This window comes from Butyrivibrio proteoclasticus P6B7 (assembly GCF_000622085.1).
Classification (GTDB): Bacteria; Bacillota; Clostridia; order Lachnospirales; family Lachnospiraceae; genus Butyrivibrio; species Butyrivibrio proteoclasticus_A.
Genome location: NZ_JHWL01000031.1, coordinates 1 through 54,950, shown reverse-complemented (window position 1 = coordinate 54,950; position 54,950 = coordinate 1). Strand labels below are relative to the sequence as shown.

The 54,950-nt window shown below is 39.5% G+C and carries 51 protein-coding genes; 43 read left to right on the top strand and 8 right to left on the bottom strand.

Annotated elements, in window-relative coordinates; genetic code table 11:
• From T541_RS0114525 to T541_RS0114495, 7 genes are all read left to right on the top strand, one after another.
• A partial coding sequence (locus T541_RS0114525; RefSeq protein WP_026653387.1) for a BspA family leucine-rich repeat surface protein occupies positions 1-3,085 on the top strand: 3,085 nt, incomplete at its 5' end.
• A complete protein-coding gene (locus tag T541_RS20845) occupies positions 3,085-3,921 on the top strand; it encodes a class B sortase (RefSeq protein ID WP_051538278.1) in 837 nt (278 codons plus the stop codon). The genes T541_RS0114525 and T541_RS20845, both read left to right, overlap by 1 nt.
• A 52-nt stretch (positions 3,922-3,973) precedes the next feature.
• On the top strand, positions 3,974-6,271 hold the full coding sequence (locus tag T541_RS0114515; RefSeq protein ID WP_026653386.1) for an ATPase, T2SS/T4P/T4SS family: 2,298 nt from the start codon (positions 3,974-3,976) through the stop codon (positions 6,269-6,271).
• 476 nt (positions 6,272-6,747) lie between these two features.
• Positions 6,748-8,124, top strand: coding sequence for a collagen-like protein (locus tag T541_RS21685; RefSeq protein WP_034467376.1), 1,377 nt, complete (start codon positions 6,748-6,750; stop codon positions 8,122-8,124).
• 11 nt (positions 8,125-8,135) lie between these two features.
• A complete protein-coding gene (locus tag T541_RS0114505) occupies positions 8,136-8,537 on the top strand; it encodes a hypothetical protein (RefSeq protein WP_026653385.1) in 402 nt (133 codons plus the stop codon).
• Between the two features lie 20 nt (positions 8,538-8,557).
• Complete coding sequence (locus T541_RS0114500) at positions 8,558-9,631, top strand: hypothetical protein (RefSeq protein WP_026653384.1); 1,074 nt, start codon at positions 8,558-8,560, stop codon at positions 9,629-9,631.
• A gap of 68 nt (positions 9,632-9,699) precedes the next feature.
• Positions 9,700-10,122: a hypothetical protein gene (locus T541_RS0114495; RefSeq protein WP_026653383.1), complete on the top strand. Its 423-nt coding sequence runs from the start codon at positions 9,700-9,702 to the stop codon at positions 10,120-10,122.
• A gap of 38 nt (positions 10,123-10,160) precedes the next feature.
• Here the strand turns inward: T541_RS0114495 and T541_RS0114490 are convergent, their stop codons facing one another.
• A complete protein-coding gene (locus T541_RS0114490) occupies positions 10,161-10,937 on the bottom strand; it encodes a hypothetical protein (RefSeq protein ID WP_026653382.1) in 777 nt (258 codons plus the stop codon).
• Between the two features lie 135 nt (positions 10,938-11,072).
• On the opposite strand from T541_RS0114490, the gene T541_RS21465 reads away from it, so the two are divergent.
• Entirely contained in the window at positions 11,073-11,378 is a 306-nt protein-coding gene (locus tag T541_RS21465) for a hypothetical protein (RefSeq protein ID WP_155839539.1), read from the top strand.
• Between the two features lie 297 nt (positions 11,379-11,675).
• Positions 11,676-11,912, top strand: a complete 237-nt coding sequence (locus T541_RS21460) for a hypothetical protein (RefSeq protein ID WP_155839538.1) — start codon at positions 11,676-11,678, stop codon at positions 11,910-11,912.
• Here T541_RS21460 and T541_RS0114480 read toward each other — a convergent pair.
• The gene (locus tag T541_RS0114480; RefSeq protein WP_026653380.1) at positions 11,906-12,256 is read right to left on the bottom strand and encodes a hypothetical protein; all 351 of its coding nucleotides are present in this window, start codon (positions 12,254-12,256) and stop codon (positions 11,906-11,908) included. The genes T541_RS21460 and T541_RS0114480 overlap by 7 nt on opposite strands.
• Positions 12,257-13,109: 853 nt before the next feature.
• Between T541_RS0114480 and T541_RS0114475 the strand changes: the two genes are divergently transcribed.
• Both T541_RS0114475 and T541_RS0114470 read left to right on the top strand, forming a co-directional pair.
• Complete coding sequence (locus T541_RS0114475; protein ID WP_026653379.1) at positions 13,110-13,325, top strand: hypothetical protein; 216 nt, start codon at positions 13,110-13,112, stop codon at positions 13,323-13,325.
• Positions 13,322-13,786, top strand: coding sequence for a type II toxin-antitoxin system VapC family toxin (locus tag T541_RS0114470; protein WP_026653378.1), 465 nt, complete (start codon positions 13,322-13,324; stop codon positions 13,784-13,786). Before T541_RS0114475 ends, T541_RS0114470 begins: the two co-directional genes overlap by 4 nt.
• A gap of 83 nt (positions 13,787-13,869) precedes the next feature.
• Here the strand turns inward: T541_RS0114470 and T541_RS20840 are convergent, their stop codons facing one another.
• The gene (locus tag T541_RS20840) at positions 13,870-14,337 is read right to left on the bottom strand and encodes a hypothetical protein (RefSeq protein WP_026653377.1); all 468 of its coding nucleotides are present in this window, start codon (positions 14,335-14,337) and stop codon (positions 13,870-13,872) included.
• A gap of 561 nt (positions 14,338-14,898) precedes the next feature.
• On the opposite strand from T541_RS20840, the gene T541_RS19790 reads away from it, so the two are divergent.
• Positions 14,899-15,291, top strand: a complete 393-nt coding sequence (locus T541_RS19790) for a recombinase family protein (protein WP_051538277.1) — start codon at positions 14,899-14,901, stop codon at positions 15,289-15,291.
• A gap of 55 nt (positions 15,292-15,346) precedes the next feature.
• Here the strand turns inward: T541_RS19790 and tnpC are convergent, their stop codons facing one another.
• The 3 genes from tnpC to tnpA all read right to left on the bottom strand — a co-directional run bounded on the left by tnpC (position 15,347) and on the right by tnpA (position 18,017).
• Positions 15,347-17,002, bottom strand: a complete 1,656-nt coding sequence (tnpC, locus tag T541_RS0114455) for an IS66 family transposase (RefSeq protein ID WP_026653376.1) — start codon at positions 17,000-17,002, stop codon at positions 15,347-15,349.
• Between the two features lie 270 nt (positions 17,003-17,272).
• A complete protein-coding gene (gene tnpB / locus T541_RS0114450; protein WP_026653375.1) occupies positions 17,273-17,632 on the bottom strand; it encodes an IS66 family insertion sequence element accessory protein TnpB in 360 nt (119 codons plus the stop codon).
• Positions 17,625-18,017, bottom strand: a complete 393-nt coding sequence (gene tnpA, locus T541_RS19785) for an IS66 family insertion sequence element accessory protein TnpA (RefSeq protein WP_034467372.1) — start codon at positions 18,015-18,017, stop codon at positions 17,625-17,627. The genes tnpB and tnpA overlap by 8 nt, the downstream gene beginning before the upstream one ends.
• A gap of 947 nt (positions 18,018-18,964) precedes the next feature.
• Here tnpA and T541_RS0114435 point away from each other — a divergent pair.
• The 21 genes from T541_RS0114435 to T541_RS0114330 all read left to right on the top strand — a co-directional run bounded on the left by T541_RS0114435 (position 18,965) and on the right by T541_RS0114330 (position 45,474).
• Positions 18,965-20,101 carry a DUF6094 domain-containing protein gene (locus T541_RS0114435; protein ID WP_026653374.1) on the top strand — a complete coding sequence of 379 codons (1,137 nt, stop codon included), beginning with the start codon at positions 18,965-18,967 and terminating at the stop codon, positions 20,099-20,101.
• A 113-nt stretch (positions 20,102-20,214) separates the two neighbouring features.
• A complete protein-coding gene (locus tag T541_RS0114430) occupies positions 20,215-23,715 on the top strand; it encodes a DEAD/DEAH box helicase (RefSeq protein ID WP_026653373.1) in 3,501 nt (1,166 codons plus the stop codon).
• Between the two features lie 93 nt (positions 23,716-23,808).
• A complete protein-coding gene (locus tag T541_RS0114425; RefSeq protein WP_026653372.1) occupies positions 23,809-25,080 on the top strand; it encodes a hypothetical protein in 1,272 nt (423 codons plus the stop codon).
• Between the two features lie 282 nt (positions 25,081-25,362).
• On the top strand, positions 25,363-25,674 hold the full coding sequence (locus tag T541_RS0114415) for a hypothetical protein (protein WP_026653371.1): 312 nt from the start codon (positions 25,363-25,365) through the stop codon (positions 25,672-25,674).
• A gap of 44 nt (positions 25,675-25,718) precedes the next feature.
• Positions 25,719-26,090, top strand: a complete 372-nt coding sequence (locus tag T541_RS0114410) for a hypothetical protein (protein WP_026653370.1) — start codon at positions 25,719-25,721, stop codon at positions 26,088-26,090.
• A gap of 43 nt (positions 26,091-26,133) precedes the next feature.
• Positions 26,134-26,493, top strand: coding sequence for a hypothetical protein (locus tag T541_RS0114405; RefSeq protein WP_155839537.1), 360 nt, complete (start codon positions 26,134-26,136; stop codon positions 26,491-26,493).
• 31 nt (positions 26,494-26,524) lie between these two features.
• The gene (locus tag T541_RS0114400) at positions 26,525-26,866 is read left to right on the top strand and encodes a PrgI family protein (protein ID WP_026653368.1); all 342 of its coding nucleotides are present in this window, start codon (positions 26,525-26,527) and stop codon (positions 26,864-26,866) included.
• Positions 26,866-27,948: a hypothetical protein gene (locus T541_RS0114395; protein WP_026653367.1), complete on the top strand. Its 1,083-nt coding sequence runs from the start codon at positions 26,866-26,868 to the stop codon at positions 27,946-27,948. The genes T541_RS0114400 and T541_RS0114395 overlap by 1 nt, the downstream gene beginning before the upstream one ends.
• An 11-nt stretch (positions 27,949-27,959) precedes the next feature.
• Positions 27,960-30,314 carry a VirB4 family type IV secretion system protein gene (locus tag T541_RS0114390; protein WP_026653366.1) on the top strand — a complete coding sequence of 785 codons (2,355 nt, stop codon included), beginning with the start codon at positions 27,960-27,962 and terminating at the stop codon, positions 30,312-30,314.
• A gap of 11 nt (positions 30,315-30,325) precedes the next feature.
• A complete protein-coding gene (locus T541_RS0114385; protein ID WP_026653365.1) occupies positions 30,326-32,965 on the top strand; it encodes a hypothetical protein in 2,640 nt (879 codons plus the stop codon).
• A gap of 155 nt (positions 32,966-33,120) precedes the next feature.
• Positions 33,121-34,335 carry a hypothetical protein gene (locus T541_RS0114380; protein ID WP_026653364.1) on the top strand — a complete coding sequence of 405 codons (1,215 nt, stop codon included), beginning with the start codon at positions 33,121-33,123 and terminating at the stop codon, positions 34,333-34,335.
• A 308-nt stretch (positions 34,336-34,643) separates the two neighbouring features.
• A complete protein-coding gene (locus tag T541_RS0114375; RefSeq protein ID WP_026653363.1) occupies positions 34,644-35,981 on the top strand; it encodes a hypothetical protein in 1,338 nt (445 codons plus the stop codon).
• A 168-nt stretch (positions 35,982-36,149) separates the two neighbouring features.
• The gene (locus T541_RS0114370; RefSeq protein WP_026653362.1) at positions 36,150-36,671 is read left to right on the top strand and encodes a hypothetical protein; all 522 of its coding nucleotides are present in this window, start codon (positions 36,150-36,152) and stop codon (positions 36,669-36,671) included.
• Entirely contained in the window at positions 36,664-37,140 is a 477-nt protein-coding gene (locus T541_RS0114365) for a hypothetical protein (protein ID WP_155839536.1), read from the top strand. The genes T541_RS0114370 and T541_RS0114365 overlap by 8 nt, the downstream gene beginning before the upstream one ends.
• A 17-nt stretch (positions 37,141-37,157) precedes the next feature.
• A complete protein-coding gene (locus tag T541_RS0114360; protein WP_026653360.1) occupies positions 37,158-38,123 on the top strand; it encodes a hypothetical protein in 966 nt (321 codons plus the stop codon).
• Between the two features lie 24 nt (positions 38,124-38,147).
• A complete protein-coding gene (locus T541_RS0114355; RefSeq protein ID WP_026653359.1) occupies positions 38,148-39,170 on the top strand; it encodes a hypothetical protein in 1,023 nt (340 codons plus the stop codon).
• A 51-nt stretch (positions 39,171-39,221) separates the two neighbouring features.
• Positions 39,222-40,286, top strand: a complete 1,065-nt coding sequence (locus T541_RS0114350; protein ID WP_026653358.1) for a hypothetical protein — start codon at positions 39,222-39,224, stop codon at positions 40,284-40,286.
• A gap of 18 nt (positions 40,287-40,304) precedes the next feature.
• Entirely contained in the window at positions 40,305-41,513 is a 1,209-nt protein-coding gene (locus T541_RS0114345) for a hypothetical protein (protein WP_026653357.1), read from the top strand.
• A gap of 32 nt (positions 41,514-41,545) precedes the next feature.
• On the top strand, positions 41,546-44,086 hold the full coding sequence (locus tag T541_RS0114340) for a hypothetical protein (RefSeq protein ID WP_026653356.1): 2,541 nt from the start codon (positions 41,546-41,548) through the stop codon (positions 44,084-44,086).
• Positions 44,087-44,240: 154 nt separating this feature from the next.
• On the top strand, positions 44,241-44,579 hold the full coding sequence (locus tag T541_RS0114335) for a hypothetical protein (protein WP_026653355.1): 339 nt from the start codon (positions 44,241-44,243) through the stop codon (positions 44,577-44,579).
• A 1-nt stretch (position 44,580) separates the two neighbouring features.
• The gene (locus T541_RS0114330) at positions 44,581-45,474 is read left to right on the top strand and encodes a hypothetical protein (protein WP_026653354.1); all 894 of its coding nucleotides are present in this window, start codon (positions 44,581-44,583) and stop codon (positions 45,472-45,474) included.
• Between the two features lie 254 nt (positions 45,475-45,728).
• On the opposite strand, the gene T541_RS0114325 is transcribed toward T541_RS0114330, so the two are convergent.
• Positions 45,729-46,265, bottom strand: a complete 537-nt coding sequence (locus T541_RS0114325) for a hypothetical protein (protein ID WP_197025179.1) — start codon at positions 46,263-46,265, stop codon at positions 45,729-45,731.
• Between the two features lie 58 nt (positions 46,266-46,323).
• Positions 46,324-46,491: a hypothetical protein gene (locus T541_RS0114320; RefSeq protein WP_155839535.1), complete on the bottom strand. Its 168-nt coding sequence runs from the start codon at positions 46,489-46,491 to the stop codon at positions 46,324-46,326.
• Between the two features lie 594 nt (positions 46,492-47,085).
• Between T541_RS0114320 and T541_RS0114315 the strand changes: the two genes are divergently transcribed.
• The 10 genes from T541_RS0114315 to T541_RS19775 form a co-directional block, all read left to right on the top strand.
• The gene (locus tag T541_RS0114315) at positions 47,086-47,310 is read left to right on the top strand and encodes a hypothetical protein (RefSeq protein WP_026653351.1); all 225 of its coding nucleotides are present in this window, start codon (positions 47,086-47,088) and stop codon (positions 47,308-47,310) included.
• Entirely contained in the window at positions 47,282-47,578 is a 297-nt protein-coding gene (locus T541_RS0114310) for a hypothetical protein (protein ID WP_026653350.1), read from the top strand. Before T541_RS0114315 ends, T541_RS0114310 begins: the two co-directional genes overlap by 29 nt.
• Before the next feature lie 14 nt (positions 47,579-47,592).
• The gene (locus T541_RS0114305; protein ID WP_026653349.1) at positions 47,593-48,255 is read left to right on the top strand and encodes a hypothetical protein; all 663 of its coding nucleotides are present in this window, start codon (positions 47,593-47,595) and stop codon (positions 48,253-48,255) included.
• 67 nt (positions 48,256-48,322) lie between these two features.
• On the top strand, positions 48,323-49,993 hold the full coding sequence (locus tag T541_RS0114300; RefSeq protein WP_026653348.1) for a hypothetical protein: 1,671 nt from the start codon (positions 48,323-48,325) through the stop codon (positions 49,991-49,993).
• Positions 49,990-50,757 (top strand): Rad52/Rad22 family DNA repair protein, encoded by a 768-nt coding sequence (locus tag T541_RS0114295; protein WP_026653347.1) that lies wholly within the window; start codon positions 49,990-49,992, stop codon positions 50,755-50,757. Before T541_RS0114300 ends, T541_RS0114295 begins: the two co-directional genes overlap by 4 nt.
• A 10-nt stretch (positions 50,758-50,767) precedes the next feature.
• Complete coding sequence (locus T541_RS0114290; RefSeq protein ID WP_026653346.1) at positions 50,768-51,211, top strand: hypothetical protein; 444 nt, start codon at positions 50,768-50,770, stop codon at positions 51,209-51,211.
• A gap of 68 nt (positions 51,212-51,279) precedes the next feature.
• Complete coding sequence (locus T541_RS0114285; protein WP_026653345.1) at positions 51,280-52,011, top strand: ThiF family adenylyltransferase; 732 nt, start codon at positions 51,280-51,282, stop codon at positions 52,009-52,011.
• A gap of 10 nt (positions 52,012-52,021) precedes the next feature.
• Positions 52,022-52,891, top strand: coding sequence for a hypothetical protein (locus tag T541_RS0114280; RefSeq protein WP_026653344.1), 870 nt, complete (start codon positions 52,022-52,024; stop codon positions 52,889-52,891).
• Positions 52,870-53,898, top strand: coding sequence for a hypothetical protein (locus T541_RS0114275; protein ID WP_026653343.1), 1,029 nt, complete (start codon positions 52,870-52,872; stop codon positions 53,896-53,898). The genes T541_RS0114280 and T541_RS0114275 overlap by 22 nt, the downstream gene beginning before the upstream one ends.
• 210 nt (positions 53,899-54,108) lie before the next feature.
• The coding region (locus T541_RS19775; RefSeq protein ID WP_034467369.1) for a hypothetical protein at positions 54,109-54,950 on the top strand (842 nt) is incomplete at its 3' end.

Here is a 54,950-nt window from a genome sequence, read left to right as displayed (position 1 = left end):
TGAGAGCATTTCACAGCCTAGCGTATCAACTTATCACATGGACGGTGTTCAGTGGACTAGTGGTATGTTCTTTGGCGCTAAGAATGCCAATCTTGTATCTGACCCAAATGGTGCAGGTACAAATAACATCTATTCATGGAATCTTGGTAGTGTAGTTGATGCATCTGCTATGTTTAGCGCTGGCGATGCTGATGGCGTTATCGATTTAGATAAGCCTTTAGGAAACATGGATCCAGGTCTTGCAGATATCACAGAATACGGTGATGTTATTACCGGTACTGTTGATATGACAAATTGGGGCATGGATAACGTTAAGATGATGGGCTATATGTTCTCCCGTAACGGAGAGAACTTCAAGGGTATCAAGTTTGGTGCTTCTTACCCAGAGCTTATCGATGCTTCATGCCTTGCTCTTAGATGCGACTTTATCTCAAATATTGAGATGGGTAGCTCTATGCCAGCTCTTAAGAACTCTACTGCTATGTTCAGAGGAGCAGGTTCAAAGGCGGCTATTTCATCCGCAGATATAAGCGGATGGTCAGCTCCTGTTCTTGAGCATGCAGACGTTATGTTTGCATCATCAGGATTTAGCACAATCGACACAACAGGTATCTCAGCACTTGATACAGTTGTAAGTGCCGCAGGTATGTTCAAGGATTGTAAGAACCTTTCAAGCCTTGGAAGTGATGCTATGGGCACAGTTAAGTTTGGAGCCCTTGAAGATGCCAGATTCATGTTTGATGGTGATTCTGCTTTAACTAAGGTAGATACATCAGCTTGGGATCTTTCAAAGGCAACAGATATCTCATTTATGTTCTCTGACTGCTCTGCTCTTGTAAGCGGAGTAGACGTTAAGAACTGGGGTATCTCATCTGCTCTTACAAATGCTGAGAGTTTTGCACGTAATACTAAGGTCTCTATGTTTGACCTTTCTGGTTGGGATACTAGATACGTAAAGAACTTTGCTTTTGCTTTTGCTGATAATGATAAGCTCGCGCTTGTTAACATGATGTCTGATTCAAAGTCATTATTTACAGTTGAGACTATCATGGGTATGTTCGCTAATGATACAGGACTTGGAAATGTATCAGCTTTTGCGCAGGGCAATAACCTTAAGGATGCTAGAGGCGTGTTTGCAAATGATACTGCTCTTGTATCTGCAGGCGTATCAAACCTTGTTCAGTCAAATTGTAAGAATACATCTTATTTCTTTAAGAACTGTGCTTCTCTTACAAATGCTGATCTTTCAGGTTGGGATACATTAAACCTTGTTTATGCACAGGGACTTTTTGATGGATGTAATGCTTTAAATACAGTGAGTGTTGGTAAGAAGTTTACAGCTACAAACCTTCAGGATGCTGGAACAATGTTCCGTAACAACTATAAACTTCCATCTTCACAGCTTAAGAAGGTGCTTTCAAACTTTGGTAGCTCATCAAATCTTGAGAGTGCTTATGAGATGGTAAGGAACTGCTATTCACTTACTGAACTTGACCTTTCAGCTATGGATCTTTCTAATGCAACAGACCTTAGAAGAATCGCCGCAATGGATGTAAACGAGAATTATCCATCTGTAAAGCTCACTACTATTAAGCTTCCTGAGTCTATCCTTACTGCAACAGGTGTTGTTCTTAAGGATACAGACGGCAGCTCTATCAACATGTTTTGGGTTGAAGGGGCTGAGGATAGCGCGGCAGACGATGTTCTTACTACGCTTTTCATTGATGGTACTCCAAGCGCAAATATCTTAGCTTACGCTTTTGGTGGTGCAAACGGTGATAACGATAACCGTAGTTTTGTTGAGATCAAGTCTAAGACTATAAACGGCAATGCTGCTGGAACTTATTCTCTTAAGGATGATAGTGATAAGGCTGTTATGCTTGTTGATGCTGTTTCTAAGCTCTATACGGGCGGTACTACTGAAGCAAGCGCAAGCATAGCTCCACTTGCTTATTCTTGGGCCAAGGATGGTTCAGACATAGCAAATGCTACAGCAAAGACATATACAACACAGAAAGCAGGCACTTATGTTGTTAGTGCTTTCCCAGAAATGCTCACAGGTCCTAAAGGTGCAAAGACAGCATCATTTGTTATCGGAGCAGATGTTACGGGTATAGCTGCTGAGTATAGTGGTGATCCTGTGACAGTAGGTCAGAAGTATTCAAAAGAAGATGTTGTTGTTTCAATCGTTGATGCGGAGGGTAAAAAGATGCCTCTTACTGCTGATGATTGGGAGGCTGATTCATACGATGTGACTAAGAAAGGTGATAATACATTCACAGTTACATACAAGAACGGCGAAGAGACAATGACTGCTAAGCTTACTGTTCCAGGCATAAGACACGTTGGACTTATCGAGGCTACTTATTCAGGACCTTCTGTACTTGTTGGAAATGAGTATGACACTAGTTATGTAACAGTAATGGCTTATTACACAGATGATAGCGATAAGAAAGAGGGCTTCGAGGTTGAAGCATCAAAGTTCTCAACAAAGAAAGTAACAGCAGCAGGAGATAACACTATTACTGCTTATTACATCGATAAGACTCAGGATGATAAGGAGTTTTCTGCTCCATTTGTTGTAAATGGATATAAGACAGTTAAATCCATTGCTGCAAATTATACAGGTGGACAGATCCTTGTTGGCAACAAGTACAACGTTGACGACGTGACTGTTACTCTTTATTACGCTGATGGTACAAACGGTACTACAAGCAATTTTGAGGTTAATTCTCAGACAGTGACAGCAGAGGGTGGTAATTCATTCACTGCTACATACAGAGATCCTTATGGAAATACTTATACTGCTGGATTCTCTGTTCCTGGTTACATAGATGGAGCGGCTACTCCTACAGATTCAGCTTCATCAGTTTCAACTGCAAGCACAGTTGTTGCTCCTACTCCAGATGCTTCTGCAAGTACTGTAAGAAGAGGAACTAGCTCAGGTGATGTTCAGACTGGTAGGACAGGAAAGATTGTATTTTACATGATCGCTATTGCTTGCCTTGTGACATTTATTGTTGTTGCAACTAAAGCAAAGGGCGAACTTAAAGCTAATGGTAAGAGAGGAAAAAGAAACAGATAATGGCAACAAATGACTACTATAAGCCAACAAAGCCTACAGTCGCAAAGACTCAGAGGCAGATTATGAAGGAAAAGGAACTGAATAGAAAACTTTTACTACTTAATAGCCTCATTGTTGGCTCAGTAGTCTTGCTTGTCTTTGCAGTAGTAGGTTTTTTAAAGCAAAAACTTATTGCTACAGCTGCGGAGTCAACTTATGAAATAGTTGCAGACAGCGCTGTTAAGGTTGTTGATGGCGAGAGGACGGTTGATTTTAGCATAGTTAAGTCTGAGGGTAGTACTTCTACTAGCTGGCTTTATCTTCCTGACACCGCCATCGATTATCCTCTTGTTCAAGGTAACGATAATGACGTTTATCTTGGCATGGATGCGTATGGAAATAAGTCCGACGCAGGAGCTATATTTATAAATTTTGCTAATTCATCTGATATGTCAGATGTTAAGACCATTATCTTTGGTCACAACATGGCAAACGGTTCCATGTTTACAGACCTTCACAAGTATTCTGATAAGAAGTGGGGTGATCTCCACCAGAACGCTTATATCTACATGGATAGTGGTGAGATCAAACATTACAGACTTTTATATTACATTTTTACACAGCCTTCTGATGATGATGTCTACGTCGTTTCTAAGATGGATGTAGGTGAGGAAGAGGCTGCAAAGCTTAAGGATGCATCAAGCATCGTTTACAACGAATATTCAGGCGGAAACATGATCTGCCTTTCAACGTGCACAATGCACAAATATAGAACAGTGGTTGTTTTTGAGTATGTGGATGGCAACGGCCCTATTAGAGGGATCACGGAAGAAGCAAGCACAGAAACATCTAAGTAACTAGCAGGGCAGCAGCCTTGTTTAATATATTTCTTTCAAGGGATAAAAGACTATGAGTAAAGTGGTAATCGCAACAAGTGATATTACTAATCCTGTTAAGTGGGATAAGTTTAAATCTAGTATGACAAATTGCTTTTTAGCATATAGAAGCGAAAGACTTAGCTTTAAATCAGCTGACGATATCATATTCATCAACAAAGCTTCACAGCTCGAAGCACTTGATACTTCTGTTGTTGATGTTCTTATCATTGCTGAAGAAGTTGATGGCATGAGGGTTGGTGTTGGTAGGCTTAATAAGTGGAAAAAGGCCAATGAGTCTCTTGTACTTATCATGTTGATGGGGGCTGATAAGAAGTCCTCAGGTAAGCTTAATGCTCTTTACAACCTTGGCTACTATGACTTCTTATACAAGACAGATTTTAATTGGACTAAGACCAAGACTATTCTTGATGATAGTAGGCTTTCTGATGAGGCGTATGAGTATTATGGTATCGCTTCATTTGTTCCAGCTAAAGACAAGGGAGCTGCTCTTGATAATGGTAGTGTCAGCAAAGTTTCAGCAAAGGTTAAAAACAAGAAAGAAGCTGTTAACTCTGTTGCAGGACTTGGACAGAAAGACGCAAGCGGAAATAAAAAAGAGAAGTTTACAGATGATTTTTCTTTAGAGCAGGCTAAGTCTGGCGACACTAAGGATTCTGCAGAGGGAAAGGCTTCTTCAAAAAAGAAAAAGAAGAACGAGGACTCAAATGTAACTGAGCAGAAGGCAGCAGGTGTTAATGAGCCTTCAAAGAAAAAGAAGGCTAAGAAAAATGCTGAGCCTAAGGCAGAAGAGAAAGAGACATTAGGTAGCGACGATGCTGCAATTTCAATCGTAGAGGATATTGTGTCTGAGAAAGAGCTTGAGGCAGCGCGTATTGATGAGTCTGATGTTTTGCCAGTGGAAGGTGTGGCTGTAGAGACAGATAAGACAGAAAAGCAGGATTCTGAGACCCTTGTTAAGGATGATGAGGAATATGACGAGATCGATACAATGCCTTTCCTTGTTGAGACAATGGACGAGGATCACCTTGATGATATTGATTGGTTAAGCGCTAAGGATGGAGATGTTAGTGCTTTTGTCAGCAAGATGGAAGAGAAGGCTTTTAATCCTATTGTTATAACAAAGGAACTTACAGAGGAAGAGGAGATTTTAGAGGATATCCTCAGATACTATACAAAGACTGACCCTGTTCCATTATCAAACCTTGAGAGTGGTCTTTTAGAGAGAAGTCAGTTTGAACAGGACCTTTTGAAGAAGATTAATGAGTATTCTGGTCTTTCCGAGGATTCTGTGCAGTATATTTTTGAGAGTTTCATCATGTTTATGTGGAACTACGATATACTTACACCTTTTATCGAGGATCCAGCGGTATCTGATATTGCACTTGTTGATTATAACAACATTCAGATCAAGAGATATGGTAAGAGATATTTCTCACGTATCATTTTTAGATCACACGACCACTTTAAGGCGGTTATCAACCATATTGTTAAGATGAATCATGTGGATCTTTCTGATAAAAAGCCAGATAAGACATTCATGGATACAAAGACTTCTGAGGCTGCTCGTATGAGATTTGTATATTCTCAGGAATATATCAACGCAAATGGTGAGCCTTCACTTGTTATCAGAAAGGTGCCAAATGAGAAGTATACTCTCAGCAAACTTGTTGAGCGTAAGATGATGTCTGCCCAGACAGCCGCTTATCTTGTTGATAAGGTTCGCAGAGGTGCTTCAATCATCTTTACTGGAACAATGGCATCAGGTAAGTCAACTTGTATCAATACTATGATTGACTTCATCAGACATGACAAGAGAGGTCTTGTTGTTCAGGAAAATGATGAGTTGTTTTCAAAGACTCACCCGTTGTTTACTTTCCAGAACATCAGACCATCTGAGGACGGACAGTACACATATGACCTGTCTTACCTTACTACTTTCGGACTTTTGATGGATATCGATTACTTAATTAATGGTGAGATCAAGCAGAAAGAAGCTATTCAGTATGTAGATGCAGTTTCAAGAAACATTATATGTTGGACTTCTATCCACTCTACATCTGCAAGAGCTGGTATTGAGCAGGTAGCTACGTTAGGAGCATCAGATAATAGACCAAAGGAAGAAGCTCTTAAGGTTCTGTGCGAGCAGACCGACCTGGTCGTTTATATAGATAAGTTTGTTATTAAGGAGATCGCTGAGATTGAGGGCTATGACGAAGAGACACATAAAATTAAGTTCAAGCCTGTAGAGATCAAGATCCCTAAAAAGGTAACAAACACAACAAAGTATAAGGCTTTAGTTAAGAATTAAATCTTTCTAAAAAATGAGTGGTATGACTTTTGATGGTGCGTACATTTATTAAATAAAAATAATCTTTTATAAAACAGTATTTTAAATAATATGTTTATTTTTGGGTTTTTTTAGGTATTGCGTAGCATTGAGACTATTCCTTTGTGAACGGCTTTATGATAATCTTCAATATAGTTTTTTAGTATTATATTGATAAACCGGATTGGATTATCGTCATAAGTCGTTTGCAGTGGAGAAACTCTACTCATCTGACTTATGGCGATTTTTTTATCCGAGGCTCTGCCTTAGATAGTGGTTGATTTTAGCACTCCTTACATTTCAACCTTTCGGACAGCAAACAATATTCAAACCAGATAGCTATTCGATTTATAGAACCATGTTACAACATTGAATTTTCATTAGAAGATTTTTCGCTGAGCATCAACCATTATCTAAGACAGGGCCTTATTCAAGAAAAAGCGGAGGAAAAATTTGAAATGGGTAATTTTATCGAGAACTTAAAGGATAGGTTCGAAGAATTTAAGAACAATCCTGAAAACAAGAAGAAGTTCATCGCAGCTGCAACTGTTGTTGGTGCTTTAGCGCTTATCTTAGTTGTATGTCTTGCAAGTGGACTTAAATCAATCAGTTTAAAGCAGGGCGGTGCATCTGCTGGTGATCTTATTGAGGGTAATTCTCCTAATGTTGAGAGAAATGCCGCTGGCGGTATTATCCTTGATATCGATTGGGATAACATTATAGGTTATGACCTAGATGGAAATCCTGTTTATGGTACTAATGGAATGGTATCTGCTGTTGGCGGATATGACATGCTTGGTGCTCCAATCCTCGTAGATGATATGAACGTTATTGGTAATGCTGAGGATGGGCTTCCAATTTACGACTATTCTGCAATTGAGCAGGCTAGACTTCGTGGACTTAATGACATTACAAACACAGATATTGATTGGAACACTGTTGTAGGCTATGACAAGGATGGAAACCCTATCTTTGGTACTTTTGGAGCTGACCCTAACATCTTAGGCTATGATGCTGCTGGAAATCCTATTTACAAGGGTAGTGTTACTGTTACTGGAAGAACTGATTCTGGTATGCCTATTTATGGCTACAGCACAAGAGAAACAGTAAAAGCAGGTGGCAAATCTGCTCAGGATCGTATCCGTAATGGTATGAATGGTGCTGATGGTAAGGATGGTGCCGATGCTTCAGCTACCGCTTCTAATGGTAGCGACGGAATGAACGGTACTAACGGTAAGAACGGCACAGTTACACAGGTTATTAACAATACAAGTGGTAAGGATGGTGCTAATGGTTCTTCTAAAAATGGTACTAACGGAACTAACGGTACAAATGCTAGTGCTAACGGCACAAATGGTACAAATGGAACTAACGGTACTGATGCCGATGTAAGCAAGGTTCAGGCTGAGGTTGATGCCCTTAAGGAGCAGGTAAACAACGGCTCACTCAATGGTAAAGACGGACAGGACGGTAGAGACGGCGAGAAGGGTGATCGCGGTAGCGAGGGCCAGCGTGGTGCTACAGGTGCGCAGGGTAGCGCAGGTCAGACAGGAAGTCAGGGTGCTACGGGTGCTACAGGTGCCCAGGGTGCTGCGGGTAAAGATGGTGTTACATATTACACATATATCCGCTATGCTTCCGAGGATCCATCTGTATATCCTAACGCAAAGTTGTCTGCGGAGCCTACTTCTGATACTAAGTGGATGGGTATTGCATCATCAGCTTCAACATCAGCGCCTTCAAAGGCATCTGCTTATACATGGTCTCAGTACAAAGACCTTAGTGTAACAGCTACAACTGATGCTGATGGCGTTACTACTCTTGTTATTCATTAAGGAGTGGTTAGATGGAATTAAAATTAAAACACGGCAGTGCTGCTAGAAGAGCCGCTATGATATCCTGTGTTGTTGCAGTTGGTATCGCTTTTGGCGGCATCGTGACTAGCGCAAATGCCACAAATACAAACACACAGGTAGCTGTTAGTTACTATACTGGAAAGCCTACCAATCCTAAAGCATCTTATGAGGATGCATATTCAGATGGTGATTCTGCTGTTGGCAAGGTTACTTATACTACAAAGAGCCTTGGCAGATTACAGTGGGGTGAGGCTGATTCAGAAGGTAAGTATGAAGTTTACTATGATGCTTCGGATGTTCATACTATGGCAGCAGATGTTAATGATGCTGAGGCTAAGTATCTTGAACTTTATCAGAAATATTCTGAGGCATATAAGTCTGTCATGGAATAATGATAGAAGAGAGGTATTAAATGAAGAAGTTATTTAATATAGAGATGGCGGGTAATTGTAAGAAGCTCTTAGGCGCTTCACTTGTGCTTTCTCTTGCATTCGCAACAACTGTAGGTGCTACAGGCACTACTACAGACTCAATTAAGAGTAGAGGAAATATTGAGTACGATGCCGATAAGGATGGTGAACCAGAGGTATTATTCTATTCAGAAGATCTTACAACAATTTCTACTGGTATCGATTCTTTGAATCAGCAGATCTCAGTATTAAGCTCTAGTTTTGATACTCTTACTGATACTACAAGTCAGTATAAGAGCGATATTATCAGTGGTTTAAACAGTAATGTTTATGCAAAGGCCAATATCCCTGCTGATGCATCATTTACTGATCTTATCAACTACATCAACAATATCCCAGCACCAACAACTGCTGTTGGTAATTTCTATAATGGTGGGGATAACAGCGGTCTTGGAGTAGGCATTTCATCATCAAATCCTACTGCAGATGTTAATGTTGATGGCGTGACTACAATCAATATCGGTGTTAATGAGTCAATTACATTGCCAAGCGGATATTATCCAAATGACATTACTATTCAAAACAACGTAGCAAATAGAGGCTCAAATAACGTGCTACTTTCAACAAACAGCAATTCAGCGACATTGCCAGCTGGCTACTATGACGAGTTCACTGTTTCAACAGATATAAAAAATGCAGGAGGTACGGTGGCGTATTGCCAGCATGTGCACAGTACGGAGAGCGCAGATGAATATGTTGTCCTAGATACAGTTGACCCAACATCAGAAGGTCTTGCTAACAGCTATATCTCACCAGAAGCAACTGGATGTTTTACAACACCATATTACGTAACAGTAGTGGATAGCAGAGAACAACACGGTTCAAGCGATTGCACACAATCGGGAGGAAGCTGGCAAAGAGGGGAGAGACATTACAAATGTAATAAATGTGGTTGGTCTGGAACAGGTGAAAATGGTTCTCATGTATATGAAAAAACACATCAAGAACTGCGAGGTTATACACGTTCATGCGGAAAGACGCAGGGACAGATTGTTAAGGCAATTATCACATATTAAAATGCTCTGCCAATATAAATATGTTATCGCTAAGCATACTGCGTGTAGTATAAAGATGCTCGGGCAATGTGATACTTACAAGTGCAAATAACACCGTAAATCTTCCAGCAGGTTATTATGATGGCTTCACTGCAACTACAGATGTAAAAAATGCCAACGGCACGATCAAATATGTCGTAAAGCATACTCACCAAGGTAACACAAGCGGTGGTGCTTGCTACCAGACACTTGAACGTACCTATCAACAAAGCAGAGGCCATGATTTTGAACCTCAGAATCACTGGCATCAAGGCGCTCAGTACAAGAAATGTAAATATTGTGGTGTAGGTTACTATTCGGGGCTGGTTAGTGCGCCGGGTGGTAGTTGCTCTACATACACAGTTTACGTGTACTCCTTATCATGTCCTTACGAAGAAACAGAAAGAGAGATTGATGATTTATCGGAGATGGTTTCTGGAGACACGCTTGTAAGAGCTATAATCACATATTAAACAAAAGACCAGATAGTGCAAGCTATCTGGTCTTTCTATTATTTGATATTGCAACGATTTGGATTTTTAACAATCTGTGCGCTTGCGTATATTGGCTCGTGGCTCACAAAGTCTGAAATATCTGCAACTGCATCAATATGCTCAGACTCATCAAGCTCTTTTTCTGTAGCTAGAAGCCCAATTCCATCGTAAGTCTCAAAGCCATCATAAGTAAGGTGCATGAGAGTTGGTAAGAATATTCTCTGTGATCCTGTATCATACTCCGTACCATCTTCACTCACTATTATATAATCCTCGAAATTTTCTCGTCCAAGAACATCAAGGCATCTCTCGTAATCTTCCTCGTACTGTTCTGCAAAGCAAGAATTAGTAGCAGGGTCAATTGTATACTGTGTGCGTTCATACTTGTCGTTATTCACATAGTAAATTGAAATCCCCTTCTCATTGAGTGCCTCAAATATTTCAGGAGCAAAACCTTGACATGAAGGGCACCATGATGCGCCAACATAAACATAGCAATCCTCTTTGCCGTAAATGTCTGCAAGATCAGCAAAGGAAATTTCATAAATGCTGAAGTTAGGTTCTGAATCAAAACTTACGTCGTATGCATCGAGAATCTCATATGTTACATCGGGATATGCGTTATTGAAAGCCTCATCCGAACTATTCTCAACAGATACTTCTTCTGTAGATGCATCGGTTACTATACTGACCTCTGCATCAGGCCCATCATAATTTGCATTACCGCAGCCACAAATAAACGCAGCTGATGTCATTGTAAGTAATGTAGTTGATAAAAATCCCTTAATATTCATATGCTAAATTCCTTTCATATACTAAATAAACGCTCGTCTGTTGCCGATGTTGAGGTTTTAACCAAAAACCAAAATACCAAAACCTACCCTGCAGGTTATTACCCTGAACACACTGTATCGACAGACATTGCTCAATTGTCAGGGCAGCTTGAGTATGTTCTATATCATCAACACACGGGAGGTAGTGGTGGCGGTGGATGCTACACAGTTTCCCATCAAGGTAGCAGCACAGTAGCTAAATGCCATGATGAGCCTAATGGTGAAGATACTGATGGTATCCCTGGTAACGAATGGCATTCCGTATGTGATTACCACACGGAGCATTACACATATTACACACTTGGTTGCGGCATGACACCTGATACATACGTTAGAACTACTACTGATTGGGATTCAATCACAGCTAACGAAAGAATATATCAGGCAATTATTACATACTAACGCTCGTTAATTCAAAACGCTATCATGAATCAAGCGCAGGTCAATTTCCCAGATGGTTATTATCCATCTGAATGGTTAAATGAGTTATACAACCAAGCAAGACTAACCACAACGGCTTCGGGATTTGCTGGAGCTGAAGTTGTATACCATTTAGTACACGAACACATTGACGGTGATGGGGTTGTTCACCAATCAGAAACCGACCACGTCGCCAATGAGGGCGGTTGCTACACAGTAAAGGGTACTTTCCAAAGCTATGAGCAGACTGGAACAGGCTCTAGGTCACAGTGTGTACATATGAAAAGTACTAGCTGTAGTGGTGATCTGAAGGGTGTATATGTTGGTGGTGGTGGATGCTCTAAGTGTGATAAGTGGGAAAATGTATCATACCCAATTTATGGCTATGTAACACGTGAATGCTACTATATCGGATGCAACCACACATGGCATGATGATGAGGGTTCAACGACTGACTATTCAAGCATTCAGCCATATCAAGCTATTAAAAGTGTTGATGTAATACTTATTCAGTAAGTAATGATTGCTTGAAAAATCCTCTCATTGTCAGCGACATCTGTATAATCTGTAGTTTCGCGGATGTAATCATCCTCGGACATGCCGCAGCTTAATGTGTATGTGTAATATGTATATGGTTCATCATGCACATCGCAATGCTGAGCATTATAATACTCAGAAGCATTACAAGTACCATCTGATTGTCTAAAACGGCATTCACGAACTGTTGTACAGTTACTTCTTACTGTTCTTGTTCCTGAGTGTTGAACTGCTGTGTAACAGCTACCCTGTTCGCTAGTATGTCTATGGTAAAGTACATATTTAATGCTTCCAGATGTCTGAGTTGATATGTCAGTTGTCACTGTATGCTCAGGATAATAACCAGCTGGATATGTTTTTGATTTCTGATCTGAAGTTAATACCTCCACGTCCGATGTAGACGAGCGTTTAAATACAATACAAACAAAAAAGACCAGATTACACAAGGAATCTAGTCTTTTTTTTGCTAGTAAGTAATCTCAACTTTTACAAGTCTTTCATTAGCTGTAAGATTCATAGCTTCATTAAAATCTGTTGTAGTCCTCACAATCTCGCCATCTTCATGCCCGCAATCTATACCATAATCGGTAACGGTATAAGAACTACACGGACGGTTTGGAGGGCCACCATAACTGGGATAGTAACCTAATCCACAATTAGAGCATTTAAAATATTGGCGGTTTTGATCGAAATGATTTGTCCCCTCATAATGATGGCTCATCTGTACGGTATGTGAGCCCACAACCTTTGTGTAGCACCCACCTCCAGATGAACTGCCTGTATGTTTATGCCCGATAAAGTATGTTACCTCTCCGCTTTTCAACGTAGATACATCAGAAGTTACCTCTACTCCCTCGTAATAACCAGATGGCAACGAATATGATGAAGAGGATTTTGTGAGCGCTAATATTTCTGAGCGTTTATTTGATATTTAGAGAGGTATTTGGTATATTTTAGATAGATTATTTTATATTTTAAGTTTGTTAGTAACCACCATTACTAGCGCCTTTGCTTAACATTTACACTTGGGGCAATGCCATAGGTTATTAGCTTTAGGTGGGCAAAGGTTTTAAGAGAATACAGGTTATGCCTGAAAATAACTTATCAGTTATCAAGTAGGGCAAGGCTAACCTTCCCTATTTAGATATAAATCAATATAAGGAAGGAGGAAAGCCTATGAGCGGAGATTTTACTATGGAAATTGTAAAAGCAAGGCTAAACGCTGATCTTTTAGCACCTATAATAAGCATCCCTGTTTCTTTATCTGGGAAAGATGTCGATGTTATTATCACTGAGGCGAATAGTAGCATAGTTGACGGGTTGTATGGCGTTGCATCGGATTGCAAAATGTCGTTAGATGAGATCCGCGACGAAAGGCTACAGGACAAATGAAATTGCTAATTGACACTAACGTCGTCTTGGATTTTCTCGAAAAACGTGCAGGCGGTGAGGCTGCAAAAGAATTGTTTAAGCTGGCAGAGAACGATGCGCAATATGAATGTGTTTCAAGTTCGTCAGTAACGGACATTCTTTATGTTGTGACTAAGGCGATGATTTGTACTAACAGGCAGAAAGAGACAGTGGAGCAACTTTCAAAAAGTGAGGTTGAGGTGCTTGCACGGGAGAGCGTTGAGAGGTTGTTGTCTATATTGCATATACTAACAGTATCAGAGGATTCAATTAAAGATGCATTCGCGTTGAAGTGGCGCGACACAGAGGATGCCCTTCAATATGTTGTTGCTAAAGAAAACAATATAGATGTAATAATCACTAATAATAGGAGCGATTTCGAAGCAAGTGATATACCACTAATGACTGCTCAAGAGTTTCTTGGGACGCTCAAAACAATTTAACAGGTATTCCTATGCAAAAAGAGAGACGGCTTAATTAAGCGGTCTCTCTTTTATTACGTTTTTCTTCTAGGTATTTAAGTAGGTTAATAGGCAATTTCTACTTTTACGATCTGCCCTTTAGTGTATCCACATGCGCATCCATAATAAGCAAATATGCCATTCTCAGGGTTTGTATCATAAGTGGGTTTGTTGCAGTTGCTACAGCTAGCCCATCCACTGTGTCCATTCACACAAAGGTCTCGGCCACAATGGTTGCAATTACCGTGGTAATCATCCTGTGTCTTGCCATTTGGACGTGTATATGAGTATCTGGCATTACATTGAGCTCCATAATTCGTCACATGCTTATAATATGCCACGGAGTAACAGCCACTTGGTTCGTCAGCGTGGTAATCATCGTCAAGACCATCTGTTGTGACGGCAGCAGAATCTGTAGCAATAGACTCTGTAGGCGAGGTAAGGCTGTGTACATGGTGGAAGTATGTTACCGTACCACCGGCTGAGGTAACATCATTGGTTATGGTTACGCCATCATAGTATCCACTTGGCATAGTTACCGATCCCGTTTGTGCCAGTATAATAGTATCCGAGCGTTTTAATTAGATATTAGTAGGTAATTGTTGCTGACAATATTTGACCTTCCGAATAACCACATTTTAATATGCGTTCATTATGACTCTGACCAGGTTGTCTGTAAGGTTCTCCATCCTTTCGGTAAGCAACAATTCCACAATTACTACAATGTTCAACATGTGTGCCTTTTGCTCCTGCTGTGTGGTGAATTGTACCACTGCATACGCTATAACAGGAGTCTGTATGATAATGTCTTTCGTATGAGATTGACCCTTTTATTGTTGATATGTCTGTTGTTACGTCAAATTCATCGTAGTACCCTGCGTCAAAGTGCATAGAGTTACTTGCTGTAGTCAACAGTACATCTGTGGAGCTTTTATTTTTCATTAACGAAGGCGATATTTTGGCGTATATTAATTACTACAGAATAATCCCTCATAGGCATAATAGTTTCGCTTAAAGCGGCGTTTATATGCTACATAGTGTACTTCTTTTAAGTTGTAGGTGAAGTTGCAGTTTGCAGTATGGAGGTATCTATTATGGCTATGGGTAATGAGCTGTCAATGTTTGATAAGGTCTCGGCAGAGACTAAGAATAATACTCAGAAAGATGAGAGGATCATCTTATACTGTCGGATCAGTAATCCGTCACAAAATATCGAAAGGCAGGTGAGGAACCTTAAGGAGAGGTTTCCGACAGGAGTAGTCGTAAAAGAAACATACACGGGAACAAGGCTTGATAGACCTAAGTGGGAGTCTGTTATGCGGTTGGTAAGGCAGAAGAAGGTTGACACTATAGTATTTGACTCAGTGTCCAGAATGTCACGCGACAAAGAAGAGGGGAGTAAGCTCTATCTTGACTTGTATCGTAGGGGAATTTCTCTCATATTCTTGAAGGAAGGGCGTAAGCACTCAATCATGAGTACCACATAAAGAAGAAACCGCCATTTTACTGGCGATTTCATAGATTTGCACTTTGATAATAAAATTAAGATTTTTTCTTCGGGAGATGGAACTGCTTTTGGATGTTCTTAGACCATGGAAGAAGATCCTGGATGTATTTTCGGTCGGGGATATAGTCTTCGCCTAACAGCTTCTTTTGCCTGGCTTCTTCACGAAGATGTTTGGACATCTCTGCAATCAGGAATTCAAAGTAGTCATACAGTCTGAGTTCGTTGGCCTTTGCGGTTTCAATAAGACTGTAGATGATTGCACTGGCGGACGCTCCTTTAGGGGAATACATTGTTACCCAGTTCTTGCGGCCAAGAGTGAATGGTCTTATTGCCTGCTCTGCACGGTTATTGTCCATGGGGACATTTCCGTCGCATAGAAAGACGCGAAGATGCTCTTCCTGGTTTATGCAGTAGTTCAGACCTCTGGCAGTAGCACTTCCGGCAGGAAGTGTGATGACAACCTTTTTTGCCCACTCAAAGAAGTCGTCAACTTTAGGTTTGAGAACCTGTTGGCGCTGTTTTTCTCGGGCTCGTTTGCTGAGATCATCCCACTGGTTATCGATATGGAACATCTCCGATATTTTCTTGGATGCCTTGACGGCTATGGCACTGACTGCTTTTTCAGAGCCAACAGCCTTGACAATCTCGGCGAACTTTCTTTTCGCGTGGATCCAACATCCCGCCACTTTCAGGTCGTTTCGCCGCCGGTCAAGAGAATCGTAACCGGAGAAACCATCCGTGACAAGTGTCCCCGAATAGCCCTGTAAGAATTCATCGGCATGGCTGCTATTTCTTGTACGCTGGAAGTCATATATGACCACCGGATACTTGCTGTCGCATTTGCCATTGCGATATACCCACATGTAATTGACGTCACCATCCTCTGGATGATCCTTCATTATCACTCTAAAGGGAGTCTCGTCTACATGTATTACTCTGGAGTCATAAAGGTAGTTATGGAGCTCATCACATATGGGAGCCAGATGTCTTTCGGAAACATTTATCATCCAGTTGGCAAGAGTATTGACTTCAAGGTTAACTCCGTTTTCCTTGTAGCACTTGGACTGGCGCTCAAGAGGAAGATGATTTACATATTTTCCATTGATAAGCGCAGCTATAAGAGATGGAGTGGCAATGCAGTCACGCATTACATCAGCTGGACGCTCAGCTCTTGCTATTGTTCCATCATTGTTCTTGGAAACGTAGACATGGACATGATGTTCGTCTACAAGGAATGTCTGGGGGATTATTGATAAACGCTTGTATGTCTCGAATGGAAGCTCCTTGTAGCCGTTAGGAAACTTCTCGTCAAGCTCTTCTTTGGTGAGAGTATGTTCGAAAATGCGCGCAGGAAGACCTTCCAGATCATGCTCGCGCTTCTGATTGGACTTTTTACGTGTATGTGAAGATACTATGATTTCTGAGACTTCCGGTTCCGGTGAATCGTCACTGTAAACCTCGGGCTCATTGAAGACTTCAAAGAGATTAAGCTGATTAGGATCTATCTGATCAGCACGTTCAGTCTTCCTGCCAAAAGAACGCTGATTCATAAGGGCAACCTGTTCTGTAAGGAGTTCAAGTTGTCCACTTATGGAATTAAGCTGGCTCTGAAGTGAACCGATAATAGCGATGAGAACCTGCTTGTTCATCTTATTCAGTTCTTCTGTTGATAACTGAGTAAAATCTTTCATCTGATACCTCGTTTGTTGCTTCTATTTTACCATAGGTGCAGTAACCATGCGAATCTGCGGGCGTTGAGGAGTGGGCATAATGCCTATTAATTATTCTTCATGTAAGCCCCAATGGCAAAGGATGACTATGAGTGTCAGAGAAAAAGAAAAAGCCTGCAGAAGGCCATATATTCCCTGTAGATGACAGCTATGAAGGAATTATGAAGCTCAGCAGGCAAGTGGAAGATGGCTGTAATAGCCGAAGAAAATTTCTATGTTTTGCACAAAGGTTTATGCAGTTTTTTCAGGATGGACGACTCTTATTCCTGGATCGATGCTGTAGCCATCTTTAAGAAGACGGAACTGTTCGGGTGAAAGTCTTCTTGCTTCCTGTGAATTGCGTGGCCATGAGAAACGTCCATCTTCGACTCTTTTTGTGAAGAGTAGGAATCCATCACCTTCCCAAACAAGACCTTTTATCTTGTTTGATCTGTGACCGCAGAAAAGGAACATGGATCCTGGAACAAAAAGAGAGATGTGGTATCTGCTTTCAATGATCGCAGCAAGGGAATCCATACCGAGGCGCATGTCAGTGTAGCCACAGACAACATAGATGGCAGCAAATGAACTGAAATCTGCATCCTTAAACATGACGCACCGCCTTAATGATGCTTACAATGGCATCGTCAGAAGCGGATGGCCCGATGTTGATCTGTATATCCCCAAAAGAAACAGATAATGGGGATGCGCTAATACACGAATTGCGCGAATCGAGCGAATTGGGTGTTTGCATACAAAGTGGAGCGGGAAGCGGCTGTTCTGGGATTATAGGTTGCTGTAAGGGAACAATTTCAGGAAGGGAAACACTTTTCATGGCTTCCTCTTTTAGAAGGTGCTTCCAGTAGTTATAAGCATGGATGGAATAACCTTCCTGGCTGCACCACTGTTTGACGTTGAGACCGCTATCGGACTGCTCTTTGATAAGGGCGGCCCATTTGGCCATTTTGGCATGGTGAATCTTTTGCTTTGTGTTCATGAGATGAACCTCCTTTAGTTGATATGACGAATTGTGCGAATCGCGCAACACGACAATAGTAGCTGAAGAAATCATCTCATAAACGTGGTAGTATTATAAGGTACTCACGGTTGAGTGCTTACGGAAGGGCATATCAATACTGAGGTATATCGCAATGCTCTAAAACAAAAGATAGATATAGACCTTAATCTTGATGATCTTGCGACAACGCAGCTGATGGAGGGTATTTTTAAGTCCCTTAATGGGTTCTTTGAGGCGTTGGCTACGAGGCAGATTGAACTTGCTTTTGAACAATCGGAAAAAGAGGTGCGGGATCTCCAAGAGCGCACACGGGAAGGTTTGTTATCGGCAAGACTACGAGGGGTTCGGCTAGGCAGGGCCAAGGGAACGAAAATAGAGACTAAGAAAGCAATTAGGTGTAAGAAGATCATCAGAAAACGCTTCACTGCATTCGGGGGCGACCTGAATGCAGCAGATACTATAAGGTTGTGCGGAGGTATAGCCCGTAGCACCTTTTATCGATATGTGAATCTGATGCTTGAATCAGACGCGGCTGATAAGTAGGCAATGGTGTAGTGTTTGAACGGTACGTTGGTATAGTATCTGGGCGCTTTAAACGATTCTTCCTATGAGGGACGGGGTATCAGAAAGTGTTCTAAATCCTTATTTAATACAGCTCTTTGCGGCGTTTTTGCGTCATTTTGTTATTGCAGTACTTTTCATATATGTATAAAATTAGTATGTCTTTTATTAGCATTTTTCGTATTAGTGAATATCATCACTATGTTCCAACCAAACCCTCATGCCGAGGTCAACACAATATAACAAGGAGAAAATTATAAAGTTCGCACGCAGTAAGTACAAAAGGTTTCTTTTGTACTTTTTTGTTTGCCAGCTTTTTAATATATAAACTATTAATTTTTATTTATAACAAGGAGGAAATATCTATGTACGGAGTAAGTACACAGAATGGTTCTTTTGGTAGAACCAATGCAAACACAAAAGTTATGGGAGCTTATTATACAAGACTTGAAGAGATGCACTCTGCAAAGAGTCTTTTCAAATTCCCAGAAGGGAAGGAAGTATGTGTATTAGAGCCTTCCATAGGAGATGGAAGTGCTGTTAAGGCTATCACTGACAGAGCAAACAACGAGAATGTAAAGATTTTCGGTGTTGAGCTTAATGACAATGTAGCACAGCAGACAAAGAAGGATCCGCTTATCGAGGACTGCCTTAGCGCAGACTTCACAAATGGAGTTGTAATCAAAAACAATGCCTTTTCATTCGTTTTCGGAAATCCGCCATATATGGACGATGATGATACTGACGATGGTAAGAGAGGCAGACTTGAGAGAACATTCCTTGAAAGAGTAACGGGTTCATACCTTAAAAAAGATGGTATTTTAGTATGGGTTATTCCTTATTCAAGGTTTATGGAACATGCTACCATCAAGTACATGATAGGACACTATGAGACTCTTCATGTGTGGAAATTCAGAGGTTCTGAGTATGAGAAATGGCATCAGGTACTCATTGTTGCCAGAAAGACTGGTACAAAGATTGCACTTGCTGATCAGATCACTGCATACCATGAAAAGTATGTTGACGAGACAAAGATACCTGAACTTCCACTTACATTTGAGGGAACTGATTTATACCAGAGCGTAGAGGTTTATCCATCAGAATCTTCTGAGATAACCCTGTTTGCTACAAAGGAATTTCATCCTCTGATGGCATTTCAGTTTCTTGCAACAAAGGCAGATCTTGAAGATTACAAGAAACTTGCCGGTAAGAGAGCTACTCAGGAGAACTATGCATCAAGCGACCTTGGAAAGCCACCTATCCCTCTTAAGAAGGATAGTGAGTATCTGATGATTACATCAGGTGTGGGTCAAGGTTATGCAGGTACTAGAGGTAAAGACCTTCATCTTCAAAGAGGCGTTGCTGAGATTGTTGCGGAGACCGAATATAATAGCGGTAATCCTGACAATGCGAATGACAACGGAACTATCACTGAAACAACTAGAGCCAAGGTGACAATGACTACCATTGAGACCGATGGAACTATTACAGTGTTAGAGTAAATGTAACTAATTCAATTTGATACTCCAATTTAAGATTGGAGTCCACAGTAGTGGGTTTTATTTTTTTTGAAGCCCACGTATGGTGGGCTTCTTTTTTATTTTTAGGAGGAAAAATGGATTACAATATAAGAAAAAACGTTAATGTAGGTATTTATAATGCTTATGGTGTTTCTGCACTTGTTGATACAAATACAGGCTTTAGACCACTTATTGCACTTTCATTTATTGAAAGGTCAAAGGTTTTGTCAAAGGCTATTGTAGCAAGTATCAACTCTGGTGAGAGTATCACTATCAATCATACGATCCGTTCTTCATCAAGAGAGCAGGAGTATTACACTATCTATAAGAAGGTTACTAACGGTAGGGATAGCTTTAATCTCGTTACTGTCCTTAACAAGGCTATAGGTACACGATATCTTCTGACAGATGCTGAGCATAAGTATGAGGATATGTTTAACTTCCTTATGATCAATTACAAGCTTCCACTTCTTCGTGAGTGGATTCCTGAGATTGAGAATCAGCTCCTTAATTTCCACGACATCCGTTACTGTAATGGTTACGGTTCAGCATGGGAATGCAGAGTTGAAGGGGAAGTGCTTGAACTTCCTGGCATTGTGCTTCATGGTAAGAATGTGCGCGTTAATGATGTTATCGCTATTGATTTTAATGGTCTTAACGATGCGACATTAAAAGATTGCGTATCTGATCTTATCAAGCGCGGTGTTATCAAGGTCAGTGATGAGCCTTCTGAGAAGCTCGTTATCGAGTCGCTTGATGGCTATATCCAGAATTATGGACCATCACTTGTAAGAAACCTTGAGGAGAGTATAGAGACTTTATCACCTCTTAATGGTGAACTTGACGGCTTTGCTGCCAAGACAAAGAGACTTTACCCTCAGCAGGCTGCTTGCGTAAACGGAATCATTGCTCTTAAAAAAGCTGGTTCTAAGTACGGACTTATGGTTGAGGGCATGGGCTGTGGTAAGACGCTTCAGGGCGCAGCCGTAGCAGATGCATATTTCAATCAGAAGTGGCTTGAAAATCATAAGGGTAAGAGCCTTAAAGACCTCTATATGAGTAAGGATCAGCCTAAGTATAGAAATGTGCTTATGGCTCCTTCACACTTAGTATCTAAGTGGAAAGATGAGATCCTTTCTGAGATTCCAGGTTCTACAGTTACAATCATTGATGATTTTGAACAGCTCATCAAACTTCGTGCAGAAGGCAAGGAAAGAAAAGGAAGAGAGTGGTATCTTATCTCAAAGGACTTCTGTAAACTTGGAAGTCAGCTTTCGCCTATCCCTACAAACGTAGCAAAGATGGTTCCAAAGGCATTTGTATGTCAGGACTGTCTTGAAGAGGCTGAAAAGCCAGCTACTATTTATAAGGAACCAGGAAAGTCAAAATGTAGTCGTTGTGGTGGCAGAAACTTTAGACAGGTTGAATTGTATGAGTTTGGAGAGCAGACAGGTCTTGTTTGCCCTAAGTGTGGCGGTCTTTTGATGCGCCCAGCAGCAAATTATTTTAAGAAGGAGAAAGAAGAGGCTACAAAGCTTATTCTTACCCCTGCTGATTTTGCTTCTCATACATCAACTAATGACACTTGTATGAACTGCGGTGAACACTTGTGGGGTGTCGATTGCAAACCTATAGGTGTCTCACAGGAGAAAGACGCTGCAAGACGTAAGTGGTATAAGGTTTCACACTACAAAAACTTCCAGAAAAAGGGAAGAACAACAGCATTTGTGCTTAAAGGTCACGAAAGTGATTATCTTGCTGGCAAGATTCAAGAGGATATGCGAAAGTCTCCTGTTGAGTATGGCCCAAGAAGATATGCTCCATCACTATATATTAAGAAGTATCTCAAAGGATTCTTTGATTTTACTATCTTAGATGAGGCACATAAGTATGAGGCTGGTGGTTCTGCTCAGTCAATCGCAGCTCACGCTCTTATGCTTGCAAGTTCATTTACACTTTGTCTTACTGGTACAATCAGTAATGGTAAGGCAGATTCATTCTTCTATCTTCTTTATATGCTTGATCCAAGACGTATGAAGAAAAAGGGTTATGATTATAACGGTGTTATGGATTTTGCTCGTCAGTATGGTTGTGTTGAGACTGTATATGAGGCAAAGAGCAGAAGATACGGCTATGGAAATGATGATGAGGATGAGTTCAGGTCAATGTCTAAGGGTAGAGTTATCAAATCCCCTAGGATCAAGCCTGGTATCTCACCACTTCTCTTTACTGATTTCTTACTTGATAAGGCAGTATTTCTTGATCTTTCAGATCTTTCAAGTTATTTACCAAAACTTAAGGAGGAAGTTGTTCTGACCGAAGAGCCAGACAATGTTAAGGCTAGTTATAGCAGAGTAATTGATAATCTTAAGACTGCAAGCAAAGAAAAGGGAGGCAGAGCGCTTCTTTCTACAATGCTTCAGTTTGGACTTTCATATCCTGATAAGCCTTATGGCTACAATCCTATCATGCATCCACTCTTTGCGGATACGCTTGTCACCAATGTACCATCACATGATGAGTATGTTTCTGACAACATGTCTACTCTTCTTCCTAAGGAAGAAAAGCTTATTGAGATCGTGCAGGATGAGATTGCTCAGGACAGAAACTGCTTTATCTACTGTGCTTATACTGGTAATGAAGAAATGAACATTACAGGCAGACTTCAGACACTTGTCGAAGAGAAGTGTAATCTTAAGGGTCAGGTACTTGTAATGAATTCTACATCACCGGTTGCTACAAAGCGTGAAGAGTTCATCAGACAGAAAGCGTCAGAGGGTATAAAGGTATTTATCTGTAATATGAAGCTGGTTGAAACGGGACTTGATTTCTGTTTCAAGTATAACGGCGCGCATTACAACTACCCAACTATTATCTTCTATCAGCTTACTTATGAGCTTGCAGTTATGTGGCAGGCATCACGTAGACACTATAGACTTAACCAGACAGAAGAGTGTCATACTTACTACATGGCTACTGAAGGTACACTTCAGCAGCTTGCGATTCAGATCATGGCAGAAAAGCAGGTTGCTGCATCTGCTATTCAGGGTAAGTTCTCAGCAGATGGTCTTACATCAATGGCTAAGGGTATTGATCCAAGACTTAAGATGGCACAGATGCTTGCTGAGGGTGATAGTGGCAAGGACAGAAAGTCTCTTGAGAACATGTTTGATGTTATGAATGCATCCAACAATAGTTCTGATGATAATTATGTCGATTATATCCCACCTAAGACCTTCTATGAGGTAATGGACGGTGCTGAGATGTATGAAGAGCATAAGACTGATTCTGTTACACCTATTATCACTAGTGTCACAACTGTTATTGGTGCAACTACTAAGAAGTCTGCTCCAAAAACAAAATCAGCTAAGACTAAGAGTGCTGGCAAGAAAAAAGTTACTACGGCTAAAAAGGTTACTGATACCACCATCAAGGTTGTTGACAGTGCTTCAACTAGTCAGATGCCAGTATTTGATATCTTTGGTGACTTTGAGCCTGTTGTTTATAACGATGAGCTTACAGATTTTGTTTCTAAAAAGCCTAAAAAGGCAAAGGCAATTAGCGGTCAGGTGTCTATTTTTGACCTTGCAGCTTAAGTCTTTTATAAAAACTACTATTAACTAAAAGGGAGGTTGCTATAACTAAGCAACTTCCCTTATTTTCATTTATAACAAGGAGATTATATTAATATGAAGTATATTTTTGATTCTAAGGAAGTTTCTAACATTTGTTCACTTATTGCAACTGTAAAGGAAAAGGACACTAAGGTAATGCTTGTTCTTGGTTCAAGAGATCTTGGAGCAAACATTCTTGGTGGAGTAAGAGTTACTACTGATGTTGAGCAGATTCAGTATCAGATGCAGGTTAAGAAGCCAGAGGGATGGAACGGCGAGGCTGAGACATTTATTGTTAATGCTGACAAGTTCAATACTATCTGTGGTGCTATCGCTTCTTACAATGAGGATATCTACTTTGAGAAGGATAACACAATGCTTATTATCGGCGTTGAGGGTAAAGTAAAGACTCCAATCGAGCTTGAGGCTGATGCTCCTCAGGGATTTTCTGATAATGAGATGCTTTTTAACATTATGACTTCAGGAGCTGCTCTTACAAATCTTATTCATAAGGGACTTGCTTTCACATCACCTGACAATGGTAGGACAGCTAATGCTATCTTAAATCTCAGACGTTCTGAGGGTATTGTTAAGGGCTATTCTACAGATGGATTTATCATTGGAATGGCAGAGGAAGAGGCTAAGTTCTTAACTAGCGAGAGCTGTAACGAGCGCACTAAGGCACTTGTTGATAAGATGGAGGCTTCTCTTGATGCTTATTGTACTGAGTCAAAGCAGAATAAGGATAACTTTAATGTTTTGCTCCCATCAAAGGCTGTCAAGAACCTTGAGTCTATCATTAAGGGTCAGAAGGGCGTTGCTATCGCTGTTGACAAGAGTAAGGTTTTATTCCAGATTGAAAACAAGGTTATTTATACTGTTGTTCAGGGTAAAACATTAGGTGTTAATCCAGAAATGATTGAGCAGTATTTAAAGGCTCCTGCCAACGTTCTTATTGGTTGCGATGGTGCACAGCTTGTTAAGGCTGTTGATTTTGTAAATACAATCAACGGACTTAATGCGAAGCCAGGATGCACTCAGGTAATCATCAATGAAGATGGCTCTAGCTTTAAGCTTGTTGCGGGTGCAGCGGATCAGATCGAGTCTGTAGTCAAGACTACTGCTTTTAATGGTGCGGTTGATACTAAGATGAGTGTCGATGGCACTAAGTTTAAGGCTGGTATCAATGCTCTTTCTAAGGGCAATGTTGTTATCGCTTCATGCGGTCATATTGTGGCTTTATTCAATGGTACTCTTGAAGAGACAGATGCTAAGAATGTTATTGGTGTATGTCAGGTTGTAGCACAGCCAGATACAGACGATGAGTCCGAGGCTTCTGAGGAGTAATTTACTTCTATAACAGGATAAAAAGATTGGCTTTATAGCTACAATTCTTTTTGAGCGCATTTATTTGCGCTCTTTTTTATGCCTAAAAATATTTTGGGTATAAAAGAGAGTACAAGTTTATGCTTTTGCTTTCTAAATAGAGCCTATAAGGAGGTTTTGATTTGGATTTTTGCATCGATGGAAAAAAATTAACAAAAAAACCCAAAAAGGGTATTGCTATAAATAAACACTTTCATCGAAACTACACTATGGTAAAGGTATTTTGGAAGGAGGAATCACATAATGCCACAGTTTTTTAGAGGCAAATTTCACGGTTGGCTTTCAGAAAGTCCAGCTAACGATGGGGTTGCTTTTCATCAGCTATATAACGGTACAGTAATGTTCGGTCAGGTGTTGACTGTCTTTGTTATTCTAATAGCTATTTTTGCTGGCCTTATATATATGCAGGTTCATTTTGGTTCCTTATTCCTAAATAAGGATAAGAAGGAACGCAACGAGACAAAGAGAAAGCTCACAACACACGTTGTTCTATTTGTTCTTGTTATGGCTACGACTTTCATCGTGGCGCAGTGGATAAAAGTTTTTGCTTGGTAAATCTAAAAATTTACATAGATTTAAAAAAATATGGAGGTTATATTATGTCACTACTTGGAATGAAGCTCATGGCAGCAATGCCAACAGCAGCAACAAGAATGCTCTGCACAGCAGGTGTTGATTTTGACGCTATTATCAATAGTTCAGGATCAGCAGACACATCTGCTCTTGATGGTCTTGTAGAAAAGACAGAGGGCGTTGGCTGGTCTGTAAACAGACTTGTTGTTACTGTAATCATCATTCTCTTTGTAGTTGGTGGCGTAGTTGCAGCTGGTAAGCTCTTCTTCATGTCACCTCAGGAGAGACAGGATGCTAAGACTTCAATGATCTGGAAGGCTGTTGCTGTTGTAGGCGTTGCTGCTGTACCAGCACTTATCCTTCTTCTTACAGGTGTCGGACAGAACCTGTTTGGCTAATAAAAACATATATCCCCAAGCTTAATGCTTGGGGAGGCTGTTTTTGATTAATGGAGATTGTGAAATGAATTTCTTGATTAATAATTTTGCTTTATTGGACCCTATAAGTCCTGCAAAAATTTTGGATCCTAACTATATACAGACTGGTAATAGAGATTTGGATATGGCAACAGGTATTATCCCTGTTGAATATATATTGGAGCTGATCGGATATATTTCTGGCACAGTTCTTATAATTGTAACTCTTGTTTCGCTTATGTTTTTAAATTATCCAAGATATGTTTCTGATGCAAAGCAGAAGGTTTCTTTTTACCTGATTTCTATTGGATATATTTCAGCTTATGCATTCATAGGCGACTTAATTATGAAACTAACACTGGATGCTTTTTTCTTTTCCGGTTGATAGATAGAGATGTTGAGAGGATGGTGTGATTATGGCAATTGGTACATATGATATTCCTAGAGAGCTTAAAGATGAGGATAAGTGGTTTAAGTTCTTTACTAAGACACAGCTTTTTATTTTTGGAATAGGGCTTTTGATTGCTGCTTTTTTCGCTTTTATATTTGTTCCTATGGGGCTTATACCTGTTGCGGTAGTTATTGCAGTTATTTCCCTTTCAATTGCAGGGGTGTTGGCATTTTTCCCAATGCCTAATTCAAAGTATTTATACGGTGGCGGTTATCCGCTTTACATTATTGTTTTAAGGCTTATTACTAAGATTTTTGGCAAGAAGAAATTGTACTTGAAAAATTATGATTCAGAGGAGAACGACTGATGAACGTTGTAAATTCCATTAGTAACTACGGAATGCTTATCATCTTTACACTGATTGTACTTGGCATTTGTGCAGCTGGGGCATACTTATATTTTGTAAAGATCAAAAAGGTTAATTCCGCTGAAGAGAACGTAAACTATTCAAACTTCATAAGGACTGATGTTAATGAATTTGTCAAGTTTGATGATATTATTCAGTGCAAGGGTCAAGACAAAATGGGTATGATCGCTATTGGAAATAACACATTCATTGGCGGTATTGAGATAAACGGATATAACTTTGGCGCGGCATCAGCATCTGACAGAGAACGTACTATGCATAACGCTATAGCATTCTTTAATACTATTGAGAGTCCTATTCAGATGTGCCAGAACGTTCAGAATATCGATATTTCCCAGAATATTGAGGATATGAGGGAGCGTGCACGAGAACTCGAGATTAAGGTTATCAATGTTCAGGCTGATATTAAGATTGCGGTAGAAAATATGAAGCGTTTTGCAGCCAATGATGAACTGTTTTTAAAAGAGGAAAAGCGAGTAAAAAAGCTTGTTCACACAATGAGTTCACTTGAGTGGCAGCTTTCTGAGGCGAAAGAAATGGTTCATTATATGGAGTATGTTTCAGATGCTTCATTTAACACAAAGAGGACAAATCAGCTTATTTTCTCTTATACATACAATCCTGATGAGGATTTGGAGGAACTTTCTGATGAGGAGATTCTTTTAAGAGCGGAGGCTGAACTTAAGAATCTCGCGAGCATTTATGGTGGTTCTCTTGAGAACACTGGTTGCACATGGAAAATTATTACTGCGGATGGATTCACAGATTTGTTGCGTAGACATTTCCATCCAATTACTTCTGATGAGGTGAGGCTTGATGATCTTCTCAATTCTTCTTATAAGTCACTATATGTTACTACTGATTCGATAGAAGAGATTGCTAGGGAGAAACGTGGCGAGATAGAGTTTGAGAGAGAAATGATGGAACTTGAGGAGAGGCTTCGAGAAGAAGAAGAGGCTGCAAATAGAAAGCATGCTAAAGTGGTCGAGGAAGTCGGTCGGGTTGCAGAGGCTGCTGTATAAGGAGTGTAACTATGACAGAGTTATATGAGTTTTTGGTTCAGTTTTCAGATTATATAGGGTTGATAAGAACTGCAATTGTATTTGTTGTTCTTGGTATTGTTGCCGTAGTTGTTGCCAATGCTCTTCGTCATTTGCGTCAGCAGATGGACGAGCAGAGGGTTGAGAAGCTTCGCGATGATAATCTTAAAAATATTGATTATGACACCCTTGATAGACGTGAGAAGGCGACTACTCTTAGAAATGTGATTTCTGCAGATTCTATTGATGTAGGCCCCAATAGTTATATGGTTGTGTCAGACGGTGGTCAGAATGTCTATATCAGATCATTCACTATCACCTCAATTCCTAGAAGAGCTAAGTTTGCAAATACTTTTGCACCACTTATGAACTTCCAGAATTGTGAATCTTCTATATTTATTAAGCCTATTGCAGAGGACGAGATGCTCCGTAAGTACAACAAGCATATCAATGTACTTGTTGGTGAGTCTTATGAGGCCGAGAAGAATTCCAATGTCAATCGTGTACGTGACATTTCAGGCCAGATTCAGGATGCTAACGATTTCGCGGCGCAGATTGAAAGCGGTGAGAATAAGTTCTTCTCTGTAGGATTTTTGTTTACACTTCATGCTACAGATATTAAGGAACTTAATAAGCTTACCCAGGAGTTCCATTCAAAGGCACTTGAGAGAAATATCAATATTTCATGTTGTTATGGTGTGCAGGCAGAGGCTTTTGCTAATAATGCGCCATTCAATAAGCTTGTAAAGGTTGATTCAAGCACTATTAAGTCGGATGCTGTTAAGTTCTTCAATTTTGATAAGTATTCTGTATCTGCGCTTTACAATTACACACAGTCATCATTCTCTCATAAGAAGGGCGTTCCTCTTGGAAGGGATATGTTTACAGCAATGCCTATCATTTATGATTCATTCGATGGATCACATGATGGTTATACTATCGTTGTTGCTGGTAAGACTGGTACAGGTAAGTCAGCTCTTGTAAAAATGATGGTTTGTAGACAGGTGCTTATGGGCTATCATTTTGTTTCAATTGACTTTAAGCAGAGAAAGGGTACATCCGAGGGTGAGTATGCTTCTCTTGCTACTTTATGTGATGGCGTTAACTTCCAGATTTCTAACATGTCTAGTGATGTAATGAATATTTTTGATATCTCAGAGACTACAAGATATGTTAAGGATTCAGCTGATATTAGGCATGAGGTTAGAAGTTTGGATCTTACTGACAAGATCACCATGGTCACAAATATTATTTTAAAGCTAGTTGCTGGTGATGATGATCAGAACGTTACTACTTCGCTCACAGAGAACAAGTATTTAGAGAATATTGTTATAGAAAACCTTAAGGCGCTTTATAAGTCATTTGGCTTTATTGATGGTGATGCTGATTCTCTGTATACAACACTTGGCAGTGCTAACGCATCAGATAGTGCGATTTTGAGTGATGGTAGGGTCCTCAAGAAGATTCCTACTATGACTGACTTTTATAAGCAGCTCCTTATTTCAAGAAGAGATAATAGGGATGCCAACATGGGTGATGCTTATAACATCCTGATTATGTCTTTAGCAAACTATGTTAAAGAGCTGTATTACTCCGAGAGAACATGCAGATTCTTCACTGCAGAGCAGTTCAAGGCTCTTCCATATAGTGAGTCAATTAAGTGCCGAGAGTATAAGAATGAGATGAATGTTAAGGAGGCAGTAAAAGAGGTACGAGGCATCAGGGCGTATTTCGACGGTCAGAGTTCTGTACGTATTAATAAGGATTGTCCTTTTACCAATATCGATATTTCTCTTCTGTCAGATTCAGAGAAGAAACTTGTTCAGCAGATTGCTCTCGAATTTGTAAATGAGAACTTTATTAAGAAAAATTCACTTTCTCTTGATGCTAATTCCAAGATGCAGGTAATTGTGGATGAGGCTCATGAGATGTTTAAGAACCAGTATGATAGAGCTGTGCTTAATGCGGTGTCAAGAACTGCTCGTTCTCGTAACGTATCACTTATGCTGATCTCTCAGACAGTTAGCGAATATGCTAGATTCCCTGAGACTCAGGATATTTTAAAGCAGGCTACTACAAAGTTTATTTTGAAACAGGATGCGCAGGATAGAGATTTCCTTATTGATAACATTAATCTGACTCCTGCACAGGCAAGTCTTATTGTTGATACGCTTGGTGGTAATCCAGACGATGAGTCTGATTCTAATAGGCACCGAGGCGAGGTATGTATTGTAGATAATAAGACAGTTGCGTTTTGTAAGGTTGATTATCGTAAAGAAACTGAGCAGCTTGCGGTTGCTACAGATGCGAAAGGAATTGAAGAGGCATTTGCTAAGATGTCTGCTTAAAGGACGAGATTATGCCAAAGGATTTACGTAAAAAATTACAGATAGTTGATAGGGTATCTACTTTTCTAGCGCTAATACTTACTATTGTTGCCTTTTCTATGCCAGGTAGTACGGCAAGTGCTGATGGTTATGAGGATTGGTCTTGGATTGCCGGCACTACTGCTGATGGGGCTTTAGAGTCTGGGCTTGATCTTGGTGAGACTTCGAATGAGACAAGCACAGGTGACGATAGTGAGTCAAATAAGGAGCCTAGCACTATTGAAAAAATGCTTTCTGGATTAGTGGCTTCTCTTGGTACGCAGGTTTCGAGAACACTTAATGCTGTTTCTGGTGTGCCTATGACCATTACTTCTATTATTATGGGAAAGATTGCTACTGGTGGTAACTCTTTCTTTACTTTCGATTTAACTGATGGAAATGTGTATGGTGGTATTGGTGCGTATTTGTACGTCACGCTTCAACAGTTGGCCCTTACTTTTGTGTTTGCTGTTTCGCTTTTTTCAGTAGTTAAAGCAATGTGGAAGGGTGATTCTAAGGCAGGTCAGTTTTTAAAGGATAATATTGTAGCCTTTGCTGGAGCCATGATTCTCCTCTTTATAATGCCTAACATTATTGATGCTGTATGCATTATAAGGGATAACTTATCTATTGTAATGTATAACACATTGACAGGACTTGCTCCAAATTTGAATTTTGCAAATGGTATTGAGGCAGGATATAAGGACTTATACGAGACCACTCCGAACATGGTAAATGCAGTTGCATATGCGTTAGTGTGTTTCTTACCTCTTACATATGTCTTTTCCTATATTAAGATTGCAATCATGCAGCTGATCTTATTTGGACTTTTCCCAATGTTTGTTTTTGCGGGATTTTTGGATAATAAGCAGTCAATCGGTCAGTGGTGCGTTACATTCTTTACGAACTGTTTTGTTCCAGTCATTGATATTGCACTTATGCTTTTGCCTTCGATATTGCTGTCAGCAATGAGCGAGGCGGCTGGTGATACTAGTAATTTTGAGGGCAGTTTTGTTCAAGGCTTGATCATGTGGATTATGTTCCAGGCTATTGTCCCTACACGTAATCAGATACTATCAATGCTTGGTAATAGGTTTGGCATATCTAATGGCAAAGGTCTTATTGGACTCGCAGCTGGTGTCGCTGGAGCAGCTAAGGGTGCTATTACAGGCGCTATGGCTATGGCTGGTGGCATTAAGTCTGGCATTGATAAGCATAATCAGCATAAGGCTGAGAAGAATGCTGAGAGAGAAAAGGGTAGTGAGGAAAAGCGTGCAGCTGATGGTATCTCTAAGAAACTTGGTGAATTGGATGCTCCTAAATCAGGTAATGGTAGTTCAAAGGCTGATTCAGAGGATTCAAAGGCAAAAGGTTCACAGCCGACAATAAACGATGAGATACCAGGGCGTAATGAGTCAGAAGGAAACGCTCAGCAAATGGGTAGTGTTGCTTCTGATATGCAGGCAGCTGGTATTGAGCCAAATCCTGATAAGGACGCGAAGCTTTTGGGCGATCTCGATGGCGGGGTGGCTGCTTCAACAAATAGCAATACTTCAATAGATGCAGATATCAGTGCTGGCACACCAGATATAGGCGATGTTCCAAGTGGTACCGAGCCTGTATCTAATGATGTTAATGATGCGATTGCTGACTCTATTGTTACAGCTAAAGACATTACTAATGCAAATAAACAGTACGATGCTAAAGCTGAGGATCAGAGTTCTGATGTATTGGATGCACATGCAGTTATTTCCAATAGTGCTAATGGCGATGAATTTAACAATGCTAGCCGTTACGCTAATCTTAAAACTATGGATAACATGAATGCCAAGATATCGGGCATTAATGACGAAAACGCTAAGCTTGGAGCATTAAACGTACAGGATAAAGCGCAGCTTCGTAGTCAAGAGAAGGAATTAAAGAGTCTAGAGAGCGGCGCATGGACAAAAGTGCCAGATGGCCGTCAGAGGATGCAAGACTTAAAGAGCAGTAATGAGCAACTTCGCAGTAACATTGAAAGCAGGAATGGGAAGATTGCTAATAACAATGCAAGCAAAGCCGTCTTAAATAGTGAAGTCGCAAAACGTGCTACTTTTGAAAAGCAGTATGCTGGCGCAAAACAAGAGGAGGCGTTCAGCAATGCTACTTCTTTCAGACAGAAACTTGTTGCAGACAAATACGCTGATATTGTAAATAAGCCAGTTAGTGGAGGTGCGTTGTCTGCTTCACAAAGAGCCGAGCAGGTACGTGCGGCGGATTACAGAAGCATGAAGGCGAGACTTGCATCTGGTACTCTTGCAAGTGCAGAAAAAGCAACTGTCATGGTAGGCGCAGCTGTAGGAATGATGGCATCTGTAGGTGCAACATCGGAACAAGAATATTTCAAGGGCGCTGATAGTTCGGCAGGTAAGATCTACCATGCTGCAAAAGATTACGTTCAGTCTGGACAGGCTGAAGCTACAGCGGAAAAGTTTGTCGATGACGTGGCTAGCGCTGGCAAGGGCGCTGCCGCAGTTGGCAAGGCAGTTGGCAAGGGTGCTGTCGCTGCTGGCAAGGCAGTTGATAGTGCTAGTAGCAAGGCATTGAATTTTGCAAAGAATAAGGGCATGAACTTAGGAACTGTACGCAAATAATAATATTTTAAATGGCAGGGTGAGATATTTACTCATCTTGCCATTTGTTTTGTAAAACCACTTGACATTAAAATAACACATGTTATTATATTTGTATGTTAATTATATGATGCGACAAGTGTATGGTTTGATAGTTATAAAACAGGAGGTTTTATATGATAAAAAAGGACGGAACAAGGTGGTTCAGTGAGACTCCAGAGGGAGTATATGAGCTTAGTAATGATAATGCATACTACGGGGTGGCTACAGAAATTTTAGAACTGATCTCATCGGATGAACTGGAAGGTGTTAAGGAGAGGATTTCTCGCGTAGTTGAACTTTACAAGATATCTAATGGCTTGCATTGTTCATCGAATATTGAACCAGGGAAAAGATGTCAGTGGCTATCGCCTATCTTTGAACAGCTTTCAATTAGAGGTAAAGAACCGCATCTGTGCGAGGTTGTTGCTCGCTATGCTGTAAGAGAGGCGTGGAGAATAGTTAGGGTTGAAAAGAGTAGCGACATGCTGTGGGAACTGTATGCTTTTTATAGGGATAAGATATTTCCACTTGTACTGTATAGAGAGTTGTATAAATGTGAGCAGTATATGAGAATTGTTCATGCTTTTTATACTGAGGTTGGCATCAAATCTCCGGAAAAAGGAGAACATATCGATATAGAGGAGTTTTTCTACGGGTTGGAAAGAGGCCGAGTAAAGGGGTGGAATACTTCTTTTAAAGTAGAGTGTGATGAGAGGCTCTTTAGGATCCATCCTGTGTTCCATGATGAAAGGGATGTATTTTTAGATTTAGTACATATTCCAGTGCAGCTTGCTAAATATGGTTTATCTTTCAATACTTTGCCAGAGGAACATAGAGCGATTTATAAATCAACTATCGAGTGTTCGGAGTTTGCATATGGGTATGATCGTATTTTTGATTTCCATGATGCGCAGCAGCATTTTAAGCACAATGACAGGGATGTGAGAGATTTTTATAAGCGTGCCGATGAGATGGGGTGGGACGGTTTTTGCTTTGTAATGGCATCTTTGATAGTGTCAAATAGCATGCGTAATCGTATTGCTAGAAAGTGTGGGTTTAGCAGTTCGGATGTTGCACAGTATAAAGACCCTACGAAAAATGTATTCAGGAGTATAGGACGCGGAATACAGATTGCGATTGCTTCGGCGGTTGCGATTGTGGGAATTGCGATTCTAGTCATTGTTGGAGGTGGCATTGGTAGTAGATTTGGATGGGTTGCTGGTGTATTGGCAGATGGAGCCATACTTGGAGTTATATTTAATCCAATGACGAGATTGATCTTCTGGGATTCAAACAGTGACTATCATGTTGGGGTAAGTTCCAAGGGCGGATATATATTTTGGAAATAAGTAGAATTGAATAATGTAAAGACGTTTTTTAAAAAGGATGTTTTTTCTACACACAATCCAATAAAAGGATTGTGTGTTTTTTTTGTGAATTTTTATAGTGTTTGAAACGTTCTCCAATACGAATGTGCCGCAACCTAGAGTTTATGCACATTCCATGGCGATGAGAATCAAATTATATGTTTGGATATTTTTGGGTTTTTTTGTTTAAAAATAGTTGCTATAAATGTGCACTTAAAATTACCTTTATTAAGGTGAGTCAAAATTTAGTTAATTTATTCACATATATAGTGCGCTTTTGGAGGTAACTAATGGCGGTTTTAAATTTACTTTATGGTTTTAAACAAGAGAATATTGAGACAAGTATAAATAAGGAAATAATGCTTCGTGGTTATACGGCCAAGAGTGTACTTCGTTCTTCTAAGGAAACTATTAAAGATTATCTTGCAAAACATAGCGAGATACAAGCAGTAGTTCTCAAGGAATATTTAGATGGCGGTGAGAAGTTTAGCATTAAGGAGATTGTTGAGCTTGCTGATTATACAAGGGCGACAATCGTGGTAGTACTTGCTACAACGCATCGAGGGAAGAATGAGATGAAGGATCTGTATAGTGCAGGAATCCTTACAGCATTTTTCTCTGATGGTAAGTTTGGTGCTAATCCTGATGTGATCGCTGATCTGATTGTAAAGGGTAGAGATAGAAAAGAAGCGAGGAAATATTACAGGATTGAAGAGGTCATTCCTGACCATATTAATCTTACTTATTCCGAGTTTAGAGATTGTTATAAATATCTTCTTTCTAAGGAAGAGGGTTTAAATATCGCAGAGCGTTTCGTGACTATTTCAAGATGGTTATATCCAGGTCAGATGGGAGCGTTTTGTGATGCTTTACCTGACAAGGTAAAGGAAATACTGATGCAGTATCGTGAGTTTTATGACATTGCTAATAAGGCATACAGACTTGGCTATGCGAAACAGAAATATAAGATGCCAAAGGGTGTGACGCGTGGAGTTACTCCTGAGGGGCTTCAGAATAAGTTGGCAAGCGAGTCAAAGGCTAGAAGTAAGGCGGGACAATCAGAACCAATTATTAAACCTGCAAATGTAACGGATAGCTTTGCGGAGCGAGTAGTGGAAGAGTTTGGTGATGATGTCGCTTTAGAAGTAGTTAAAGACGATGCGCCTGTTGTTAAAGAAAAACCAAAAAAGGTTAAGAAAAGTAGAGATGATCTGTTTGCCATGGATGGTGATGTAGAGCTTGTCAGAAAAGATAAGAAATCTTTATTCAATAGGAAGAAAGTAGTCGAAGAGCTTGATGAGGAACCGGCAACTGTTGCAGAAGATGAGCAGCCATGGGATGAGGACATTATGGAAAGCCATTCTCCTGAGCTGTATGAGGAACAGGTTGATGAAAATTATGGTAGTTCCGATTATGGAGAGTCGCTTGAAGTAGAAGCTCCTGTGAGGGATGAGGAACCTGCTAGAAAGCCTAAAAAAGTAGTTAGAGAGAGGCAGGTTGTTAGCACGCCAAGTAAAACACCAGCGCCTAAGAGGGTTACACCAGCCCCTAAGGTGACAAAGGCTTCATCTCATGCGGACTATTCATCAATGAGCACTGAAGAACTTATGGCAATGTTAAGCCAATAAACATTTGTAGTTTACGGAATGTTAATACTATTTTAACGCAATATTAATAATGTTTACGCTTAGTTTATAAAATAAACATAAACTGAACAAAATTGCGTATTATTATGCTTTTTGTCGTTGCGTTAATTTTACAGCGCTTATGCGTTTAAGGAGAGGTAAAAATTTGTTATGAATGAGAATAAAAATCCACAAGGACGTGAAATCAAGAGAAGAAAGCAAACTGGTTATAGACTGTTCCAGAAGAAGGACTATGGAACAATCTATGAGAAGAATGAGGCGAGGTTTCCATTACCTGATATTGGAGACTATGTAATCGTTGAGTATAAGCACACTTATTCAAGAAGAAGAAATGAGGGTAAGGTTAAGGCAGTTTATAAGCCTGACTCTAGTTACTATAGTGCTAATGGACTTCCGCTTGTATTTAAGGTGGTGGATATAACTTGCCCTGAGGATCCTCTTAAGGGAGCGATTATGCTTGAGGCTACTGTTAAGAGTGGATATACATATAAATCTTCTGTGAATAAACTTAGGGTCTCTATCGGGTATTACAGATTGAACAAGCAGGAGTCTGGTGCGCAGCTTACAGAGTCACCTACTAATGACATTGACGATATGATTGCTGAGTTTGCTCCATTCTATAGAAAGAAACTTTTTGGCGAGGGTGATGGTTTAGATGAATGCCGTGCTTAAAAAATCATTCCTTATATCACTTATTTCTATAATATGTATTTTTGCTCTTAGTGGCTGTTCTTATATTACTGATAATGTGGCAGCAGGGCAGGAATCAGTTAATGAGTATCTTGATAACGGGAATATAAATGTTAAATTTGACACTTACTCAGCTGGCGAGATGGTCGAGGGTGTTAAGGAGGCGGCTGGCAATACATATTATGATGCTAAAAGCGGAGAATATGTTGAGGCTGGGCGCTATAGGATAAATAAGGGTGCAGATGCATTGAAAGCTGTCTGGCCACCTATATCAATATTTTGTCTTGCTGTTGGCTTTTTAATAAGAAGAGTTAATAAATCAAGTGCAGCTATTAGGAAATTTGCTCTTATTATGGAGCTTGTAATCCCGATAGTGCTGACAGTTATAGTTTATGTTTTCTGCTATGCAGCAGATAGCAGTATTGTAAATCTGTTTGACAGATTTTTCTAAAAGGAGATTTGTAATTTATGGGTAAGTATATTGAAAAATATTCTGCGTTACTTCGTGATGATCAGCAGAGAAACACAACTCGTTTACCAGAAGATAAGAATGTAGTTGAACCTTTAGCAAGGTATCGTGAAGCAAAGGCTAAGAATCAGGCTTTTAGCGTAGTATTTGGTCTTGCTACTCCAGAAGGCTCTCTTTATGGGGAGGATGAGTATGGTGTAACAATCGTACTCGAAAACGAGGTTCTTGCAAAAGATCTTTCATATTTTACTGCGTATATCAAAGACAGATTTATGAATGTTGACTTCAATGTGCTTGTTAAAGACATTGATGAGAAGAATAATACTGTATTTGTTCGTAGCGCACACTCTGATAGAGGAACAACTAAGGCAAAGCTTATCTCTGAGATTATTCACGACTTAAATGGCGGAAAGAAGCTTATCGTTCCAGGAACTATTATTTCTGTTTCAGAAAACAGAGTTCTTGTAAATATTTTGGGACAGGGCATCTTGGGTATTTGCCGTATTAAGCATTGGACTAATGGTTTCCAGAGAACCCTTGTTAATTCCATAGAGGTTGGCGAAGTGTACGATTTCCTTATTGATAGTATGCTTCCAAAGGGAAAGCATGCAACACAGGCTTTTGCGCTTACAAGAGATACTATAACTGAGGATCCTTGGAAGAATCTTCCTGATTTTATTAAAGAAGATACAGTAATTGATGTTACTTGTATAGAAAAGCCTGATGGAAAGACTTATTGGTGGGGTAAGTCAAACTTTGTTAAGGGTATTGAGATTATGTGTGATTACACAGAGAACATCGGCAGACCACTTATTGGGGCTATGTATAAGTGTAAGATCAAGAAACTTAGTCCCGTAGACCATGTGTTTAAGGTTGTTCCTTTTGCACTTGCATCGAAGGATCCACAAACTATTGCAGCAGTTAAGTTTATTAATAGACGTAGAAAGAGTAAGGCTGTTGTCTAACAGCGGGTATTAGAGGTATTAGAAATGGATATCGCTACAAAACAGAAATCTGTCCTTATGAGACAGCAATTAAATGGTGGAAATAGAGTGTATGTCTGCCAGGATAAGTTGAGAGAAACTCTTGATAGAGAGTATCACTATCTTGACAGTGATCTTAAGCTTAAGAGATTTGCAGCTGATGAGCTAGGTTTTGTGTCAGATTGCCATCTGCTTTATGCAGTTGCAAACCTTGGCGTAGCAGATACAGATGCTATCACTATGTTTAACAAGGCTCTTCATAGGACAGCTCCTGAACTTCATATCATGGATGTCAACAATTCTGACAATGTTCGTTCAAGACTTCATGCTCTTATGACAAGTGGATTCCTTTTTAAGATCACTTATGAGGTTGATACATTTGATGCAGATAATAAGCCAAGACTTACTCACATGTCACTTTACACATGTGCTCAGGATGGTATCTATCACATGAATCAGGTGCTTGGTAAGAGGATGGTGCATCAGAATTGGATACAGGCTAAGAACCCTTATGAAATTGTTGGGCTTGCAGCTTCAGGTTATGTTGCATCAAAGATGGCTCTTGCTGATACATTCTGTGAATTCAAGCAGGGTATTTTCCAGACTAAGGCTATCGGCACTTGCTTCATTCCAGCAATTCTTAAATTTAAGTATGAGAATGGCGAGCCTGTACATGTTGGTGTTATAGATGCATATCTCAATAGATATGAGATTGCTCAGTCTAAGGGAGACCACGAGGATAGGTGTATCTATAAGGTTAATCTGATTAAGCAGTTCTTATACTCAAGAGATATGAAGAATACTGTCGGCAGAGCTGTTGTTGTAGTTGAGAACAATGCTGATCTTGTGGAAATGGCTGATTGGATTATGAGGCTTGATAACCTTGGCGATGATCTTGATAGAGTTTACTTTACCGGTGAAGGTGTACATAAGGCTGGAAATGAGACTTCTGATTGCTTCCTTAGGATCAAGAAGGCAAAGAACAAGCAGGGCTACGATCTTGTTCCAGTTAAGCCAGATTTTCTTTGATGCATGTAGATTTTTTAGTGTTAGTAGGAGGCGGGAAAATCCCGTTATATTATGAATAAACGTTCTAAAACAATATTAGCAGTGCTTGGAGTATTACTTGTTTTTCTGCTTGCCATGAATGTGCTTGTTGGCGCAGTTCATGTTGAGGAGCCTGAGCAGGTGGTATTTCCACAAGGTGAGCTTCAAGACTCAGTGTTTGTTGCTCAGAATAATGAGTATGTTGAGAATGAGTCATTGTCTAATACTTATTCTTTTGAATCAGTTCCATATATGGTAGACGTTCCTGCAGGAAATGGAGCAAAAATTGGTTCTGGTATGATTTATCAGCTTTCAAATGGCTATTTTGCATACGTGGCTGAGTATACAGATCAGTATGATGTTCAGGATATTATTGCATCACAGTTCCCTGCAGCTCTCCTTATTAACTATGTGCCAGAGAGAACGTTGATTACTACTGAGGTTGATAAGGTTGGTTATATCAATGGTTTTAAGAGCGAATATGTTGCAGATTCATTATATGTAACTGACGGCGTTGCAAATCAACAGGCAACTGTTCTTGGTTATGCGCTTGATGTTCCAGAGGGTGTCTATTTTGGTAACCACTTGTTTGTTGCTGTAGGTACGGTAAATAGAACAACTGATGCTGCGGATACCTGCGCGTCAGTATTGTCAGCAATCATTAAAACAGTACGCTACGATGAGAAGCTTGATAAGTCTCTTACTGAGGCTAGGGAAGCAGCTCAGCAAGAAATATTAGCAAAACAAGAAGAGGAGGCAGCGGCATTAGCATCAGCTGAAGCATCTTCAACTGATGGTTCAGATATGTCACTTGCAATTGTTGGCGATGAGGTTACTGAGTCAGTTCCTATTGTTGTTCCTTCTGATTACGAGAATTTTGTTCTTTATGTTGATTGGACTATGGCTAATCCTAATGCAGTTCTTGAATTGTTCTTCCCAGATGGGCAGTCATACTGCACACCTATTGAGCAGACAGAGTATGGGGTTAAGTTTTCACTTACCTCTGCAACTCAGGGAACATATTCTCTTAGGATCATGAATTATCAGCAGTGCGGAGATATTGCGACTACTATAAGTGGTGACCCTGTTGAACAGTAAAGATGGAGAGTGATTGTAATGAATGCTTCTGATAAGAATAGATTTTGGAGTGCAATGACAAAGCTTTCTGCTAAAGATCGTATTACGCTGTTTTTTGGATTTGTTGTTGTAGTTAGTGTTGTTTGTGCAGGCGTTTTCCACCTTGTTTCAAGTAATTCGCTTCTTAGCTTTTCGTTTCCTGACTCTACACTAGCAAGTACTGATGCGGCTCAGACCTATAGAAGAAACCAGTATGAAAATTTTTCAACGGTCATTCATTTTCCAAACACTCAGTATGGTGCGTGTGCTACAGGCGACCTCTATTATAGCTCTAAGGAAGCCATATCTTTTAAGGACGAACAATTTGTCTTTGTGTATGGCGTAAAGGATGTTAGCGTTTCTACTGCTGATTCATACGCTTTCTCACTCTCTACTGTTATAGATGGGGGGGAGGCGAGCCCTACTAATTCATATGTAAGCGCTATTAACGATAGCGGCTATATAAATGCCACTTATGCAACATATGAGGCTGGCACCATTACTTCAAATGGGAAGGAATATTATGTCGTTTCTTATCAGTATAGGGTTGACGGGAAGGATCTGATCCTGCTAGTTGCTACTGATGTGAGGGATAAGTCGAAGCTTATTAAGGCTAAAAAGAATTATCTTGAAAAGATGTTTTACACTTTGACAAAGTTTGATTCTGACACAAGCTCTGTAGTAAGCGGTGGTGTAGATACTACTGATAGCACTGTTGGAAAGGTGACGGTAGTTGTCGAGTCTGATTCTGATGCTAATTCTCAGGAACAGGGTTCATCAGCTGCGGCTTCTGATATGTCATTATCTACTGAAAAAACTGCAGAGCAGATGGAAAAAGAGTTAGATGAGCATAATTACCACATTTTATATCCTAATGCGGTTGATCTTGATAGGTACATCGATGTGGATAGTAGTTTGACTAGTAGTGTAGTTGTTTTCTTTTTTAGATATGTAAATACAGATATAACACCAAATGATGCATACCTGTTGGCTCCTGATGGTACATACTATAAGCCTAGCTATTGGAATACTAATAAGGATGGTATGGTTTGCTTCAAAATTGCAAATCCTATGGAGGGTACGTATGGCATGCACATTTCTGCTGATGGGGCCTATGGGACTTATATTGTTGATGTGCTAGCTGAGGGCGTGTATGACAGCATTTACGGTGATGATATTGAGCCTCGCCCACATGACATGGATGAGTGATGCAGTAAGTTGTTGTTTTGAGGATTTTTTAAATGGCTAATGATAGCAGGGGGTTTGATACTCCTGAAGCATATAAATTTGTAGAGGAAAAAGCAAAAAATAAAGCTAAGCAGATTGCTAAAAAACCAGTCAACAAGCTTAAAAATAAAATTAAGGGTGTAATCAAGGAAAAAACCAAAAAAATTAGATGGATTATCCTTGCTATTGTACCGGCGATTATTATCATAGTATTGATTCCTGTGTTACTTCTACAAGGATTGTGGGATATTGTTGATGCAGTTAAGAAGACTGTCTCGCATGAGTGGGCGACTATTTGGAATAAGCCTGAATTTGACAATGACGCTATGAGTGCTTGGGATAGTGGTGGTGATCCTGACAAAACAAGCCAGATCCTTGAGAGTATGAAGGCTACGTATGATAAGAAAAAAAATGGGGCTTCTGACGGAGCAAGTAGTGATTCTTCGGAGTATGACGAGGAGACTCAGGCTGCGTTAGATGACCTTATGCGTGAGGAACATGTATTTCTTGCTCCCGAGGACATGATTGATATCACACAGGAGTGCGCCGATTATAATGACGAGATATTTGAGTGGAATGATATCTATTATGAGTCTCATCAGTGGGAGCTTGTAAGGAATACTACTGAGGCAGGCGCTTTTATTAATTGGACCTGGGAAGAAACAAATCCGTGCAAAGACGTAATTCCTGATATAACGGATACTTCTGCTAACGATGGGATTTATGGAAAAATGACGGAGGAGAACTTCAAAGGAGAAATTATTAATGGGGAGAGAGTATATACTGTCCATTGGCAAGAAATGATGGCTCTTGCTTATATGATTTCTGAGGAACAGTACCGTGAGAAAACTCTTGATGGCGAGACTAACGACGAATCAACTTATACTGCAAGTGAGGGTGGTGTTGATAAAATCAATAGTACTGATGGTTATTACTTATCGACATCTGACTTAAATTACATTTATAGGGTTTTTGAATACAATTTTGTTCATAGATATAACGCCGTTAAAGATAAGAATCATCAACACGCTCGCACTGCAATAAAGTATGATACTATTTCGACAAATCCAAAGGTGGCTTATAGATACTCCAGGGTGGCGGATCCAACTAACTGGGGACCATTTAACTCTGACCCGCATGGTTATAGCGGAGAAACTATTACACCAACTATATTCGCTCCTGATATTGCGCCCACTGGGGCGGCAAATATGATTGAGACTATTACGTATCAGTATGTGTCAACATCTGAAGTGCCTGATTATACGCCAGATCCTGAAAACTATACTCCACCCGAGGGTGATTATTTAGTGGGTAAGTGGAGAATAATTAATCCGGATACTTTTATAAACACATTATCCTCTGATGATTATTGTCCTTATTATAAAGAGGAGAATAATGAGAGTGGCCAGAAAGATTATAACTGGGTAGATAGGATGATGGAGAGATATGTTTTCTACCTTGATTTTATCTGCATGGGTACAGGCGTTGGCAATAGTCGCAGTGACTACTTTACGCATCTTGCAGAACTCTACAATAATAATCAGATAGAAGTCTATTATTATGGGATGAAGCCTTCTGATGAGGCAATTCTTGAGTTTATTGAGAATTTACAGGAGCAATATCCTGGCAAGGAAATTTTGATCAATTATGATAACGCCGTTGATTATGGTCAGTTTTATACCGTAACTACTGCTGATGTTAAGAGTCAGGCTAGTTCAGGGACTATTCCTTTTGCTAGTTATGGGGTAACAGTACCTACAGGCGTTGGAAGTGGTGGTTCAAGTGTTAACCCTGGCGATGCCGAGAGTGGAAGAGTTGATATAGAGGCTAGTTACGTTGGTGATGTGTACATTGCAGAGCATACGAATCCAACAACAGGTAAACATTACGTAGTAAATGGCTTTGTTTCGCTTGTTGATGGGGCAGATACTCCTCTTGATGGTGGATACTACTATACGAGGGAAGAGATTGCCGCAATGGTGTCTAAGGTTGGTAACTTAAAGGAGAATTCATTTAATTGGGACGCTGTTGTTGACGATCTGACGGAGTATCAGCACGCTACTCAAGTAGATGTGGCTGCACTACTAGCTATAATCATGACTGAGTATTCGAGAGGCATAGGTGTTCCTACTTATAACTGGTATAATCTTACGACTGAAAGTGGGTGTTATTTCATACACAAGGATACTGGACAGAGAAAATGGTGGAATCCTAAGGAAGAATACCAGAATTCATATTCTTCCATGACTACAAAGTATGGAACGACGGGATATAAAACGCTTGAAGGTTGCTGTATGGTTGAGTGTATGGATTCTATTGTTAGGCGTTATTGGAAAAAGGGGCAAAACACCTTTTATAGAATGACGTTTAACACGTATGGTTATCCCCAGGATTATGACAGCTCTATGGCTGCAATGGGTAATATTACTCATTCGTATTGTCCATGGTGGGATGATAATGGTTTTACAAGTACGGGAAAATCTGAAAATATGTGGTGTAATAGAAATGCTATTAATAAAATGATTCTCCTGCAGGCGGCAGGAATATCCAGCTAGTTAACACATATTAACGCAAATTTTATTATGTTTAATTATGCTGCCTCATTTCTCTTTCCGTACGCTTGTGCTAAAGCTCAAGCTGGCTACTAATGGCGTTTGTAACTAAAGTAGTCAGCGAGGGAAGGTTTTGTTTTTGAAAGGGTTGTGTTTTATGACATCTATGGTTAATGAATTTCAGTGGCGTGGCGATAAATCTCGCGCGCAGCTAGAAAAGAAACATTACGTAAAGACATATTTAGCAAATAATGGGATATCTGCAAAGCTAAAGGGCTACAATGCTTTGGTTTATGTGATCCTTTATGCTGCAGAGCATCCACAAGCATCTTGTCAGGAGTTATTTGAAGCATATTCCGAGACAGACGGTGCTTTTACTAATGACTATAGGATGGCATATAAGACTTCAACCTATGCCATCAAAAAGGTAACGAATTTAAAGGGTATTACTACATTTCAGTTTATTAAAGATTGTTCTGTAGCTTTGGAGGCATAATATGAAAAAGAAATTATTATCAGTTATTCTTATATCTGCTGCCGTGGTTATGTCTTTGACAGCATGTGGTAAAAAGAGTAATGCGACGGATACTGCTAGCGAGGATGTGTCACTTGCTCCTTTAGTGGAGACACTTCCTCAGCTTAGCGAGGCTACTCCAGAAGTAGAGAACAATTCCGTAGGACTTATGGCTTTTTATCCTAATAGCAATGAAAATATGTACGCTCTTGCGGGCACCAATGCTATAACCTTTTATTTTGAGAATAAGGGGATTCAGCTTGGTGACGGAAAGATCGGGGTGTATGAGGCTGAGACAAACAATATCTATTCTACAGTAGACGTTGCGGACGCATCTTCATTTGTAATTGGAGAGATGGATGGAGTTGGTACTTCTCTTACCGGATGGGAGAGCGGAACGAAGATCGATGTGTATTTCTCAAAGATCTTTGAGACAGGCAAAAATTACTACGTCCTTATGGATGAAGGGGTGTTTGCACTTGGCAGCGTATCATCTGCTCCTGTAACTAATGCATCACTTATCACATTTTCTGTCAAGAATTATGGTGTTGATATTACTGGTCTTGATCTTAATAAGACATATAAGGTTGGCGATACTGTTACTCTTAGCGTTTTAGTTGATGGTGATGGTGCAACCATGTTTGCTCTCAAAGAGTACGATCAGACTTTCATTACTGCAACTCCTGATTCAGCAACAACAAGCTCTGCTGTGTCATTGACTTTTGATAAGCCAGGCACTCCATCTGTTACTATTGCATTTTTCAAGGGTGGCAAACAGGTAGATTCAGTTACTTTCTCATTCCCTGTTGCTGACGAAAACGGCGTTGTTGCATCATCTGATGCGAATTCTAGTGCATCTGAGGATGCATCAAAGTAATGTACTTTATGTGTCTGCTAGGTTATTTTTCCTTTACATAAAAAGAGACTATGAGAAACGGGTGAACAAACTTGTTGATGGGTAATTGTTTTGATGGTTTTGATTGATGAGTAGGTATTCACTCATACCGAAATAACGTGTACAAAGCGTAAAGAAATAAGGTATATATCACTATATGTGGTATATGCCTTATTACATTTAAAAGAAGCTAAACTCGACTTGGGGTTTAGCTTCTTTTATAGAATATGCGGACATTATATTCTCATGTAAATAAAGATACAGTCATTATCAAAACGTGGCTTTAACCTTGCATGAAGTTTCTTCTCATCTTCCGGATCAAGACGTTGGAAATGATATTTTGTTAAATAACGATTCAGCAATTTACCATCTTTATCAACAGAAAAACCATACAGAATTTCACAGCCTATTACATCTTGTATACCTTTAACTATTGGAATAATGAAGTCGTTAAAGATGATTAGGCCACATCCTTTATGATAAGGATATTTTTCTATATACGAATCATTTATTGCAAATTCAGCCAATTCAATGCCTGACATTGCATCGAAAACTGTTTTTTCTTTACCACCATCAATTATGATATGTTCGTTTTTGGTGACTAGCCCTGCTTTTAATCCGAAGTACGCAACTAGTTCATTAGTCACAATATCTCTTACTAAATATATACGCTGGGCATTATGCTCTTCATCGTGGAATGAATAGTTCTGTAAGTATTCTATTAGTCCAATGCCACTAGGGATTGAAATACGGAATTCATCTACATCATGCATATTGTCTCTGCTTAATGTTAAATGCTCACAGTAAAACAATTCATTCTTAAGTATAATATTACTTTGATTCATGCATTTCTTTTGCCATGATTCGGCGTTTCATCTCCTGAACTTCAGCCTTCATATCATCATATGGTGGCTTTGGCGATGTACGTATTTGCTCAAATATTTTGTTTCCAAGTTCATCTGGTATGTCCGTTAAAGTAAAAGTTACTCTTTCAGCCATGTCCATTCCTCCTATCATAGGCATTCTCCTCTCTTGTTAATAATATATACCAACAGGGAAGGGAGCGTCCGCATCTCCAAACCCTGATTGATAACCGCTTGGTTATAAATAGGGCTTGGATGCCCATATTCAATTATTTTTCGCATAAAAGCGAATATTATAGACCTTTGCCCACTTAAAACTAAGTACCTATGGCAATGCTTTAAGTGTAAATGTTAAGCAAGGGTGTTAGTAATTATACTTGCTAACAAACGAAATTTATAAGGTAATCTACCTGTATTATAGCAAATATATTTGGTTTAGCAATCTTGCAGAATTCAGGGGAAAGATGCGTATCTTGTGACTTTTTGCGCTATTTTGTGCCAATTTGTTGTTGCGGCTAATGTTCTTATTACTATAAGATAATATTGTCTTTTTATTGGTATTTCTCGTACTTAGTGTGTATCTACACTATGTTCTACACAAATCCACTTGTCGTGGTGATTACCATTTAACTAGGAGGAAAATTACAAGTTCGCATATTAGAGACGCTATTTGCGTCTTATTTTTATGCCAACTTTTAATTTATAAATTTTATGAAAGGAGGAATGTCGCATGATTAAGACGTTCCATGGCATGGATAAGATCTGTGCTGGTAGCAAGGAGGAGGCAGTCAGCTTACTAAATGAGATGTATGAAAATACTTCTCTTGGAAAGCGTGAGATTACTGAAAGGGTGTCTTTAGATGGACTGTCAATTGGCGATGTTGTGAGGGTGTATAATCATTTCTCACGTTCTAAGGAGGCATCAAATGAAAAAGTTTTCCTTAGAGCTGCTTAATGAACAACTTAAGGCTTCGAAAGATGCAGAGTATGTTACTGATACTCCAGAGGGACTTGATCCTGATATGTTTGAGAGGTTTTTGAGGGTTTTAAGAGCAAAATCGTCTGAAGAGATTGCTGATATTACTGATGATGAGCTGGTTTCAATCTTGTGTGATTGTAATCAGTTTTTTAATGTGCTTGTTTTTGACACTATCTTTAATGATACGAAGATGCGTCAGCTTGCAGACATGAAGTCAGTTGTCTCAGCAAGAAGAGTTCTGTAAAAAGGAGGTTAGTTATGGAACTATTTGTCACTAACTACACGGATCGTGTAGGGAATGAATTTCTACGTGTAAGGAATGTAGAGGAGAATGGCGAAGAGGTCGTGAGGATACTCACTGTCCCTCAGTTCTGTTCGTATCTTGGTCATTCACTCGTAGACGATGTTCAGCTAGTAAAGGTAAAGGATAATTTCTGGCCACAGAATACTGTAGAAAAGTATTTTGGTGACTATGACAATTATGTTTGTACTTGGATAGTTGAACCTGCTGTAAGGGTTATTGTTTTTGGAAACAGACATTACCATGTACCTTTTCCACGTCTTTTATTCAAAATAAAGGTGTCGAAAGGAAGTGTTGTACATAAGAGATGCTTTGCACTAAAAAACGGGGATGATAAGACTCTTTATCAGTATCCTTTTGGCAATGTTAGTGATAGCGGTCATATCTGTACCGGAAATATTAAAATTGAAGGTCTGAACGAGGCTGTCTGTACGTTTTCAGAGGAATTTTTCCTAGGAAAAACAAACAATGATTACTATGGCAATGGGACTGGCAGAGTTAAGCCTGCTTGTTCTCAGGCTAAATTACTTGAAAAGTTGGAAAAACTTGATGTATTTCCAGAGAAGTGGCTCGTTGAAACGGGCGTAATTGAAGAGTTGCTTGAAAAAGCAGTCGCTTAACACATAACTAAAAACGAATTTTAAAAAGGAGGAAAGTTCGTCATATTTGACGAATGAATTATTTATTATGGATTTTGAATCTTTCAACATTTTTGATGCATTTGGAATGAATGAGACTACAGAGGATAAGGCAGATGAGGTAAAGGAGACTAAAAAAGCTAAGGCAGAGGTTGTAGATATTGCAGCTGATGAGGTTGCAGATACTGTCGATCTTGAAAGCGAGGCTGAGGATTCAGTTGTCATTTCAGATTCAACAGAAGAAGAGGCAAAGGATAAGGCAAGTAAGAAAAAAGCAGCTCCTAAGAAAAAGAAGGAGTCAACTCTAGTTGGACCTGTTGTTGTTAAGGGTATTGGTTTTACTTTTACTTATGGTGACAATGGCGTGAAGTACAAGCCTGTGGAAGTGGCTAAGGCTGCTTATGATGCTGGCTATAAAGAGGTCGCTCTTATGGAGCTTTATCACGATGGTGTTTCTACTGTTTTCTGTAATTTTAAGAAGGCTACTAATGAGGATGAACAGATCGGAGAGCGTGTTACTATCCTTAGCGGAGAAAACAGAGCTTCTTATCAGACATCTGATTTTGGCGATCTTGAGGCTGAGGAGGTTTCCGTATTTGATTTGTCTCTTAAATATGTTGAGTCTCACCCAGATTTCAAAGGATGCTCACTTTGTGTTGACACTGCTATCGAATCTGCAACACCTGTGTTCACAAAGAAAGTAACTCTTGTTGATGATAAGGATTATGCTGTCTATAGTGATGGCGGTAATCAGACATTAACAGGTGCACAGATTAAGAACCTTTATCCTGAAAAGGACGTTACTGTTGTTGCATATACTTCTGATGCGGATATTCTGTTTATTGGTGCTACTACTAAGAACAGAGTAACCGCAAGTCGTAGTGACTTTGGTATTGAGGGTGAGTCTAGATCAGTTAAGACAAAGGAACTCTACAGACTTCCTTTTGTATTATGGATTGAGACTTACGGAACAAAGGCTCAACTTACTGCGGATAATTTTGGCGGTAAGGCAGTTGTAGACAAGAATGATATTGTAGACTATCTAAAGAACTATTATAGGATCTTTAGATCACAATCCAGAAAATTTGATATCTCTTATGATAGAAATGCCGGCATTGTCGGTGTTGCTGTTGTATCAGGTGAGAAAGGAGCTGCTGTTGCAGCTCCTTCTTTTAATATCGTATCTAACGTTATCACTTTTCCTTTTTACAGAGTTGATTCTGAATATAAGGAGCGTGTTGAGAATACTGAATTGGGTATATTTAGGGGCTATGAGAATGTGGAAACACATGATGTGCATGGTGTAACTTTTGAGAGAAAGCTACCTAAGATTCCAGCATATTTACTCTCTGATATTATCAAGGAGTTTTCCAAGGATCTATCCAAGGAGAATATGGTTCAAATATATTGGTCTGTAAACGACCAGTGTTATTACATTAAAAAACCTACTGCCTCATATACAAAGGTCAGAGTGCTTTATGAGATGTGCCATACCGATGATATTCTTGCTCTTACAATTCATAGTCACAATACAATGACAGGTAGATTTTCAGCTATTGATGATGCTGATGAGATTTATACTGGTCTGTTTGGCGTTATCGGAAATCTTGATAAAAATGAGCTTACAATGAGTTTCAGAGCAGGAATGGAAGGTTCTTTTACTACCATTAAGTGCTCTGAGCTTTTTTCATTTGATGGTTTCGGAGGGATATGCGCATGAGTAGTACGGTTAATGGAAAGCCTTTAGCTGAAGTTCTTGCTTCACTTAGAAAGGTAAAATATCCTGCCGCTAAGAAAGGAAAGTATGATTATTTCAAGATTGACGAGTATATCTCTGTCTTTGATGAGATTGTTGGTATTGCTAACTATCTTGTAGATTATACAGATTTTTCTTATAGCAAAATTACTACTAGTCAGGAACAGTATACGGTGAAATGTCGTATTTCTATCTTATCAGATGATGGGAAAGTTGTTCTCTATAGGGAGTCTTATGGCGGGTATACTTGTCAGTATGAGAAGAATACCGGTAAAGATACTAACCTTTCTAATTCATCTAATTTTGCTTGTCATGCTGCTTTTAAAAATGCGGCAAAGCGTTTTGGTATCTTTGGAGCTTATTGCGGAGGCAATAATGAGAATTCTGATGTGTTTTCTAAGGAGCCAGACGAGACTTCAAGGAATCAGAACAAGAAAAATAGCGTGATTAACTTCGTTACCGACGGTAAATTTGAAGTAATAGATACAAAGGATGATCGTCCTGTATATAAGCTAAATGCATACGAGATAGTGGGGGATGTATGTAGGGATTCAATCTCACAGATCATCTTCTATCCTAATATGTATTCTAAGGACGCAAAGAAAATGAACGGCTATATTACTAAGTGTTGTAATAGCCGCACAAGAATGAGAATCAAAGTTCAATGTGTTGCAGAAAGAAATTCTGTAAAACAGTATGTATTCAAATCATTTGAGAGAGCTGCATAGGAGGACATGTATGGATAAGGTAATTACGCAAGACGCATTAAAGCGTTATCGATACAATACTCGTTTCTTATGCTTATGGCTAAGAGAGTTGCAGCTTTTTGCAGATAAACGTGAAGCTGGCAAAGAGATCAACCAGGGTATGTTTGCTTACGCTTGTAAAAAATGTACTTTTTATAAGGCTGAGTTCCTTAAATGCAAGGAAGAACTGGGGTATAACGATAAGTTTTCTTTTTTGGAGGACAATCATTTTATAGGCTTTTCAATTATCAATGGGAAGTTTGTTGGTGATGTATCTGATTCACAGATCAATGCTATAACTGATAAGTGGTATTATGGTTTTCCTGAAAGGGCTAACCATTATCAGTATGAGGTTGGTTGTTATGTGGATACTATGTCCGAAAAAAGGGATTTTACTAATTGGTTGTACAAAGATTATTTGAATGCTTCGAACTGATTCATAGTATTAGCAGTCAACTTTTAAAGTTGGCTGCTTTTTATTTATAACAAGGAGGATTTATTTATATGGAACAACCCAAGATTAAATATAATATTGCTGTTATTGGCAGTGGTGGAACGGGAACATACTTCCTTAAGGAGTTTTCTCGTTTTATCGCAGGGGGTAATCCTAATATTGGAAGTCTATATATTTTTGATGGTGATGTCATTGAGGATAAGAATCTTGCAAGACAGTCATTTACACAGGAAGATGTAGGCTTTAACAAGGCATCGGTTATGGCTGATGTACTTTCAAGTGCTTTTTCACTTAAATGGAGGGCTTTTGCTACATATCTTACTGAACTAGACCAGCTAAAGGACTTGTCCAGTAATGTCGGCTCAGTACTTTATATACCATTGATCGTAGGTTGTGTTGATAATCATGCTTGCCGTATGTTGCTTGAAGATTATTTTAACGCTAACGACAACGTAATTTATTATGACTCTGCTAATGAATTTTCGACAGGTGAGGTTATTTTTAGTTACAAACTTAATGGTAAGGTACTTAGCCCTACAAGGTCTCACTATTTTCCACAGATCAAGAACGCCGATTTAAGGAGTGTTACTGAAATGAGCTGCGAGGAGCTTAATAACGTTGCTCCACAGCATATTGCTACTAATATGTGCGCGGGTAATATCCTGTTAAAGGAGATCACTTCAATGTTGTCTGGTAAACCACATCCAGGTATGGTTACTTTTGATACTGATACTTATTATCAGGAGTTTATGCCATATTCTGATAATAATTGTGTCGCATAAGGAGGGTTTTATGATAAATACTTCTCTTGCAAAGCATATTATCAGAGAAAGTCCATACAATCGTGTTGGAGTTGGGTCATATTATGGCTCATACAACCTTACGTATGAGCTTCAATATGAGAAGTTCTTAGATGTACTGCATTCAAGAATGTTTGATTGCGGTAAGAACGTAAATTACGACATTGTTTTATCGGGTAATACTTTGACCGCAGGTGGCGATGAAGTAAGCATTAACGAGGACCTTGAGGTTTACCTTGATAGGTATGATATGGCCTACGGAGCTGGTACTGGAAAAGATTACTATAGCAGACTCATTTTAGAATTGGAAAAGCTTGGTATATTCGATAACTTTTCTATATATGAAGATGAGCTTGCGGAGTTAAGCGATTCACCTATTAGTGGTGATGGGCAGGAGGGCTTTGATGAAATTATGCGTGATTATGCTAGGACATTTTTATCTAAGCGTGAACTACTTAGGTTTGATACTAAGAGGTTTTCTGAGGCAGTACCAGAATTTGTTGATGAGCTGTGCTTTGAGTGGGATTGTGACCCGACTATGGAGACTAGTGATAAGTATTATATCGTGTTTGAATCTTCAATCATTGGGAAGCTACTTTCATTAGACGTTACGGACAGTGAGCTAGACATTGCGAAAAAGCTTTTGAGTAATGCTTTTTTGGGATTACATACCCGTGTAGCCAGTGATGGCACTTTTTATTGTTGGGGTATCTTTGGAGCCGATGAGATGGAGCAGGTGCATTTATGTGATTTACCACTAAACAGTGGTGCGCAGGTTGCCTTGGTTATGGCGTTGGCTGAGAGATACGGACTTATTTCTAAAAAGGAGGATATTGAACTGTGCGAAAAAGTGGCAGCATAGACTTTGAGCTTTCTGGGGATATGATATCTCTATGTAAGCATGAAAACAGAGCCTATGAGTTCAAAGATAAGATTCGCCAGCTGTTAAATGCTCGTAGAGAAGGGGTTGATATCAAGCAGTTTACTAAGACTGAGATGCATTTCCCTTCTATTTTTTATGATGCAGGTGTTAGCTATAATAATATGGACCTATTTGAATTTAATGATGGTTCATGGTTTGACGTATTTGGAAATTATATCAGTACGGATTCAATTAAGATCCTAAAATTGTTATTCGATACAGTGCTTTCTACTGAGGGCCTTGAGGATAGCTTTGATATAGTTAGTGATGAGTATGTCGATTATATTGTCGATATGTATGGCTATGATATTGATGATGAGTTTCAAGATGATGCTCTTGATGATATCTCCCGTGTCGCAAAAGAAATGGACGCAGCTTTAACAAGTGGCGATATATCTGTATTGGCTAGTAGCTTTTTTGATGCGATTGCAGAATTATTCTGCGATGTTGGACTTACTGGCGAGCATGTGAGGTGTAACTTTCCTTTAATTGGAGAGCTCTTATATGCTAACGAGAATAATCAAATGACTATTCACGCCTATAGTTCAAAGGATGTTTATTTGTATGATTCATACAAGGATAGGCTACCTAAAGAAATCAGAAAGCGGGCTGATGGATATATTAGTATATTCCGTGATCCATTTTCGTCTGCATGTTTTGATGATGCTTATTTCAACTTTACGTGCATAGACGATGATAGTGCGAAGAATACGATTGTCATGTTCAAAATGTCAAAGCGTGATTATTTTAATGATTGTTTTGTGAATGAGCATGTGATGAAGTTATTCTTTGTTGATGCGGTGAATTTTGTTGGCAAGGAATTGCCAGCACTTAGAGAAAGGTATGGGAATGGCAAATCAGCTGTTCCCATGTCTTTTTTATTGCATAAAACACTACATTTCATGCGCTTGTTTGCGTTATTTTTTGTCACTTTGTCGTTGCTGTAACTACTATATTTATATAGAATTATTGTGTATTTCTTTATTATTTTTCGTAATTAACGTAGATCAACGTTATGTAATTCCCAAACCCTCATGTCGAGGTGAACATATTTTAAACAGGAGAAATTATAGATTCGCATATTTCAAGACGCTTTGTGCGTCTTTTTTTATTGCCAATCTTTAATCATATATATCAAATAAAAAGGAGGTTGTGACATGGAGAGTGTCATGAAAACAGTGGTTCAGGCAAGTAGTTTTTATACTTGTAGAACTAAAAAACAAATGTCTGCAAAGACAGTTACTAGAAGCAGTGTTTTATATGGCGTATTGAACCAGCTTGGTGACAGACTTTCTGATGGTAGGGTGCAGGAATTGTACGCAGCAATCAGAAGTGGTTATCAAGATATTTCATTTCAATATGACTATGTAAGGGATATGCAGATCGCTGACGATGTTTCTTGCTTGAAACGGTTTATTGACTTTCTAGGCGGTTCTAAGATTCTGTCAGCAAAAACACCATTAACTGTAGAGACATCACGCTTTAAATTCTTGTCTTACGTTAATCTCATTGCAGAGAGAGACGGCCAATTGTATGCATATATTGTCTTTCCTAAAAAGGCTGATAAAAGCCCTAATGGAAAGTCAATTCATACTAATTCCGAGACGGATCTAAATGTGATGTGCGCAAAGGCTTCGCTTGAAGAGAGGTATCCAGGTATCAATATTGCTTTGGTATATCTTTTTAACGAGGATGATGCTCTTGGCAAGCCTGCTCAATTCAGAGTTCTTAAGACAAAGAAGAGTAATATCTTCATCCATGATTTTGCATCATACTATGATGAACATGGTTTTTCTTTTGATACTCTGTACGCTCAACTTGAGAAGGCAGCTATGACAAAGGTTTCTTACAATTGCTTTACTTGTGATTGCAGGGACTTTTGCCAAAAGAACACTATCTCAAATATGCCTAAGGCAAACGCCAAAGACGAAGCGGGCGCTGTAGGCTATCAGATGCCTACATTTACCGATACTCAGCAAAAGGTTATCAATAAGATTGA

Coding starts and splice junctions, on each gene's coding strand:
- T541_RS20845 (WP_051538278.1), top strand. CDS start 3,085: ATGGCAACAAATGACTACTATAAGCCAACAAAGCCTACAGTCGCAAAG.
- T541_RS0114515 (WP_026653386.1), top strand. CDS start 3,974: ATGAGTAAAGTGGTAATCGCAACAAGTGATATTACTAATCCTGTTAAG.
- T541_RS21685 (WP_034467376.1), top strand. CDS start 6,748: ATGGGTAATTTTATCGAGAACTTAAAGGATAGGTTCGAAGAATTTAAG.
- T541_RS0114505 (WP_026653385.1), top strand. CDS start 8,136: ATGGAATTAAAATTAAAACACGGCAGTGCTGCTAGAAGAGCCGCTATG.
- T541_RS0114500 (WP_026653384.1), top strand. CDS start 8,558: ATGAAGAAGTTATTTAATATAGAGATGGCGGGTAATTGTAAGAAGCTC.
- T541_RS0114490 (WP_026653382.1), bottom strand. CDS start 10,937: ATGAATATTAAGGGATTTTTATCAACTACATTACTTACAATGACATCA.
- T541_RS21460 (WP_155839538.1), top strand. CDS start 11,676: ATGAAAAGTACTAGCTGTAGTGGTGATCTGAAGGGTGTATATGTTGGT.
- T541_RS0114475 (WP_026653379.1), top strand. CDS start 13,110: ATGAGCGGAGATTTTACTATGGAAATTGTAAAAGCAAGGCTAAACGCT.
- T541_RS0114470 (WP_026653378.1), top strand. CDS start 13,322: ATGAAATTGCTAATTGACACTAACGTCGTCTTGGATTTTCTCGAAAAA.
- T541_RS20840 (WP_026653377.1), bottom strand. CDS start 14,337: ATGCCAAGTGGATACTATGATGGCGTAACCATAACCAATGATGTTACC.
- T541_RS19790 (WP_051538277.1), top strand. CDS start 14,899: ATGGCTATGGGTAATGAGCTGTCAATGTTTGATAAGGTCTCGGCAGAG.
- tnpC (WP_026653376.1), bottom strand. CDS start 17,002: ATGAAAGATTTTACTCAGTTATCAACAGAAGAACTGAATAAGATGAAC.
- tnpB (WP_026653375.1), bottom strand. CDS start 17,632: ATGTTTAAGGATGCAGATTTCAGTTCATTTGCTGCCATCTATGTTGTC.
- tnpA (WP_034467372.1), bottom strand. CDS start 18,017: ATGAACACAAAGCAAAAGATTCACCATGCCAAAATGGCCAAATGGGCC.
- T541_RS0114435 (WP_026653374.1), top strand. CDS start 18,965: ATGTACGGAGTAAGTACACAGAATGGTTCTTTTGGTAGAACCAATGCA.
- T541_RS0114430 (WP_026653373.1), top strand. CDS start 20,215: ATGGATTACAATATAAGAAAAAACGTTAATGTAGGTATTTATAATGCT.
- T541_RS0114425 (WP_026653372.1), top strand. CDS start 23,809: ATGAAGTATATTTTTGATTCTAAGGAAGTTTCTAACATTTGTTCACTT.
- T541_RS0114415 (WP_026653371.1), top strand. CDS start 25,363: ATGCCACAGTTTTTTAGAGGCAAATTTCACGGTTGGCTTTCAGAAAGT.
- T541_RS0114410 (WP_026653370.1), top strand. CDS start 25,719: ATGTCACTACTTGGAATGAAGCTCATGGCAGCAATGCCAACAGCAGCA.
- T541_RS0114400 (WP_026653368.1), top strand. CDS start 26,525: ATGGCAATTGGTACATATGATATTCCTAGAGAGCTTAAAGATGAGGAT.
- T541_RS0114395 (WP_026653367.1), top strand. CDS start 26,866: ATGAACGTTGTAAATTCCATTAGTAACTACGGAATGCTTATCATCTTT.
- T541_RS0114390 (WP_026653366.1), top strand. CDS start 27,960: ATGACAGAGTTATATGAGTTTTTGGTTCAGTTTTCAGATTATATAGGG.
- T541_RS0114385 (WP_026653365.1), top strand. CDS start 30,326: ATGCCAAAGGATTTACGTAAAAAATTACAGATAGTTGATAGGGTATCT.
- T541_RS0114380 (WP_026653364.1), top strand. CDS start 33,121: ATGATAAAAAAGGACGGAACAAGGTGGTTCAGTGAGACTCCAGAGGGA.
- T541_RS0114375 (WP_026653363.1), top strand. CDS start 34,644: ATGGCGGTTTTAAATTTACTTTATGGTTTTAAACAAGAGAATATTGAG.
- T541_RS0114370 (WP_026653362.1), top strand. CDS start 36,150: ATGAATGAGAATAAAAATCCACAAGGACGTGAAATCAAGAGAAGAAAG.
- T541_RS0114360 (WP_026653360.1), top strand. CDS start 37,158: ATGGGTAAGTATATTGAAAAATATTCTGCGTTACTTCGTGATGATCAG.
- T541_RS0114355 (WP_026653359.1), top strand. CDS start 38,148: ATGGATATCGCTACAAAACAGAAATCTGTCCTTATGAGACAGCAATTA.
- T541_RS0114350 (WP_026653358.1), top strand. CDS start 39,222: ATGAATAAACGTTCTAAAACAATATTAGCAGTGCTTGGAGTATTACTT.
- T541_RS0114345 (WP_026653357.1), top strand. CDS start 40,305: ATGAATGCTTCTGATAAGAATAGATTTTGGAGTGCAATGACAAAGCTT.
- T541_RS0114340 (WP_026653356.1), top strand. CDS start 41,546: ATGGCTAATGATAGCAGGGGGTTTGATACTCCTGAAGCATATAAATTT.
- T541_RS0114335 (WP_026653355.1), top strand. CDS start 44,241: ATGACATCTATGGTTAATGAATTTCAGTGGCGTGGCGATAAATCTCGC.
- T541_RS0114330 (WP_026653354.1), top strand. CDS start 44,581: ATGAAAAAGAAATTATTATCAGTTATTCTTATATCTGCTGCCGTGGTT.
- T541_RS0114325 (WP_197025179.1), bottom strand. CDS start 46,265: ATGCATGATGTAGATGAATTCCGTATTTCAATCCCTAGTGGCATTGGA.
- T541_RS0114320 (WP_155839535.1), bottom strand. CDS start 46,491: ATGGCTGAAAGAGTAACTTTTACTTTAACGGACATACCAGATGAACTT.
- T541_RS0114315 (WP_026653351.1), top strand. CDS start 47,086: ATGATTAAGACGTTCCATGGCATGGATAAGATCTGTGCTGGTAGCAAG.
- T541_RS0114310 (WP_026653350.1), top strand. CDS start 47,282: ATGAAAAAGTTTTCCTTAGAGCTGCTTAATGAACAACTTAAGGCTTCG.
- T541_RS0114305 (WP_026653349.1), top strand. CDS start 47,593: ATGGAACTATTTGTCACTAACTACACGGATCGTGTAGGGAATGAATTT.
- T541_RS0114300 (WP_026653348.1), top strand. CDS start 48,323: ATGGATTTTGAATCTTTCAACATTTTTGATGCATTTGGAATGAATGAG.
- T541_RS0114295 (WP_026653347.1), top strand. CDS start 49,990: ATGAGTAGTACGGTTAATGGAAAGCCTTTAGCTGAAGTTCTTGCTTCA.
- T541_RS0114290 (WP_026653346.1), top strand. CDS start 50,768: ATGGATAAGGTAATTACGCAAGACGCATTAAAGCGTTATCGATACAAT.
- T541_RS0114285 (WP_026653345.1), top strand. CDS start 51,280: ATGGAACAACCCAAGATTAAATATAATATTGCTGTTATTGGCAGTGGT.
- T541_RS0114280 (WP_026653344.1), top strand. CDS start 52,022: ATGATAAATACTTCTCTTGCAAAGCATATTATCAGAGAAAGTCCATAC.